Source organism: Vibrio neptunius (genome assembly GCA_019339365.1).
Taxonomy (GTDB): domain Bacteria; phylum Pseudomonadota; class Gammaproteobacteria; order Enterobacterales; family Vibrionaceae; genus Vibrio; species Vibrio neptunius.
This window is the reverse complement of record CP079859.1, coordinates 2883573-2941243: the sequence shown is the minus strand read 5'-3', so window position 1 is coordinate 2941243 and position 57671 is coordinate 2883573. Positions and strand designations below refer to the sequence as shown.

General features: G+C 44.6%; 46 protein-coding genes, 6 pseudogenes and 1 riboswitch (1 of these 53 only partly in view). Of the genes and pseudogenes, 35 read left to right on the top strand and 17 right to left on the bottom strand.

Annotation, left to right across the window (positions count from 1 at the left end):
- The first annotated feature begins 107 nt into the window (after positions 1-107).
- Together fadD and rnd are read left to right on the top strand one after the other, a co-directional pair.
- Positions 108-1796 (top strand): long-chain-fatty-acid--CoA ligase FadD, encoded by a 1689-nt coding sequence (gene fadD / locus KW548_13740; GenBank protein ID QXX06157.1) that lies wholly within the window; start codon positions 108-110, stop codon positions 1794-1796.
- Between the two features lie 99 nt (positions 1797-1895).
- Positions 1896-3011 carry a ribonuclease D gene (gene rnd, locus KW548_13735; protein ID QXX06156.1) on the top strand — a complete coding sequence of 372 codons (1116 nt, stop codon included), beginning with the start codon at positions 1896-1898 and terminating at the stop codon, positions 3009-3011.
- Positions 3012-3063: 52 nt separating this feature from the next.
- On the opposite strand, the gene KW548_13730 is transcribed toward rnd, so the two are convergent.
- Positions 3064-4623, bottom strand: coding sequence for a SulP family inorganic anion transporter (locus KW548_13730; GenBank protein QXX06155.1), 1560 nt, complete (start codon positions 4621-4623; stop codon positions 3064-3066).
- A 298-nt stretch (positions 4624-4921) separates the two neighbouring features.
- Positions 4922-7837, bottom strand: a complete 2916-nt coding sequence (gene rne / locus KW548_13725; protein QXX06154.1) for a ribonuclease E — start codon at positions 7835-7837, stop codon at positions 4922-4924.
- Between the two features lie 558 nt (positions 7838-8395).
- On the opposite strand from rne, the gene rluC reads away from it, so the two are divergent.
- Positions 8396-9340 (top strand): 23S rRNA pseudouridine(955/2504/2580) synthase RluC, encoded by a 945-nt coding sequence (rluC, locus tag KW548_13720; GenBank protein QXX06153.1) that lies wholly within the window; start codon positions 8396-8398, stop codon positions 9338-9340.
- A gap of 343 nt (positions 9341-9683) precedes the next feature.
- Here the strand turns inward: rluC and KW548_13715 are convergent, their stop codons facing one another.
- Positions 9684-10265: a Maf-like protein gene (locus KW548_13715; GenBank protein QXX06152.1), complete on the bottom strand. Its 582-nt coding sequence runs from the start codon at positions 10263-10265 to the stop codon at positions 9684-9686.
- A gap of 148 nt (positions 10266-10413) precedes the next feature.
- Here KW548_13715 and yceD point away from each other — a divergent pair, with 148 nt between their 5' ends.
- The 15 genes from yceD (at position 10414) to KW548_13640 (ending at position 23525) form a co-directional block, all read left to right on the top strand.
- Positions 10414-10938, top strand: coding sequence for a 23S rRNA accumulation protein YceD (gene yceD, locus KW548_13710; protein ID QXX06151.1), 525 nt, complete (start codon positions 10414-10416; stop codon positions 10936-10938).
- Between the two features lie 31 nt (positions 10939-10969).
- Positions 10970-11140, top strand: coding sequence for a 50S ribosomal protein L32 (gene rpmF / locus KW548_13705; protein ID QXX06150.1), 171 nt, complete (start codon positions 10970-10972; stop codon positions 11138-11140).
- A gap of 9 nt (positions 11141-11149) precedes the next feature.
- A complete protein-coding gene (gene plsX, locus KW548_13700; protein ID QXX06149.1) occupies positions 11150-12175 on the top strand; it encodes a phosphate acyltransferase PlsX in 1026 nt (341 codons plus the stop codon).
- A gap of 5 nt (positions 12176-12180) precedes the next feature.
- The gene (locus KW548_13695; protein ID QXX06148.1) at positions 12181-13131 is read left to right on the top strand and encodes a ketoacyl-ACP synthase III; all 951 of its coding nucleotides are present in this window, start codon (positions 12181-12183) and stop codon (positions 13129-13131) included.
- Positions 13132-13209: 78 nt separating this feature from the next.
- Positions 13210-14133 carry an ACP S-malonyltransferase gene (gene fabD, locus KW548_13690; GenBank protein ID QXX06147.1) on the top strand — a complete coding sequence of 308 codons (924 nt, stop codon included), beginning with the start codon at positions 13210-13212 and terminating at the stop codon, positions 14131-14133.
- A gap of 23 nt (positions 14134-14156) precedes the next feature.
- Positions 14157-14891, top strand: coding sequence for a 3-oxoacyl-ACP reductase FabG (fabG, locus tag KW548_13685; protein ID QXX08075.1), 735 nt, complete (start codon positions 14157-14159; stop codon positions 14889-14891).
- Positions 14892-15126: 235 nt separating this feature from the next.
- Entirely contained in the window at positions 15127-15360 is a 234-nt protein-coding gene (acpP, locus tag KW548_13680) for an acyl carrier protein (GenBank protein ID QXX06146.1), read from the top strand.
- Positions 15361-15445: 85 nt separating this feature from the next.
- Positions 15446-16690: a beta-ketoacyl-ACP synthase II gene (fabF, locus tag KW548_13675; GenBank protein ID QXX06145.1), complete on the top strand. Its 1245-nt coding sequence runs from the start codon at positions 15446-15448 to the stop codon at positions 16688-16690.
- Between the two features lie 77 nt (positions 16691-16767).
- Complete coding sequence (gene pabC / locus KW548_13670; protein QXX06144.1) at positions 16768-17571, top strand: aminodeoxychorismate lyase; 804 nt, start codon at positions 16768-16770, stop codon at positions 17569-17571.
- On the top strand, positions 17568-18584 hold the full coding sequence (gene mltG, locus KW548_13665) for an endolytic transglycosylase MltG (GenBank protein QXX06143.1): 1017 nt from the start codon (positions 17568-17570) through the stop codon (positions 18582-18584). The genes pabC and mltG overlap by 4 nt, the downstream gene beginning before the upstream one ends.
- On the top strand, positions 18581-19210 hold the full coding sequence (gene tmk, locus KW548_13660) for a dTMP kinase (GenBank protein QXX06142.1): 630 nt from the start codon (positions 18581-18583) through the stop codon (positions 19208-19210). The genes mltG and tmk overlap by 4 nt, the downstream gene beginning before the upstream one ends.
- 2 nt (positions 19211-19212) lie before the next feature.
- Positions 19213-20175: a DNA polymerase III subunit delta' gene (holB, locus tag KW548_13655; GenBank protein ID QXX06141.1), complete on the top strand. Its 963-nt coding sequence runs from the start codon at positions 19213-19215 to the stop codon at positions 20173-20175.
- Positions 20166-20927, top strand: coding sequence for a YchF/TatD family DNA exonuclease (locus KW548_13650; protein ID QXX06140.1), 762 nt, complete (start codon positions 20166-20168; stop codon positions 20925-20927). The genes holB and KW548_13650 overlap by 10 nt, the downstream gene beginning before the upstream one ends.
- A gap of 449 nt (positions 20928-21376) precedes the next feature.
- Positions 21377-22873 carry a PTS glucose transporter subunit IIBC gene (ptsG, locus tag KW548_13645; protein ID QXX06139.1) on the top strand — a complete coding sequence of 499 codons (1497 nt, stop codon included), beginning with the start codon at positions 21377-21379 and terminating at the stop codon, positions 22871-22873.
- Between the two features lie 226 nt (positions 22874-23099).
- A complete protein-coding gene (locus tag KW548_13640) occupies positions 23100-23525 on the top strand; it encodes a hypothetical protein (GenBank protein ID QXX06138.1) in 426 nt (141 codons plus the stop codon).
- A gap of 62 nt (positions 23526-23587) precedes the next feature.
- Here KW548_13640 and KW548_13635 read toward each other — a convergent pair whose 3' ends face one another.
- The 3 genes from KW548_13635 to KW548_13625 all read right to left on the bottom strand — a co-directional run bounded on the left by KW548_13635 (position 23588) and on the right by KW548_13625 (position 26252).
- Positions 23588-23689 (bottom strand): MetS family NSS transporter small subunit, encoded by a 102-nt coding sequence (locus KW548_13635; GenBank protein QXX06137.1) that lies wholly within the window; start codon positions 23687-23689, stop codon positions 23588-23590.
- A 2-nt stretch (positions 23690-23691) separates the two neighbouring features.
- The gene (locus KW548_13630; protein QXX06136.1) at positions 23692-25152 is read right to left on the bottom strand and encodes a sodium-dependent transporter; all 1461 of its coding nucleotides are present in this window, start codon (positions 25150-25152) and stop codon (positions 23692-23694) included.
- Positions 25153-25664: 512 nt separating this feature from the next.
- Positions 25665-26252 carry a porin family protein gene (locus KW548_13625; protein QXX08074.1) on the bottom strand — a complete coding sequence of 196 codons (588 nt, stop codon included), beginning with the start codon at positions 26250-26252 and terminating at the stop codon, positions 25665-25667.
- Positions 26253-26391: 139 nt separating this feature from the next.
- Between KW548_13625 and KW548_13620 the strand changes: the two genes are divergently transcribed.
- Together KW548_13620 and KW548_13615 are read left to right on the top strand one after the other, a co-directional pair.
- Entirely contained in the window at positions 26392-26484 is a 93-nt protein-coding gene (locus tag KW548_13620; GenBank protein QXX06135.1) for a YnhF family membrane protein, read from the top strand.
- A 9-nt stretch (positions 26485-26493) separates the two neighbouring features.
- A pseudogene (locus tag KW548_13615) lies at positions 26494-27638 on the top strand (patatin-like phospholipase family protein).
- Positions 27639-27673: 35 nt separating this feature from the next.
- Here the strand turns inward: KW548_13615 and pyk are convergent.
- Positions 27674-29115: pseudogene (pyk, locus tag KW548_13610) on the bottom strand (pyruvate kinase).
- Positions 29116-29413: 298 nt separating this feature from the next.
- On the opposite strand from pyk, the gene KW548_13605 reads away from it, so the two are divergent.
- Entirely contained in the window at positions 29414-30631 is a 1218-nt protein-coding gene (locus KW548_13605) for an ROK family protein (protein ID QXX06134.1), read from the top strand.
- 124 nt (positions 30632-30755) lie between these two features.
- A complete protein-coding gene (locus KW548_13600) occupies positions 30756-31703 on the top strand; it encodes a chemotaxis protein CheV (protein QXX06133.1) in 948 nt (315 codons plus the stop codon).
- A 227-nt stretch (positions 31704-31930) separates the two neighbouring features.
- On the opposite strand, the gene KW548_13595 is transcribed toward KW548_13600, so the two are convergent.
- The 4 genes from KW548_13595 to KW548_13580 form a co-directional block, all read right to left on the bottom strand.
- Complete coding sequence (locus KW548_13595; GenBank protein QXX06132.1) at positions 31931-35002, bottom strand: error-prone DNA polymerase; 3072 nt, start codon at positions 35000-35002, stop codon at positions 31931-31933.
- 14 nt (positions 35003-35016) lie between these two features.
- Positions 35017-36417 carry a DNA polymerase Y family protein gene (locus KW548_13590; GenBank protein ID QXX06131.1) on the bottom strand — a complete coding sequence of 467 codons (1401 nt, stop codon included), beginning with the start codon at positions 36415-36417 and terminating at the stop codon, positions 35017-35019.
- Positions 36418-36419: 2 nt separating this feature from the next.
- A complete protein-coding gene (gene imuA / locus KW548_13585; protein QXX06130.1) occupies positions 36420-37097 on the bottom strand; it encodes a translesion DNA synthesis-associated protein ImuA in 678 nt (225 codons plus the stop codon).
- 125 nt (positions 37098-37222) lie between these two features.
- A complete protein-coding gene (locus tag KW548_13580) occupies positions 37223-37966 on the bottom strand; it encodes a YciK family oxidoreductase (protein QXX06129.1) in 744 nt (247 codons plus the stop codon).
- Between the two features lie 88 nt (positions 37967-38054).
- On the opposite strand from KW548_13580, the pseudogene sohB reads away from it, so the two are divergent.
- Positions 38055-39115, top strand: a pseudogene (sohB, locus tag KW548_13575) (protease SohB).
- Positions 39116-39176: 61 nt separating this feature from the next.
- On the opposite strand, the pseudogene KW548_13570 reads toward sohB, so the two are convergent.
- Positions 39177-40624 (bottom strand): annotated as a pseudogene (locus KW548_13570) (DEAD/DEAH box helicase).
- 101 nt (positions 40625-40725) lie between these two features.
- Entirely contained in the window at positions 40726-41292 is a 567-nt protein-coding gene (gene rrtA / locus KW548_13565) for a rhombosortase (protein QXX06128.1), read from the bottom strand.
- 3 nt (positions 41293-41295) lie between these two features.
- On the opposite strand from rrtA, the gene KW548_13560 reads away from it, so the two are divergent.
- On the top strand, positions 41296-41901 hold the full coding sequence (locus KW548_13560; GenBank protein QXX06127.1) for a DTW domain-containing protein: 606 nt from the start codon (positions 41296-41298) through the stop codon (positions 41899-41901).
- Positions 41902-42005: 104 nt separating this feature from the next.
- A riboswitch (purine riboswitch) is annotated at positions 42006-42105 on the top strand.
- 82 nt (positions 42106-42187) lie between these two features.
- Positions 42188-43198, top strand: coding sequence for an adenosine deaminase (locus KW548_13555; GenBank protein QXX06126.1), 1011 nt, complete (start codon positions 42188-42190; stop codon positions 43196-43198).
- A gap of 29 nt (positions 43199-43227) precedes the next feature.
- On the opposite strand, the gene KW548_13550 is transcribed toward KW548_13555, so the two are convergent.
- The 3 genes and pseudogenes from KW548_13550 to KW548_13540 form a co-directional block, all read right to left on the bottom strand.
- Entirely contained in the window at positions 43228-44568 is a 1341-nt protein-coding gene (locus tag KW548_13550; protein ID QXX06125.1) for a deoxyguanosinetriphosphate triphosphohydrolase family protein, read from the bottom strand.
- A gap of 228 nt (positions 44569-44796) precedes the next feature.
- A pseudogene (gene yfbR, locus KW548_13545) lies at positions 44797-45154 on the bottom strand (5'-deoxynucleotidase).
- A gap of 443 nt (positions 45155-45597) precedes the next feature.
- Positions 45598-45942 carry a hypothetical protein gene (locus KW548_13540; protein QXX06124.1) on the bottom strand — a complete coding sequence of 115 codons (345 nt, stop codon included), beginning with the start codon at positions 45940-45942 and terminating at the stop codon, positions 45598-45600.
- Positions 45943-46082: 140 nt separating this feature from the next.
- On the opposite strand from KW548_13540, the gene KW548_13535 reads away from it, so the two are divergent.
- A complete protein-coding gene (locus KW548_13535; protein QXX06123.1) occupies positions 46083-47588 on the top strand; it encodes a hypothetical protein in 1506 nt (501 codons plus the stop codon).
- Positions 47589-47759: 171 nt separating this feature from the next.
- Here KW548_13535 and KW548_13530 read toward each other — a convergent pair whose 3' ends face one another.
- Positions 47760-48056, bottom strand: a complete 297-nt coding sequence (locus KW548_13530) for a helix-turn-helix domain-containing protein (GenBank protein QXX08073.1) — start codon at positions 48054-48056, stop codon at positions 47760-47762.
- 183 nt (positions 48057-48239) lie between these two features.
- On the opposite strand from KW548_13530, the gene KW548_13525 reads away from it, so the two are divergent.
- The 9 genes and pseudogenes from KW548_13525 to KW548_13485 form a co-directional block, all read left to right on the top strand.
- Complete coding sequence (locus KW548_13525) at positions 48240-48728, top strand: hypothetical protein (GenBank protein ID QXX06122.1); 489 nt, start codon at positions 48240-48242, stop codon at positions 48726-48728.
- A gap of 1 nt (position 48729) precedes the next feature.
- A pseudogene (locus tag KW548_13520) lies at positions 48730-50105 on the top strand (DEAD/DEAH box helicase family protein).
- A 45-nt stretch (positions 50106-50150) separates the two neighbouring features.
- The gene (locus tag KW548_13515) at positions 50151-50456 is read left to right on the top strand and encodes a hypothetical protein (protein ID QXX06121.1); all 306 of its coding nucleotides are present in this window, start codon (positions 50151-50153) and stop codon (positions 50454-50456) included.
- 19 nt (positions 50457-50475) lie between these two features.
- Positions 50476-50967 carry a hypothetical protein gene (locus tag KW548_13510; GenBank protein ID QXX06120.1) on the top strand — a complete coding sequence of 164 codons (492 nt, stop codon included), beginning with the start codon at positions 50476-50478 and terminating at the stop codon, positions 50965-50967.
- 16 nt (positions 50968-50983) lie between these two features.
- Entirely contained in the window at positions 50984-51289 is a 306-nt protein-coding gene (locus KW548_13505; GenBank protein QXX06119.1) for a hypothetical protein, read from the top strand.
- A 655-nt stretch (positions 51290-51944) separates the two neighbouring features.
- Positions 51945-52658, top strand: coding sequence for a WYL domain-containing protein (locus KW548_13500; GenBank protein QXX08072.1), 714 nt, complete (start codon positions 51945-51947; stop codon positions 52656-52658).
- 57 nt (positions 52659-52715) lie between these two features.
- The gene (locus tag KW548_13495) at positions 52716-55154 is read left to right on the top strand and encodes a type I restriction-modification system subunit M (protein ID QXX06118.1); all 2439 of its coding nucleotides are present in this window, start codon (positions 52716-52718) and stop codon (positions 55152-55154) included.
- Positions 55155-55181: 27 nt separating this feature from the next.
- Entirely contained in the window at positions 55182-56513 is a 1332-nt protein-coding gene (locus KW548_13490) for a restriction endonuclease subunit S (protein QXX08071.1), read from the top strand.
- A gap of 10 nt (positions 56514-56523) precedes the next feature.
- Positions 56524-57671, top strand: the 5' portion of a protein-coding gene (locus KW548_13485) for a DUF4268 domain-containing protein (GenBank protein QXX06117.1). 16 nt of this gene lie beyond the right edge of the window; 1148 of the gene's 1164 nt are visible here — the first part of the coding sequence; it begins with the start codon at positions 56524-56526; its stop codon lies off the right edge, out of view.

Below are 57671 nucleotides of genomic sequence, written 5' to 3'. Positions count from 1 at the left end.
AGTGTTTGAGTCTTTCGTGCTCAAGTTCTTTGCCTGTGTTGTAATGGACGTCAATAAAATCACGGCGTTTCGTCGACAACAGTCAGCTTAATTCGAGGAGTATTACCGTGGATAAACCTTGGTTATCACGTTATCCAAGTGATGTGCCTGAGCATATCAACCCAGATCAATATCCGTCATTGGTGGAAATGTTTGAACAGTCAGTACAGAAATATGCTGACCAACCTGCCTTTATGAATATGGGCTCGGTAATGACATTTCGTAAGCTTGAAGAGCGCAGCCGTGCTTTTGCCGCTTACCTGCAAAACGAACTTAAGCTGAAAAAGGGCGATCGTGTCGCTTTGATGATGCCAAATCTTCTTCAATACCCAGTGGCATTGTTCGGTGTTTTGCGCGCAGGATTGATTGCTGTTAATGTCAACCCTCTGTACACACCACGCGAACTTGAACATCAGCTAAATGATTCTGGTGCGAAAGCCATTGTGATCGTCTCTAACTTTGCTAACACATTAGAGCAAATCGTAAACAATACTCCGGTTAAGCATGTCGTACTGACCAGTTTGGGTCAAATGCTTCCGCGCGCAAAGGGCACCTTGGTCGACTTTGTGGTCAAGTATGTGAAAGGTATGGTGCCGAAGTATGATCTGCCCGGGGCGATTTCAATGCGCAAGGCTTTGCATAAAGGCCGACGTTTACAATACGTGAAACCTTTCATGTCTGGCGATGACATTGCTTTCCTTCAGTACACAGGTGGTACGACAGGGGTTGCGAAAGGGGCCATCCTAACTCATAGCAATATGATAGCAAACATTTTGCAGGCCAAAGGAATGTACGGGCCGGTACTAAAAGAAGGTAGAGAAGTGGTTGTGACCGCGCTGCCTCTTTACCACGTATTTGCTTTGACGGTGAACTGCCTATTGTTCCTTGAATTGGGTGGACGTAACCTGCTAATTACTAATCCGCGAGATATCCCAGGTTTTGTCAAAGAACTACAAAAGTGTCCGTTCACTGCAATTACTGGTGTCAACACGCTGTTCAATGCCTTGGTCAATAATGAAGATTTCCACGAGCTGGACTTTAGCAATCTAAAGTTAGCGGTAGGTGGCGGTATGGCCGTTCAACGTGCAGTTGCTGAGCAGTGGAAGAAAACCACTGGCGTACACCTATTAGAAGGTTATGGTCTCACCGAATGTTCTCCTTTGGTGACAGTTAACCCATACGACCTCACCGAGTACACAGGCGCAATTGGTTTGCCTGTCCCTTCTACAGAAGTGCGTATTGTTGATGACGAAGGGAATCCGGTACCGAATACCGAAGTCGGTGAACTGCAGGTTCGTGGCCCTCAAGTGATGCAAGGTTACTGGCAAAGGCCCGAAGCCAGCAAGGAAGTCATCAATAGTGAAGGGTGGTTGTCCACAGGGGATATCGTTAAGTTTGATGATCAGGGTCTGATTCACATTGTGGATCGTAAGAAGGACATGATTCTGGTGTCAGGCTTCAATGTATATCCAAATGAGATTGAAGATGTGGTGGCACTGCATGGCAAAGTAATGGAAGTTGCAGCCATTGGCCAACCGCATGAAGTCTCAGGTGAACTGGTGAAGATCTATGTAGTTAAACGTGATCCAAGCTTGACGAAAGATGAGCTCATAGCCCATTGTCGTCAGCACTTGACGGGCTATAAAGTTCCTAAGCTAGTAGAATTTAAAGATGAATTACCTAAAACCAATGTCGGTAAAATATTGCGCCGTGTCCTGCGCGAAGAGAATGATGCAAAGTTAGCCAAGGCTAGCTAAAGTTAAAAATAAGCACAGCCAAGTGTTTAATGTTAAAATGCCGACCAATACCAGTCGGCATTTTTATTTGTAGACCCCATCAGTCACAGTGAGAACTTTGTGAATTATCAAATCATTACCCGTCCAGATCAGCTAGAAAAAGTGTGCGAACAAGCTAGAGGCACAGATGTTGTTATGCTTGACACCGAGTTTGTCCGAACACGAACCTACCACCCCCAGCTTGGTCTTATTCAGTTATTTGATGGTGAAACACTTTCTTTGATTGATCCAACCGTCATTGATGATATGACGGCGTTTGTCCACCTTCTTAAGGACACATCCGTGTTAAAGGTTTTACACGCGTGTGGTGAAGACTTAGAAGTGTTTAACAACAGCTTTGATTGCCTGCCGTATCCTATGGTAGACACTCAATTGATGGCGGCATTTTTAGGTCATGGTCTGTCAACGGGTTTCGCTTCTTTGGTCGAATCTTATCTTGGTGTAGAACTGGATAAAAGTGAGTCGCGTACTGACTGGCTTGCAAGACCATTAACCGACAAACAACTCGACTACGCGGCGGCAGACGTCCACTACCTATTGCCCTTGTATGAAAAGCTGCTTGAAGAAATTACTCAGGCTGGCTGGTGGGAAGCCGCTCAGCAAGAAAGTGATTTGCTGGCAACCAAACGCATCAAATCAATTGACCCTGAAAAAGCTTACTTAGATATTAAGGGTGCTTGGCAGCTAAAACCAAGTGAGTTAGCGATATTAAAACCACTCGCCACCTGGCGTTTCAAAGAAGCAATTCGCCGTGATCTAGCACTGAACTTCATCTTTAAAGAGAATGATCTGCTGCTTGTTGCTCGCTTAGGCTTACAGAACAAACAAAGAATGGAACAGGAAGGTCTAGATATTCGTTCTGTGCAACGCCACAGCGCACGTATTATCTCGATTGTTAAATCAGCCAAAATGACGCCTGTTGATGAGTATCCGGCTAAAATTGAGCGTTTGATGGATATGCCAGGCTACAAGCAGAAGTTTAAAACCCTTAAGGATGAAGTGAAAAAAGCCTCTCAGGCGTCTGGGCTTGCGACAGAGTTTTTAGCGTCCAAGAAACAATTAAATCAGTTGATGAGCTGGGTGTGGAAGAAAGATCGTGATCCATCCACTTTACCAGATGTGATGCAGAGTTGGCGTTTGGATCTGATGGGTGACAAACTCAACAAATTACTATAATAATTAACGATAAATAATAAGGGCTTCCAAATGGAAGCCCTTTTTTGTCTATTTAACCCGCGAGTACATCAGTGGCGACTTTGTAGCTTGGGTCTTCTTTTACGTTAATCTCTACCAAGCTGCCTGCTTTATCGAGAAGCTTACGACAATCTGGGCTTAGGTGGCGTAAATGAAGTGTCTTGCCCTGAGCAGAGTAACGCTCGGCCAGTGTTTCGATAGCTTCGATAGCTGAGTGGTCGGTTACACGTGAATCAGCGAAATCGACGATAACATCACTTGGATCTTCATGCGCATCGAAAATCTCAAGGAAATTGGCGACTGAACCGAAGAATACCGGGCCGTGAATTTTGTACTCTTTAGAACCTTCTGCGTTGATACTGGTATCGGCATAGATGTGTTTAGCGTGTTGCCAAGCAAACATCAGAGCAGAGGCAATAACACCAACAAAGACGGCAATAGCAAGGTCGGTCATTACCGTTACTACCGTTACTAGTACGATTACAAAGAAGTCTTGCTTTGGTACGCGACGAGCCAGTTTGAATGTTGCCCACTCGAAAGTACCGATCACCACCATGAACATGACACCGACAAGTGCTGCTAGTGGGATCATTTCGATCAGTGAAGAAGCGAACAAGATAAATATCAGCAGTGCAGAAGCAGCTACAATGCCCGACAAACGACCGCGGCCCCCTGAGTTAACGTTGATCATCGACTGACCAATCATCGCACAGCCACCCATAGCGCCAAACACGGAACATGTCATGTTTGCCATGCCCTGACCAATACATTCACGGTTTGACTGACCACGAGTGTTCGTCATTTCATCTAAAACTGTCAGTGTAAGCAGAGACTCAATTAGACCAATTGCGGCAAGAATGAGAGCGTACGGAAGGATAATTTGTAGCGTTTCTAGCGTTAGCGGGACTGCTGGGATAGAAAACGTTGGTAGTGAACCTGCCAGCGTCGCAGCATCATCACCAGACATAGTGCGTAGGAAATCAACAACGGTACGTGTTTCTGGATCTAAGCCTACAACCAAAGCGGTCACAGTCACGATCGCTACTAAGGAAGAGGGGACGGCGGTAGTGAACTTTGGTAAGAAGTGAATAATCGCCATCGTTAGTGCGACTAAACCCAGCATCAATATCATTTGATCTTGAGGTAGCCAAGTTAGCCTACCGTGAATGTCCGGCGCTTTGAACTGACCAAGCTGAGCTAGGAAAATAACAATCGCTAAACCGTTAACGAAGCCGATCATAACAGGATGCGGCACGATGCGGATGAATTTTCCTAACTTAAATAGGCCAGCGGTTACCTGAAAGATACCAGCCAGTAATATGGCGGCAAAAAGATACTGGACGCCGTGTGATGCTACGAGAGAGACCATTACGACAGCCATTGCACCTGTTGCGCCCGAGATCATACCTGGACGCCCACCAAAGATGGAGGTGATAAGGCCAACAATGAATGCAGCGTATAGACCAACCATAGGGTCAACACCTGCAACGAACGCAAAAGCAACGGCTTCAGGAACCAAGGCTAAAGCAACGGTCAGGCCAGATAACACGTCATTTTTTACAGAGTGTTTTGAAAATTGAGGAAATTCAAACATGCTTGCTCAGTTATGCTAAATGTTTACGGTAATTCTGAATATCAGAGAACGAAAGTTTGTCGTATAGGTTCTAGCTTAGTTTTCATGTAAGCAAAATGCGATGTAAAAGAGCACTGAAAACCAAACAAATGATTCAGATCGAGTCGGCGAATGCTACCTAAAAGTGTGATTAAGTTCAACAATGAAGCAGGTATTGGCTAATATTTGTGACAAATAGTGAGAGTCGTCATGCTCTTCACTGGATACACACAAAAAAACAGCCCCATCATGGGGCTGTTTTTATTTTCATCAAACCTGACTAAAAGTTTTGAGGCTTTGCCATTGCAGCGCTGGCTTTATTGCTAGCGACTTGGCTACCTGCTCCTTTTGACAGGTATCGATCTTCTCGGAAAGGCGCAGCAATCACAGTAATATCTTTCATCTCTGTGGTGCCTGGTGCTTTTGCCATAGGGGCAGAGGCGTGACCTTTAAATGCCTTCGGCACAACGATATCAGAGCTTACAGTCACTTCAGTTGCTGTAACTGCTTCTCGAACAGTCTTCTCTTGCGCAGTTTCTATCGATGCTTGGACTTGCTCAGTCACAGGCGTTTCCGCTAACTGAGCTGTTTCTAAAGGTACGGTTTGCTCGACTACAGGCTCAACCACTGACGCTGGTCGACGAACAATCACTTTACCCATGGCCATTTCAGGACAAGCAAATCCACCAAGTGCTGAAGTAGTCACTTCTGGTGCCGCAGCCTGTTCAGCCTTCGCTTTGTGCTTCGTCTCAGGTTTAGAGATACCGTAGCTCGGCATGACTTTACCCATTGCCATTTCAGGTGAAGCAACGCCACCTTTGCGTAAGCGGAATGGGTTAGGACGACGATCGCGACCACGACGACGGCGCTGACCGCTCGCACGCAGATGACGTGGAGAGCGGCGATTACGGCGTTGTTTTGGTTGTTCAGCCTCTTCCACATCCGTAGCTACGGCATGCTCTTCTACCGCTTCAGCTTTTGCTTCAGTAGCCACTTGCTTCGCTTCTTCATCCGCTTTCGCTTTTGCAGCTTGGTCTTTGACACGTACTTGCTTAGATAGCTTGCGGCGTTGACGGCGTTCTTTCACTTTAGCGGCTTTCTCTTCCGCTCGCTCTTTGCGCGCTTCAGGTTTGTCAGTCTGTTGAGCATCAGCCGCTAGTTTTAGACCTTCTTCAGCAACTTTGTTTGGCTTCACATCATCGCGTTTGTTACGGCGATCTTGCTTAGGTTTACGGTTTTGCTGTTTACGTTCATTAGGCTTCGCTTCATTCGCTGCTTCGTCACGCTTGTTATCACGTCTGTTATCGCGCTTATCGTCACGGTTGTCGTTTCGATTATCGCGATTACCACGGCGACGGTTGTCGTTACGGTTACGGCGGTTACGATTGTTGCGGTTACCTTCTTTGCGCTCTTTAGGCTTCTGTTCTTCTTGCTTCTCTTCTTCTTTAGCTGAACCAAATAGGAAGCTACCTAGTGCTTTAAAGATGCGGTTTATGAGTCCAGGTTGAGCCGTCTCAGTGTCAGCTTTCGCTTTCTTCTCAGGCGCTTTTTTAGCGACAGGTTTCGCTGGAGCTGGTGCAGACTGGGTTGGTGATGCGAAGCCTTTTAGTGCAGGCTCTTCAATCTTCTTCGCTTTGACTTCTTGCTCTACTGGCTCTTTACCTTCTGCTTCCTTCATCGCTTCGAGCTTTTTAGGAACTAGGTAAGAAAGCAGATCGAACTCTTCACCTTCACGTACTCGAATCACTTCAAAATGTGGCGTTTCCATATCTGAGTTAGGAACCACAGTGATCTTAGCTTCTTGATTACGTTCAATATGGTTGATTGAACGACGCTTTTCATTCAGAAGGTAAGATGCAATCGGGACAGGAACCACAGCCAGAACTTGCGCAGTATTGTCTTTCAGTGCTTCTTCTTCTATCAAACGAAGAACAGAGAGGGCAAGAGATTCATTATCACGAACGACACCAGTACCGCTACAGCGAGGGCAAATGTGGTGACTTGCTTCAGCTAGAGAAGGACTCAAACGTTGACGCGACATTTCTAACAGGCCAAAGCGCGAGATACGACCGATTTGAACACGAGCACGATCAAGACGAACAGCGTCACGCAGGCGGTTCTCAACTTCGCGTTGATGGCGTACCGGGGTCATATCAATAAAGTCGATAACGACAAGGCCACCTAGATCACGCAGACGAAGTTGGCGAGCAATTTCATCGGCCGCTTCAAGGTTGGTGTTCAATGCCGTCTCTTCGATATCGCCGCCTTTCGTTGCACGGGCAGAGTTGATATCGATAGAGGTCAGAGCTTCTGTTGGGTCGATGACAATTGAACCACCAGAAGGTAGACGAACTTCACGTTGGAAAGCCGATTCAATCTGACTTTCAATTTGGTAATGGCTAAATAGGGGGACCTCACGGTCGTGTTTTTTGACTCGGTTTTCAAAGTCAGGACGGACAAGGCGAATGTGTTCCAGAGCGCGTTCAAAGATAGTATTGCTATCGATCAGAATTTCACCGATATCACGACGTAAGTAATCGCGAATAGCACGAACGATAACGTTACTTTCTTGATGGATAAGGAAAGGAGCTGGGTTCGCTTCAGAAGCTTGTTTGATAGCGCCCCAGTGGTTGAGGAGCACATTCAAGTCCCACTCAAGTTCTTCGGCGCTCTTTCCTACACCGGCCGTACGGACAATAAGCCCCATACCTTGTGGTAGTTCTAGCGTGCTCAATGCCGCTTTCAGTTGTGTACGCTCATCCCCTTCGATTCGGCGAGAAATGCCGCCTGCACGAGGGTTATTTGGCATCAGAACAAGGTAACTACCTGCAAGAGAAACAAAAGTCGTGAGGGCTGCACCTTTGCTGCCACGTTCTTCTTTCTCTACTTGAACAATTACTTCTTGACCTTCAGTCAGCACCTCTTTAATGCTTGGGCGACCTTGGTAAGTGTAACCTTCAGGAAAGTATTCGCGGGCAATTTCTTTTAGAGGAAGGAAACCGTGTCGCTCTGCACCATAATCGACAAAAGCTGCTTCCAGACTTGGTTCGATGCGAGTGATACGTCCTTTGTAGATGTTTGCTTTTTTCGATTCGTGGCCTGGGCTTTCGATATCTAAATCATATAAGCGCTGACCATCAACCAAAGCAACACGCAACTCTTCTTTTTGAGTTGCGTTGATTAGCATTCTTTTCATTGATAAATCTCGTTGTCATTCTATGTTGTCTTGCTGCCTTAATGTATCTTTCACGGTGCCTGATCCCATGGCTTAAATTTGTGCAGCCTCCCGGCTGGAGGGATGCTCTTTGGGCACGTCAGTCTTACAAACAAATTTGGCTTGTAAGCCGCAATGATGGCGGATAATACTCAACATGAAAGATTTTTGAGTAGGGCAACAAGTTGTACTAACTCCGAAAATGTCTTACGCCATGTGCTGCATTTTGGTAAATTAGCGGCTACTCAATCTCTTGCTCAAAAATGAATAGGTTTGTTTAAAATGCAGCCTAATCATCCATTGCAGGTGTGAACTATAGCAGTACCCATTAAAGTCAGCAATCTGCTTTATTATAAAACGCTAAAAAACCCATTTTTTATTTTTGTAAAGCGCTGTATTTAAAAGATTTGTTTGATGATTTTTGAGGATTGTAAATATATTGGTGAATTTTTATTCGTAGCGTAACAGAAACTCATTCTTAGAAAGAGATTTACCAAATCGTCACCTAGAAAATGTGAACTAGAATGGTAGAATATCGAAATGAGTGAAATTAGAACTAAAGTCCAATTTGTCGATATCGACGAAGATATGGCTGGTCAGCGTATCGATAACTTCTTACGTAACCAACTTAAAACTATCCCTAAAAGCATGGTTTATCGGATCTTGCGCAAGGGAGAAGTTCGCGTAAACAAAAAACGAATTAAAGCTGAATATAAATTGAAGACGGGGGATTTGGTCAGAATTCCTCCAGTCACGATTGAAGAGAAGCAAGACGAAGTCGCACCGAGTACCAAATTGAATAAAGTCGCTGAGCTAGAACATATGATCATCCATGAAGATGAACATATGCTTATCCTCAATAAACCTTCGGGCACGGCAGTTCACGGAGGTAGCGGGCTCAAGTTTGGTGCGATTGAAGCATTACGTGCACTAAGGCCACAAGCTCGTTTTCTTGAGCTAGTGCATCGTATCGATAGAGATACTTCAGGCATTCTTTTGGTTGCAAAAAAGCGCTCTGCACTGCGTCATTTGCAAGCTCAGTTTCGTGAGAAAACGGTACAGAAATATTATTATGCCTTGGTGATGGGGCAATGGAAGAGCGGTTGCAAGGTAGTCAATGCCCCACTCTTGAAAAATGAAGTGAACAGCATCGTCCGTGTCAACTCTCAGGGTAAGCCTTCTGAGACACGTTTTAAGATTATTGAAAAGTTTGCTGAGGCTACCTTGATTCAGGCCAGTCCAATAACAGGACGTACACATCAAATCCGTGTCCATACTCAGTATACTGGCCATCCCATTGCTTGGGACGACCGTTATGGTGATCGACGCTTTGATGCTTACACAGGAAAAGTTGGGTTAGACCGGCTGTTTCTTCATGCTGCTAATATTAAATTCAAACATCCATCTAATGACGACTGGATGGATGTGAGTGCGCCAATGGAGCCTAAGCTAGAGAAAGCGTTGGCTGGGCTACGTAAGCTTTAAAGGCAGGCTTCGTCTGAGAAGCGGGAACGGAACTTCGCCCTATGGATCGCTTCACTAATGGAACGGGCGTTGCCCTATGGAACACTTCGTTGCGGGATCACTGGATCGGGCTTCGCCCTGATAGAAAGAAGAAGCTTCTTTTTGGTCATTCCATAGAGCGACGAAGGAGCGAGTAGGGAATCTTTAAAAGGCTCTCACTCGCATGAAGAGATCCCCAAGTCGGTCGTGCCTCCCTCTCGGGGATGACTGTTTAATCTATTGAAATGACAAGGGTTGCTACAATGTACCAACCCTGCATAATTTTCCCGCATCCCGCATCCCGCATCCCGCATCCCGCATCTCCCTAAAGTACCTCAAAACCTTGCGTTTCAAGCATATCAATCAAGTCAATCAGTGGTAGCCCAACCAAAGTATTCGGGTCTTTCCCTTCCAACTTTTCAAATAGTGCGATACCCAGCCCCTCACTTTTAAAACTGCCAGCGCAGTAATACGGCTCTTCTTTCTCTACATAGCGATTGATCTGTTGTTGGGTTAGCTGACGGAAATGAACCGTGAACGTATCCAGTTTGACATCTGTGATATTCGTTTCGGTGTTGTGAAGCGCAAGCCCGGTATAAAACTGGATGGCCTTACCGCTTTGGCGGCTTAATTGTTGGATAGCGTTTTCTCGATTCAGAGGTTTGCCAATGATTTTTCCATCAATCACACACACTTGGTCGCTGCCAATAACAAGACTCGGTTGGCTTGTTGCGCATGATTGTGCTTTTTCCTTCGCAAGACGTTTCACTAGATCCTCAGGTCGCTCGTTAGAAAAAGGTGTTTCGTCACAATCAGGTGAGGCGGTTTCAAAAGGGACTGATAGTTTATTGAGCAGTTGTTTACGATATGGCGATGTAGAGGCTAAAACTAGTTGGTATTGCGTCATTTTCTATTACAATCTTTCAGGGAGTTAGCACCAGCTTAATAGATATTGCGATGCGAGTCCTAGCTCTTCTGATGATAAGGAAAAAAACTACAACTTTTTGTCCTTTTTCTTTGACTAAAAACGAATTGGAAGATAGAATTCGCGCCCTATGCAAAAGGTAAAAATACCGCGAACGGTTGATCCGGCACGCGCTGCTCAGAAGCGACTTGATTATGATGGTATCATTCAGGTTAGCCTTTTTAAGCGTTTGTTCGAATCAGTTGAAGGCGTTAAACGCGACGCTCAAGTGTCACTGTCATTTGAGTTAGATGAACAGCGACTCGTTGTTATCTCTGGTAAAGCTAACATCGAAGTTGATTTAGAGTGTCAACGCTGTAATGAGGTTTTCGCACATGAGTGCGATGTCCAATTCACTTATACACCTTACAAAGGTGAGAAGACTGAAGAGGAAGCACCGGAAGAGTACGATTTGGTAGATCTAAACGAGTACGGTGAAATCGACCTAATAGAGTTAGTTGAAGACGAGTTCATTCTAAACTTGCCTCAAATCGCAAAGCACGAAGAAGCGGATTGTAGCGTTAAATCAGACAATTTGGTATTTGGTGAAATTCCAGAAGAAATTGTGGAAGATAAGCCGAATCCATTCGATGTTTTAAAAAACTTAAAGAAGTAATTCTTTAAGAATTAACATAGGAGTAGGGTCAATGGCCGTACAAAAGAGCAAGAAATCACGTTCAAAGCGTGGCATGCGTCGTTCACACGATGCCCTATCTACAGCTGCACTATCTGTAGACGCAACTTCAGGTGAAACTCACCTGCGCCACAACGTAACTGCTGAAGGTTACTACCGTGGTAAAAAGGTTATCAACAAGTAAGGTTGACCTTTGCCTAATATAACCGTTGCACTTGATGCAATGGGCGGGGATTTCGGTCCTCGCGTCACAGTGCCTGCCGCCGTGCAGGCACTGTCGCATTTCCCAGAGCTGAAAGTGATCCTCACAGGTGATCAGACCGCGATCACAACTCAATTATCGTCTCTTGGTTATCAATCTGATGCTCGCTTGAGTATTCAACATAGTGACCGAGTTATCTCAGATTCAGAAAAACCTTCTCTCGCACTTCGAAACAGTAGTGGCACCTCGATGGGAATGGCTATTGATGCGGTTGCGCAAGACAGTGCTGATGCATGTGTCAGTGGCGGAAACACGGGGGCACTCATGGCTTTATCACGTTTTCGACTGAAGTTGTTACCAGGAGTTGAACGCCCAGCATTAATCTCTGCTTTACCCACCGCTTCCGGTGGCAGAACTTGGATGCTTGATCTTGGAGCAAACGTTTCTAGTGACGCTGATTCATTGTTCCAGTTCGCTGTGATGGGAAGTGCATTGACCGAGCAATACTTGGATAGGCCGCCGCGGGTGGCGATTCTCAATATCGGTGCCGAGGAAATTAAGGGTAACGATTTGGTTAAACGTTGTGCTGAAATGTTGTCTCAGACGCAGTCCGTGAATTTTGTCGGCTATATTGAAGGTAATCAGTTACTCCACGATGCGGCGGATGTGGTGGTATGTGACGGCTTTGTTGGTAATGTTTGCCTCAAAGCATGTGAGGGTACCGCCCAGCTATTTATTGAAAAGTTGAAAGCGAGCATGATGGCTTCATCTGTAAAAGGCTGGATTGCAAGAAAATTGTTTTCTGGTCTATTTAATGAGCTGAAAACATTGAACCCCGACCAGTATAACGGCGCAAGTTTGCTAGGATTGCGCGGCATTGTCATAAAAAGCCACGGAAGTGCTGACGTAGACGCTGTCATCAACGCCATTGGAGAAGCGTTACACGAGGTCAAACGACAAGTACCAAGCCGTATTAGCGATCGTTTGGAAGCGGTTTTACTCGAGAGGCATTATTAGTCTTCATGTATAGCAAAATTTTAGGTACTGGCAGCTACCTGCCATCTCAGGTGCGTTCAAACGCAGACTTGGAGAAAATGGTAGATACAAGCGATGAGTGGATTGTTACTCGTACTGGTATTAAAGAACGTCGTATTGCAGCTGAGAATGAAACGGTTGCAGATATGGGGTATATCGCGGCAGAAAACGCCATTGAAATGGCGGGCATCGATAAGAATGATATTGACCTGATCATCGTTGCGACCACCAGCAGTAGCCACACTTTTCCCTCTTCTGCTTGTCAAGTGCAAGCTAAATTAGATATTAAAGGGTGTCCTGCATTTGATATTGCCGCCGCATGTTCAGGTTTTGTCTATGCGCTTTCAGTGGCAGACCAGCATATTAAAACAGGCATGTGTAAAAATGTGCTCGTGATCGGTTCAGACACTTTGTCCAAAACCTGCGATCCAACCGATCGCTCAACCATCATTTTGTTTGGTGATGGTGCGGGTGCTGTTGTGGTTGGCGCAAGTGAAGAGCCTGGGATTCTTTCAACGCATATCTACTCGGACGGCCGTTTTGGTGAGTTGCTAAGCCTTGAGGTTCCCGAACGTGGAAAAGATGCTGACAAGTGGTTACACATGGCAGGCAATGAAGTGTTTAAAGTCGCTGTGACGCAGTTATCAAAACTCGTTAAAGATACGCTGGCTGCCAACGATATGCATAAGTCTGAACTAGACTGGCTAGTGCCTCACCAAGCGAACTATCGCATTATTTCTGCAACAGCAAAGAAACTATCTATGTCGCTTGATCAAGTGGTCATCACATTGGACAGGCATGGCAATACGTCTGCAGCTACTGTACCAACGGCACTTGATGAGGCTGTTCGTGACGGGCGAATTAAACGCGGGCAGACGCTTCTATTAGAAGCATTTGGTGGCGGCTTTACCTGGGGCTCAGCGCTGGTTAAGTTCTAATCCCAACCAAATTTAAAAGATTAAGATGCCTTTATTAGGCATCTTAATCTTTGTTACTTTGTTTTAAAGGAAAAGAAAATGAGCAATTTTGCTATCGTATTTCCAGGTCAGGGCTCACAAGCAGTCGGTATGCTTGCTGAACTTGGCGAACAGTATGAAGTAGTAAAAAACACTTTTTCGGAAGCATCTGAGGCGTTAGGTTACGACCTATGGGCGTTGGTTCAAAATGGCCCAGCTGAAGATCTCAACCAAACTTTTCGTACTCAACCAGCACTGTTAGCATCCTCGGTTGCTATCTGGCGTGTTTGGCAAGAGCTTGGCCTAGAGCAGCCAGCGAACCTAGCGGGCCATAGCCTAGGTGAATATTCGGCATTAGTATGTGCTGGTGTGATTGACTTTAAAGAAGCAATCAAGCTGGTTGAGCTGCGTGGTCAACTCATGCAAGAAGCAGTGCCAGCAGGCACTGGGGCTATGTTCGCGATCATCGGTCTAGATGATGAGTCTATTGCTAAAGCGTGTGAAGAAGCGGCTCAAGGTGAAGTGGTATCACCAGTAAATTACAACTCACCCGGTCAGGTTGTGATTGCAGGTAGTAAAGACGCAGTCGAACGCGCAGGTGCTTTGTGTAAAGAAGCGGGGGCGAAGCGAGCTCTGCCACTGCCAGTGTCAGTGCCTTCTCACTGTGCTTTGATGAAGCCAGCAGCCGATAAACTGGCTGTCGCTCTAGAAGAGATTGAATTCAATACTCCTCTATTGCCAGTTATCAATAACGTTGATGTTGTTGCTGAAAATGACCCAGCGAAAATTAAAAATGCACTGGTGCGCCAGCTATACAGCCCAGTTCGCTGGACTGAAAGTGTACAGCTAATGAGCGAGCAAGGTGTAGAAAGACTTCTTGAATTAGGCCCGGGTAAAGTTCTAACGGGTCTGACAAAACGTATTGTGAAGACACTCAGTGGCGCTGCAGTAAACGATGCTGCATCTTTAGAAGCCGCTAAGTAAACTTTTAAGGAATAACAATCATGATGAACCTAGAAGGCAAGATTGCACTGGTTACTGGCGCAAGTCGAGGTATTGGTCGTGCTATCGCTGAAATTCTTGTTGAACGTGGCGCGACGGTTATCGGTACTGCGACTTCAGAAAATGGTGCTGCTGCAATCAGTGAATACCTTGGTGAAAATGGTAAAGGCCTGGCGCTAAACGTGACAGATATCGAATCCATTGAAGCAACTCTGAAAAATATTAATGATGAGTTTGGCGCAATCGATATTCTGGTGAACAATGCAGGTATTACGCGTGATAACTTACTTATGCGTATGAAAGATGATGAGTGGAATGACATCATCAATACTAACCTGACACCGATCTACCGAATGTCAAAAGCGGTACTTCGTGGCATGATGAAGAAACGTGCGGGCCGTATCATCAATGTTGGTTCAGTTGTTGGTACAATGGGCAATGCAGGTCAAACTAACTATGCAGCAGCGAAAGCTGGCGTGATTGGTTTCACTAAATCCATGGCGCGTGAAGTAGCTTCTCGTGGCGTAACCGTTAATACTGTTGCACCGGGATTTATCGAAACTGATATGACTAAGGCGCTAAATGACGAGCAACGTGCGGCAACTCTTGCAAACGTGCCGGCAGGTCGTCTAGGTGACCCTCGCGAAATTGCATCAGCGGTAGCGTTCCTAGCTTCTCCGGAAGCTGCGTACATTACTGGTGAAACTTTGCATGTTAATGGTGGCATGTACATGGTTTAATGCCTATGTTTGAACAAAATGGGCTATTCGTTGTCATAAAAATGGCCTACAGTTTGTGATAACTGGCATTAAAATGCGCAACATTTGTGCATGATATAAGTCAAAAATGTATTGAATTTCGGTTAAAATCGCGAAAATTGTGGTTTGACCAGCAAGGACCCCCTTGCAACTTTCAATAGTTCGAATAAACTACGGAATCATCGCATTGAGCGAAATCTGTAAAGGAAAAGAAAAAATGAGCAACATCGAAGAACGCGTAAAGAAAATCATTGTTGAACAGCTAGGTGTAGACGAAGCAGAAGTTAAAAACGAAGCTTCTTTCGTTGATGATCTAGGTGCTGATTCTCTAGACACTGTTGAACTAGTAATGGCTCTAGAAGAAGAATTTGACACTGAGATTCCAGACGAAGAAGCTGAGAAAATCACTACTGTTCAAGCTGCTATCGACTACGTGAACAGCGCTCAGTAATATCTCTCTCAGGCGGCCTTCCGGTCGCCTGTGTTCTTTATTCCTTCTTTACCTCTCATACATTTCAATCCCGGAGAATAAAATCGTGTCCAAGCGTCGTGTTGTTGTCACTGGCATGGGTATGTTGTCACCGGTCGGCAACACCGTTGAATCATCCTGGAAAGCCCTGCTAGCCGGTCAAAGTGGTATCGTTAATATTGAGCACTTTGATGCTGAAAACTTTTCCACTCGCTTTGCAGGCTTAGTAAAAGATTTTGACTGTACAGAGTACATGTCCAAGAAAGATGCTCGTAAGATGGATTTATTCATCCAGTACGGCATCGCAGCCGGTATGCAGGCTCTAGACGACTCTGGCTTGCAAATTAATGAAGACAACGCAGCACGCGTCGGTGTTGCGATTGGTTCAGGCATTGGTGGCCTTGATCTTATCGAAGCTGGCCATACGGCACTTGTTGAAAAAGGTCCTCGCAAAGTTAGCCCATTTTTCGTGCCCTCAACCATTGTAAACATGGTTGCTGGTAACTTATCTATTATGCGTGGTCTTCGTGGCCCTAACATCGCTATCTCCACGGCGTGTACCACGGGTTTGCACAACATTGGTCATGCCGCTCGCATGATCGCTTACGGTGATGCCGAAGCTATGGTTGCTGGTGGTGCTGAAAAAGCATCGACGCCGCTGGGTATGGCAGGTTTCGGTGCGGCGAAAGCGTTGTCGACTCGCAACGACGAGCCTCAAAAAGCCTCTCGACCATGGGACAAAGATCGTGATGGCTTTGTTCTAGGTGATGGCGCGGGCATCATTGTATTGGAAGAGTATGAGCATGCAAAAGCTCGTGGTGCCAAGATTTACGCAGAGCTGGTTGGCTTTGGTATGTCTGGAGATGCATATCACATGACGTCTCCGAGCGAAGACGGGTCAGGTGGTGCTTTAGCAATGGAAGCTGCCATGCGTGACGCGGGTATCACGGGGACACAAGTCGGCTACGTAAACGCACATGGCACGTCTACTCCTGCTGGCGATGTGGCTGAAGTGAAAGGTATCCGTCGTGCGCTAGGTGAAGAAGGCACTAAGCAAGTGAAAGTTTCTTCAACTAAGTCGATGACGGGACACCTACTTGGTGCGGCAGGCTCTGTTGAGGCGATCGTGACTATCATGTCACTGGTTGATCAAATGGTTCCACCAACGATTAATCTAGACAATCGTGACGAAGGTCTTGAAGATATTGATCTAGTACCGCATACGGCACAACCTATCGATTCAGAGTACGCCATTTGTAACTCGTTTGGTTTTGGTGGTACTAACGGTTCTTTGGTTTTCAAAAAGATATAAAGAGTCACAACCCAATTTGTGATAAAACGGCTTAATGCTTTGGCATTAAGCCGTTTTCTTTTATGTGGATATCAATTATGTACTTGGTAAATGGACACACCACAGACTCAATCTCCCTTACTGATCGCTCATTTCAATATGGGGACGGTTGTTTCACCACCATGTTGGTTGTCAAAGGTCGCATTCAACATTGGGATAAACATCAAGACCGGATGCAATCTTGCCTCGACTTACTAGGTATCGCCTCTCCGAACTGGAGAGAGGTTCAAGATTGGTTAGAAAAAATGTGTCTAGAGTCTGCTCGCTCAGGGTTGAAGTTACACATCAGCCGAGGAGAAGGAGGGCGTGGATATAGCCCTACTCAAGTGACCTTACCAAATGTTACTATTGGCGCCTTTAATTATCCGGTTCACTATGAACAATGGTTGATGGATGGAATTGGTTTAGGTTTATGTAGCAAGAGACTAGGGGTAAACCCTTTGTTGGCGGGCCATAAGCACAATAATCGACTTGAGCAAGTATTGCTCAAAGCTGAAATGGATCAACAAGGTTTCCTTGATGGAATCGCACTGGATGTGAATGGCTATGTAATTGAGACAACAATGGCGAATTTGTATTGGGTCAAACAAGGAGTCATCTACACCCCCGATTTGACGAACGCGGGGGTTGCAGGTGTTATGCGTCGCGTTGTTGCTGAACGCTTATCAAGTTGTGGACTTACTTTATCGATTGGTCATTACAGGCTTGAAGAGCTAAACGGAGCAGAAGAAGTTTTTATCTCAAACTCGATTCTTGGTGTCGCCCCAGTAAAAAGCATTGGCACACAGACCTTTTCAATAGGAACAATAACAAAAAAAATTCAGGAGATGGTTAACCCGTGATTAAGAGAATCACCTTATGTCTGGCACTTGTATTACTGATTGCTGGTGCAGGATTTATTTATGTTACTAAACAAGTCGATGAGTATGTGACTCAGCCATTAAAGCTGCAAGAAGAACAGATTTATACGATTGAGACGGGTATGAGTTTCAACCGTTTACTGGCTGATTTAACGGATGATGAACTGATTGCTGCTGCTGGTGTGTCAAAGCTAGTACGACGATTTCACCCAGAACTCACACAAGTGAAAGCAGGGACATACTTGCTTACTCCAGGTATTAACCTCAAACAAGCGCTAGAGCTGTTCAAAACCGGCAAAGAGCACCAATTCGCTATTACCTTTGTTGAAGGTTCAACATTCGCGGAATGGCGATTAGCATTAGAACAAGCCCCTTATCTAGAGCACAAAACATCTGGGCTCAGCGAAGCAGAGATTGCGCAACAACTTGGCCTTGAAGAATCAAAACTTGAAGGCTTATTGCTTGCTGAAACTTATCATTACACGCTCGGTACTTCTGATCTTGATATCATCAAGCGAGCTGCAAAAAAGTTGCAGCAAATTCTTGATAAGCACTGGCGGCAAAGGCAAGAAAATTTGCCGTTAAAGACCCCATACGATGCATTAATCCTGGCTTCTATCATTGAAAAAGAGACGGCAGTAAGTGCTGAGCGTGAACGTGTTGCGGGAGTGTTTGTAAACCGTCTTAACAAGCGTATGCGTCTTCAGACCGACCCAACAGTGATCTACGGTATGGGCGAAAAATACGATGGTAACATACGCAAGAAAGATTTACGCACACCCACACCTTACAATACCTATGTGATTTTTGGCTTACCGCCAACACCGATTGCGATGCCGGGTGAGGCCTCCATTGCTGCAGCTACCAATCCTGAAAACAGCAATTACTTGTACTTTGTGGCCAGTGGAGATGGCGGGCATGTTTTTTCCAAGACGCTGAGCGAACACAATCGCGCGGTACGCGCATATCTAAGACAGTTAAGAAGTAATAAATGAAACAAGCTAAATTCATTGTAATTGAAGGCCTAGAAGGCGCAGGTAAAAGTACCGCGATCAATGCGGTGCTTGAGACTCTTAAACAGGCTGGTATTGAGCAGATAAAGAATACTCGTGAGCCGGGCGGAACGGTCTTAGCCGAGCAACTCAGAACTTTGGTCAAACAAGACCATGCAGGGGAAGAGTTGCAAGATATGACCGAATTGCTCCTTATGTATGCCGCGAGGGTACAGTTGGTTGAAAATGTCATTAAGCCAGCATTAGATAGTGGTACTTGGGTAGTAGGAGATCGACATGATATGTCTTCTCAGGCTTATCAAGGAGGCGGACGTCAAATATCGAAACACACTATGGCGGCGCTTAAGCAGACAACATTGGGTGACTTTAAACCAGATTTGACCATTTACCTTGACCTTGACCCACGCGTCGGCCTTGAGCGAGCGAGAGGCCGAGGCGAGTTGGATCGAATTGAGAAGATGGATATGAGCTTTTTTGACCGCACCAGAGCGCGTTACTTGGAACTGGCTCAATGTGATTCGAGTGTTGTAGTGATCAATGCTGAGCAGACGATCGAATTAGTCGCGCAAGATATCAAGCAAGCGCTGCGTAGTTGGTTGGCACAATAACCATGAATTCTATCTATCCTTGGTTAACCGACACTTGGCGCGAATGGCAGGCTAGTCTGGAATCAGATAGGTTTTCCAATGCAGCACTATTGATAGCGGAAAAAGGACTGGGTGCTGAGCAACTCGTGGAGCGGTTTAGTGGAGCTGCAATGTGTAGCAACTATGCCAGTGAAGCTTGCGGTTTTTGCCATAGTTGCCAGCTAATGCAGGCACGCAATCACCCGGATTTCCATATTGTTAAACCCGAGAAAGAAGGCAAAACTATTACGGTAGAACAGGTGCGCGAGTGTAATCGCTTAGCGCAAGAGTCTTCACAGTTGTCAGGAGTGAGGTTGTTCATCATCGAGCCCGCAGAAGCGATGAACGAATCTGCTGCAAATGCTTTATTAAAAACACTAGAAGAGCCATCTAACAGTTGTATGTTTCTTCTGGTTAGTTACAAAGCGCATCGGTTGCTTCCAACGATTACCAGCCGTTGCCAGCAATGGCACGTGGTGAATCCGAGTTCAGAGTTGCTTGCTCAATGGTTAAATGAACAAGTCACTTTGGCAATCCCTGCTTTTGCGGCACATGTCAATGGCAATGCTCCACTCAAAACTCAAGCGTTTGTTGAACAGGGGAAAATTGAAAAATATCATCAGATTGAAAAGCATTTCCTTGAAGTCACTCAATTGACGGGCGATAGCGTCAAGCTAGCCAAAGAGCTGGCGACATCACCATCTGAGTACCTACAATGGATATGGGTTTTGCTGACAGATGCTCAAAAGAGTCATTTTGGTGTTCAGATGCCTTATTTTACACCAGGCTCAAAGGTTCTGGCGGCCAAACTCAGTTATCAATTGCTCTATACTCAAACAACAAACCTGAGTCAGTTGCTTGGACAACTACGAGAGCACACCGGGTTGAATAGCGAACTGCTCATCTTAGATTGGTTATTTAAATTTAATGAGGAATCATGTTTGTAGACTCACATTGTCATTTAGACAAACTGGATTATCAGGATCTGCATTCTGGTATTGAAGACGTAGTTGAAAAGGCTAAGGCGGCCAAAGTCTCAGAGCTACTTTCTGTTGGGGTTACACTAGATTCGTTTCCTGCGATGCTGGAAATGATTGAGCCTTTTGGCAACGTTTACGCTTCTTGTGGTGTTCACCCTCTAGATGTAGAGAGTGAGTTTGCCTTAGACCGATTACACGAATATGCCTCGCACCCCAGAGTTGTTGCAATAGGCGAAACTGGGCTGGATTACCACTATCAACCTGAGACTGCTGAGTTACAAAAGCTAAGATTCCAGCAGCACGTTGAATTAGCCGTTAAGCTGAATAAACCTTTGATCATCCACACACGGAATGCCCGACAAGATACGTTGGATATTTTACGTCGAGGCCAGGCTGATAAATGTGGCGGCGTGATTCACTGTTTCACCGAAGATCTTGCTTTCGCTGAAGCGGCGATGGATCTTGGTTTTTATATCTCCATTTCAGGGATCGTTACTTTCAGGCAGGCAACTGAACTAAAAGAAGTGGTTAAAACACTACCGCTTGAGAGATTATTAATTGAAACTGATTCACCGTACCTTGCACCTGTGCCACACCGAGGGAAACAGAACCAGCCTGCTTATGTGGTTGAAGTAGCTTCCTATATTGCCCAGTTAAAAAACACATCACTGAGCGAAGTTGGCTTAAAAACCAGTCAAAACTTCCGAAATCTTTTTTGAGATAAAAAAAGAGTTTTGAGTAAAAAAGGAGCGCAAGCTCCTTTTTTTGTGTCTAAAATCACTTTTAGTACTATAAATTGTCTTGTTTACTAATTTTGTTGAAGATGAGAAGCTGAAAGTATCACAATGTAATTTTGTTACATGAAATAACAATTGGGTTTATTTTATTTACTCGTCAAAATTAATAGGCATTAATATTAATTTAATAAATATCAATCAGATACACTGAAATAATGGGTTCTATTCGCCTATTTTGGATTGTGATCTATCTATTAGTTTGAAACTTATTTCCGTAACCTGCTAGAAAGTTTGTTCACCATCAATATATATTTAGAGCCGGAAAATATACTGCAAGATGTGGTTACATTTTCGCGGGGTGCTAACATTTAAGGCTACGGGGGTGTGCCGTTAGAACCCGATAATTCTTATAACTTTTCAGGAGCATAAACATGTTTAAGAACCTTTTTGCTAGCCTGCAAAAAGTGGGTAAAGCTCTGATGCTACCAGTATCGGTTTTACCTGTTGCAGGTATTCTACTTGGGGTTGGTGCTGCCGACTTGAGCTTCATTCCGGAAATTGTTTCCAACTTAATGGAGCAAGCGGGTGGTTCAGTATTTGGTCAAATGGCACTACTTTTCGCAGTGGGTGTTGCACTTGGCTTTACTAATAACGATGGTGTGGCAGGTCTAGCTGCAATCGTTGGCTACGGCATTATGGCTGCAACGCTAGGCGTTATGGCTAACCTATCAGTGGAGTCTGCACAAGCTGCGGCAAAAGCGGCTGGTGAAGTACTAGACGAAACTGCTATTGACTTGATCAAGAAGCAATATGAGACCGGCGTTTTGGGTGGTATCCTTGTTGGGGGTATTGCAGCATGGTCTTTCAATCGTTTTTTCAAGATTCAACTACCAGAATATTTAGGCTTCTTTGCGGGTAAACGTGCGGTGCCAATTATTACTGGTTTCCTAGCGATCGCACTTGCACTGGTACTATCTGTAGTTTGGCCACCAGTTGCAGCGGTAATGCAAGCATTTTCACATTGGGCTGCAACTCAAAACCCAGAGCTAGCATTTGGTATCTACGGTATCGTCGAGCGTTCTCTGATCCCATTCGGTCTGCACCACGTTTGGAACGTACCATTTTTCTTCGAAGCGGGCACTTGTGTTAATGCTGCTGGCGAGACACAAAACGGCGTTCTAACTTGTTACCTAGTGGCTGACGAAGCTTCTCGTGCGGTTGGTAATGGATTCGGTCAGCTAGCAGGCGGTTACATGTTCAAGATGTTCGGCTTACCAGCTGCTGCTATTGCTATCGCACACTCTGCCAAGCCAGAGAACCGTGCGAAGGTAATGGGTATCATGGCGTCTGCTGCATTGACTTCATTCCTAACTGGTATCACAGAGCCAATCGAATTCTCATTCCTATTTGTTGCTCCTTTACTGTACGGTATCCACGCTCTACTAGCTGGTTCTGCATACGTTGTTGCAAACACTCTAGGTTTCGTACACGGTACTTCGTTCTCACACGGTCTAATCGATTTCATCGTACTATCTGGCAACGCACAGAAAATCGGTTTGATGGTGGGTGTTGGTTTGGTTTATGCGGTTATCTACTACGTAGTATTCCGCACAGTTATCAAAGCGATGGACCTTAAAACGCCTGGTCGTGAAGATGAATCTGAAGAAACAGTCGCGACATCTGGTTCAGACATGGCAGGTGAGCTTGTTGCCGCATTCGGTGGCAAAGCAAACATCACTGGCCTAGATGCATGTATCACTCGTCTACGTGTTGCAGTAGCGGATACAGAGGCGGTTGATCAAGACAAACTGAAACAACTAGGCGCGGCTGGCGTAGTGGTTGTAGCAGGTGGTGTTCAGGCTATCTTCGGTACTAAGTCTGACAACCTAAAAACTGAAATGGATGAGTGGATCCGTAACCACGGCTAATACCCACTTACTCATTTAATTGATAAAGAGGAGGCCATTAGGCCTCCTTTTGTTTTGTTAGAGCTGAAATCAAGAGCGGTTGGCGAATACGTTTGGTTAAATGTTATTGCATAGTGGAAGCGATAAAATACTCTGGTTTCTAACGACCTCCTTACCTTTCTATGACATCTTTTCATCGCACAACTGGAAAATTGCACGCTGTTTTATTTAAATCTAGATCAGAGTGATGAAGAAAAGTACATTAGTCAAAAGCCTATTAGGTGTTGCGGCCGTCGCGTGGAGCGCAAGCGTCATTGCTGAAAGTTTAGAGCCTATGGAACTCTCCGTTGGGATGGCGGTAGACCAAGATCTAAGTGCAGTCTTTGAATTGAATCATCAGTACCGGTTTACAGTAGGTAATGACGGAGCTGCATTTGACTACATACTCGCTCGTGGAGAATTTGGTCAGGACGTACCTTTTACTTGGTATGTTGGTGCGGGGGCATGGAGCGAATGGGATCATAAAGAGTTTGGGGCGCGTGTCCCCCTTGGTCTGAACTGGAACTTCAGTCAAGACTGGAATATGTATGGTCAGATTCAACCAGAGTTGGATGTGTATAGTGGCCCAGAACTACAGATTGGCGGAGCGCTCGGCGTTAAATACACATTCTAGCTCTGACCAATAAAAAATGCCGACACTCAGTGTCGGCATTTTTACTCAAGCCACAACAGTAATCACTGCTGCTGTTTATTCATTGCTCGTTTGATACATATAGCAGCGCCGCCCCAAGTAATTCCAAGGCCCAGTATCATCATAATAATCGCACCTGTTGTCATGATCAGGCCTCCTTACGACTTGTTGCGTTAATCAATACACCAATAACAAATAGAGCAGCAATCATTGCCCAACCGAGAGTTAGGTCATAGCCACCGTAGCCTTCAGTGAATAGTGTTTGTAGTTTGGTTGCGAGAATAACGGCCAGCATAATCGGGGTGATGAAGCGCAGACAAACCACGAACCAAGCACCGATAGAAAAGTCAGAGATCTCATTAACGTATTCGCGTACATCACCGACTTTATTCAGTAGCCAAGCCATAAGAATAATCTCGACAAAACCACCCACCATGATGCCGACATTGTTCGCGAAGTGATCGACCAAATCTAGTAGTAGTAGACCGCCATTGGTTGCAAATGCCATAGAAACGACAACACCAACACCAATAACAACGGTTGCTGCTTTCTTACGGCTCCACTTTAGTTTGTCGATAACGGCAGACGTCACGGCTTCCATGATGGAAATGTGTGAGCTTAGACCTGCAACTACTAGTGCGAAGAAGAAAAGTGGGCCTAGGATGTACGGCGCTGGCAGCAAGTTGATTGCAGCTGGCAGTGTAACAAATGCTAAACCAACGCCTGCTGATACGACTTCAGTCAGAGGTTTGCCTTGCTCTTGCGCCATATAGCCAAGGACTGAGAAGATCATGATACCAGCTAGGATTGAGAAGCCACAGTTAATCAAAACCGTCATGAAGGCGTTGTTAGTAATGTCTGATTTTTCAGGCAAGTAGCTTGAATAAGCCAGCATGATAGCGAAACCAATACTCAGAGTGAAGAAGATCTGGCCATACGCGGCTGCCCAAACTTTCACATCCCAGATTTTGCTAAAGTCAGGTTCAAACATATAGTTTACGCCGTCCAAGGCACCAGGAAGGAAAACCATACGACCAATCAGTAGTACAACCATGATAAATAGAATCGGCATCATGATCTTAGATGCGCGCTCAATGCCTGCTTTGACACCACCGACAATAGCCGCGTAAGTGATACCCCATGCAATTAGCATCGCAACGGCAATTTTCCATTGAATGCTTCCCAGGTTAGTTGGCGAGTTATCGCCTAAACCAAGGTATTCACTGAAGAAGAAGGCATTGGTATCGGTGCCCCAGCTTTGGTTAAAAGACATACCAAAGTAGGAAATTGCCCAACCGATAACAGCAACGTAGTAAACAGCAATAACCGCTGCGACACCTACTTGAAACCAGCCTAGCCATTCAAATTTAGAGTGAATTTTTGCTAGCGTACGAGGTGCGCTACCACGATATTTCTGACCCATGCTGAATTCAAGGATCATAAAGGGAATGCCTGCGGTGATCATGGCAAAAAGGTAAGGTATAAAGAAGGCACCACCACCGTTTTCATAGGCCATATAAGGGAAACGCCAAATGTTTCCCAGACCGATAGCCGATCCGACAGCGGCTAGAATAAATCCAGCGCGGGATCCCCATTGTTCTCGCTTCATAAAAGGACTCCTGTAAATCCAGTATCTGAGATTGAAGCTACCATAAAGCGAATTTTTAGACTGAACGGCAGCCTAAAAAGCTTCACAAGTTGGAAAGCAGGTATTTGAAGATATATCGATATGCTTGATAAAATATCGTCAATAGAATGATTTTTTGGTTATTTACACTGCTTTTGCTAATGTTTCTCAGATTTTAATTCTAAAAAGTTGAGTGCGTGTTTGCTTTAGCTAAAATAATCAGCTGCGCATAAAGAAAAGACTAACTACTAATATGAGTTAAAGCAATAGATTGTAGTTGTAAAGGCAGTGTTCTTGATTGGTGATAAAATTGTTTTCATGACAGTTTGACGGCAAGTGTAGTTATTAAAATATCACTATACAGAATAAAAGTTTGGAAAAATGTTGTTTAATTGAAATTTAATCCTTTTTGCATTTAAAGAGTGTATGACTGAAAAACATCCGCCCAATTGATTTATTTTACTAAATTGTTAATAGTGTGATTTTATTGTTTCCTAGAAATGCCAAGTTAACCCTAAGTTAGCCGAGAACTGATTCATCCAATCTGTTTTAAATTTGATGATGCAGCTTCCTGACTGTGATGCGGGTAAAGAACATATTCCACTTGTGTCATTATCAACAACGGTACCAAGCCAACGTAACTGAGTATTTAGCGCAAAATTATCAGTGAGACGGTATGCAAACCCTCCAAAGATACTAGCCGAAAAACCAAATTCGTCTGTGACCCAATCAGCATCTATGTACGAGCCTCCAAGCCCCACACCGAGATAGCTGTGTAGCGACTCCTCGACGGGGTAATAGAGGCTACTCTGAAAGTGAAGGTAATGCATGGTCGAACCAAGACCAAGCGTCTCGACATTAGTGTGTTGATTGGCGTAAAACAAACCTATTCTACCTTTGTCGAAATCCATTTCAGTACTGATAGCAAAGCTTTCAGAACCCTTAAGGTCATAGTTCTGTTGATCTTGATTTTCCACGCTTCCACCTACGGTATAACCAACCCATGGTGTCAGATAAACATCTGCAAGGGCTGGTGGAGCAAAACAGAGCAAAGTACAAACGAAAAGGTGAATCCTGTTCATGTCCATAAAGATTGTCCAATCAGAGCGCTACACCTATTAATTGTGATAGTAACGTCATAATTACGCACAGAAAAAAGGGAATTATTGAAGATGCCTCACAACGATGTTATTACTTTGTTACACAATCAAGGAGGTGTCTATGGAACACGAACTGAAATACGCGTTAGTCATCACTGTGGCCGTTTTTGCGGTTCTGATTGGTTTTGGTTTAGTCGCGATCACTTCTGCCTAGGTTGAGATTATGGACAACAGCGGTGTCGTTACCAGCGCTGCTATCCAGTTGGATACTCAACGCCTTGCTAAGTATACTGGCGGTAAGAATGCGTTGGTCGCTCAAGGGGGGGCCAGCGTGGCATTTTTACTTCGGGTGTTCTTGATGCCTTTCTTCTATCTAATTTCGACCCTTTTGATACCTTTTACGGTACTTCAGCAGGTGCGCTAAATCTTTGTGGCTATCTTTGTCGCCAACGAGGAATAGGGCGCTCATTCATTCTTGAACTCACTACTGATGCAGAGTTTTTTAACCTGTTTCGTTACATTAGGCGCAAGCAGTATTTGGGTATCGACTGGGCGCTAGATAAGATCAGTGATTTCCCCTACAAGCTGGATATCGATATGGGGCGACGGGTTTTGGCAGATCGTCAGGCGTTTGCTGCGGTCACAGATACTAGTCGTCTTTTCGATCATTATTTACCCATGCTTCAGGATGATTGGCGCAAAGTACTCATTGCCACTTGCGCGATCCCGAGGTTGTACCATGAAGCGGTGGCGTTTGAGCATGGAGAGTATGTGGACGGAGGAGTTTCGGCGTCTATTCCTGTTCAAGAGGCATGGCGTAAGGAGGCGCGTTGTATTGTTGTGATACGCACAGAAGGGGAAGATCTGAAAACGGCGACAGAAAATGTACCTCACGAAAATGACGTTAAGTGGTACCGTGATTCGTTTAATCTTATTCAAGAACATTGGCAGCAAAAGCTTGCTCAATGGAAAGGAGATTGGGCAAGTTTCTTTACAGAGCAATTGCAACGTTCTCAGGAAGATAAATTGCAACACTTGGAGTCTCTCAACGGTGGACGTTGGTTGTTTGGAGCGGATGATATCTATCGATTAAGTCATCTACTTGGAGAGAAATTTGATTCGGGGCTGGCAGACATGTTGATGGTTCACTATCAGACCTATTCCCTGACTCAAGATTTTCTTCACAATCCACCAGACGATTGCTTTATTATCCAGATCAAGCCAGAGCAGCCTTTGATGTCCAACTCGCTGATGAGTGATCGACAAGCGCTTCTGCACGACTATCAAATGGGGCTTGATTCGGGTTTCCGATTTGTAGAGATGTTTGCTTCCGTCTCAAAACGTTTGGTTCCTAACATACAGAAATGAACGAGGGAGCGCTTATCGCTCCCTCTCAGCCACTTTTAAGCAGACAGGACACGCATGCAGTTGGTTGACCCCACGACGTCCATGACATCACCTTGAGTGATGATCACTAGGTCGCCTTCATGGAGTAATCCTTTTTCTTTTAAACAATTAACGGCCGCTTTGGCCGTCGGTAAACCTGAATCGCCTTTGGAGTCGAAGTAAACGGGTGTGACGCCGCGATACAGAGCAGTGTGGTTCAGGGTGCTTTCATTCCGTGATAGGGCAAAGATAGGTAGACCTGAACTGAGTCGTGACATCATCAATGCTGTACGACCCGATTCGGTAAGAGTCACTATGCCTTTGACACCTTTCATATGATTTGCAGCGAACATAGTCGACATAGCGATGGTTTCTTCGCTGCTTTTGAACACGGAGTCCATTCGGTAACTAGACCGGTTAATAGCCGACATTTTTTCCGCGCCTAAACATACCTCTGCCATTGAGCGCACCGTTTCCAGAGGGTATTTACCCGCTGCGGTTTCTCCTGAAAGCATTACCGCGTCGGTGCCATCCAAGACGGCATTTGCCACGTCCATGACTTCCGCACGGGTAGGCATAGGATTTTCGATCATGGACTCCATCATCTGAGTCGCTGTGATGACGGTACGGTTGAGGCTTCGCGCTCGGCGAATAAGTTGTTTTTGTACACCAATTAATTCTGGGTCTCCAATTTCTACCCCTAAATCGCCACGAGCAACCATGACGGCATCTGAAGCGAGAATGATATCGTCGATATTCTCTTCACTTTCTACCGTTTCAGCACGCTCTACCTTTGCGACTAATTTTGCTTCTAATCCAGCGTCCCTTGCTAGGCGACGAGCGTACTTCATGTCTTCGCCATTACGTGGAAACGAAACCGCGAGGTAATCCACTTTAATTTGTGCTGCTACCTTGATGTCATTCTTATCTTTTTCAGTCAGTGCATCTGCTGATAAGCCTCCTCCTTTTTATTAATACCTTTGTTGTTAGAGAGTGGGCCGCCAATAATGACTTTAGTAATCACTTGATTGCCAGAGACCTTGGTGACTTGCAGTTGAACACGACCATCGTCGAGCAGTAAAACATCGCCTGTGGAAACGTCTTGCGGTAGCTCTTTGTAGTCAAGACCTACAGCATGTTGATCACCTTCTCCCTGAGCGAGGTCACTGTCGAGAATGAAGCTGTCCCCGACGGCGAGATGAATTTTGTTGTCTTTGAATGTTGATACCCGAATTTTGGGACCTTGGAGGTCTCCTAAGATGGCGACATTGGTACCATATTGAGCCGCAATATTACGTACGCGAGTGGCTCGCTGAATATGATCTTCTTCGGTGCCGTGTGAAAAATTCATTCTGACCACATTTGCGCCAGCCTGAATGATAGCTTCGAGAATCCCCTCTTTGTCCGTAGACGGACCTAACGTAGTGACGATTTTTGTTCTTCTTTGTATTGCAGTCATGATGAGTTCCTTGATCAAACCACGAGCCTCTATGAGTCATAAAATTATAGAGGCCCCAATTGAGTATATGCAAAATGCTGAGTTATGAGAGATTTAGGGGCAATTTATCTCGTCATACATACATATTTATTAATGCAAAAAAATGAACGCTTAAATGTGATATCGGTTTTGCAATTTGATTGAACGCCCAAAGAATCATGTTTATCCGTGATGCTTGTCACGGCGATCTATCAAAGCTCTTCACAATTACTTCGCAAAGTAAAAAAAATTGCCCAGTTGTTGATATTCGGAGCATCCTATGTACATGGCTCAACCAGGCCATATTGATCACATCAAGCAGGTCAATGCTGGCCGTGTATATAAACTCATTGATCAAAAAGGCCCTATCTCGCGGATTGACCTGTCAAAAGAGAGCGAGCTTGCCCCCGCAAGTATTACCAAAATTACCCGTGAGCTCATCGATGCTCACCTGATCCACGAAACGACCGTGCAGGAAGCGACCAGTCGCGGCCGCCCGGCAGTAGGGCTACAGGTGAACAATGAAGGCTGGCAGTTTCTCTCAATGCGTCTCGGCCGTGGTTATTTGACCATTGCTTTGCATGAGTTGGGCGGTGATGTCTTGATCGACACTAAAATCGATATCCATGAAATTGACCAAGACGATGTTTTGGCTCGTCTGCTCCATGAGATTGATGAGTTCTTTCAGACCTATTCGGAGCAATTAGACCGTGTTACCAGTATTGCCTTAACATTGCCAGGCTTGGTGAATTCAGAGAAAGGCATAGTGTTACAGATGCCGCACTACAATGTCGAAAACCTTTCTCTGGGCCCTGAAATTTATAAAGCGACTGGGTTACCTGTTTTTATTGCTAATGACACCCGTGCTTGGGCGCTGGCAGAGAAGTTGTTCGGTCATTCTCAGGAAAACGAAAACTCGGTGCTCATTTCCATCCACCACGGTCTTGGAGCCGGTATTGTACTCGATGGACGCGTACTTCAAGGGCGTCATGGCAACATTGGCGAGTTGGGACACATTCAGATAGATCCTAATGGTAAGCTTTGTCATTGTGGTAATCGAGGTTGTCTTGAAACTGTAGCGAGTTCTCACGCAATCCGCAGTGAGGTGTCAGAACGTCTAGCAAGCGGTGAAGAATCAACCCTGTCTGATATTCATGAACTGACGGTGGAAGACATTTGTGAAGCCGCTGCAAACGGTGATACTTTGGCAGTGGATGCTGTCGAAAAACTTGGTCGCTATCTGGGTTCGGCGATTGCGATCGTCATAAACCTCTTCAACCCGGAAAAAATTCTCATTGGTGGGGCGATTAACCAAGCAAAAGACGTATTGTATCCGGCCATTCAAAACTGTATTAAAGAGCAAAGCCTGCCTGTTTATCATCAGGATCTTGAAGTTGTAGAGTCTCGCTTCTACAAACAGGCGACCATGCCTGGTGCTGCATTAATCAAACAGGCCCTCTATGATGGGTTATTATTGATGAAGGTGATAGAAGGCTAAGCTCGTTGTCAATAAGCTTTATCTTTTATGTAAACCCATATAACCTTCAAGTTGTATGGGTTTATTTTTGTTTAGCCTGGCTTTAGGCTATTTTTGATATATTACAAAGTAGTTGAGAGATCGTATGTCCGGAGTTTTAAATAGCGTTGATCAGCGAACGAATCTTGTTGGTGAAAACCGATTGGAGTTGCTGCTGTTCAGTCTTAACAGCCGCCAGGTCTTTGCGATCAACGTTTTTAAGGTTCGCGAGGTGATCAAAGTTCCGCCGTTGACCAAAATGCCAGGCTCACACCACCACATTACTGGCGTGGCTTCTTTGCGCGGAGTCTCAGTGCCTGTGATTGATTTACGAAGTGCGATTGGGTTTCCGCCCCCTCGACAAGAAAATCAAGAGCAAAACCTGATCATCACAGAATACAACCGTACCATACAGGGCTTTTTGGTTGGCCAAGTGCGTAATATCGTCAACACGGCTTGGACGGAAATTCAGCCACCACCGAAAACGGCTGGCCGAGCAAATTATCTGACAGCTATTACGCAAATCAAAAATGAAGACCAGCATCAAATCGTTGAAATCATTGATGTGGAAAAAGTACTGGCAGAGATCATCGACTACGACGTCTCTATCTCTGAAGGTGTGCTTGATGAAGATCTGTCTGCACAAATGGTCGGTCGTAATGTTCTTATTGTGGATGACTCTTCTACTGCTCGAGCTCAGGTTAAAGGAACACTGTCTCAGCTCGGCTTGAATATTCTCGAATGTCGTGATGGCTTAGAGGCACTTAGGTTGATCAAAGGCTGGAGTGAAGAGGGTAAAGACGTGCCCCGTGAATTGCTATTGATGATCACCGATGCGGAAATGCCGGAGATGGACGGCTACAAGCTGACTCACGAAATCCGTAGCGATCCTAAGCTAAAGGATCTCTATATCACGCTCAATACCTCGCTAAGCGGCAGCTTTAATGACGCGATGGTGAAGAAAGTAGGCTGTGACCGATTTATTTCTAAATTCCAGCCTGATTTATTGGTTGAAGTGGCACAAGATCGACTGCGTGACATTTTGTCGAGATAGTACTTGGTTGATCATTTACTTTGCGAATTAATTAATCTTCACTTTTCATCACAAGCGAAAGGTAGTTGCTATTCATGATATGGTTTACGTCTAAGGTTGTGATGACCTTATACATGTTACTGTACAGGGAATACAAAAAGAGACGTATGGACGCTGAAGACGATGTGTAATTCGTTTAACTGTTAATCTAAAGGGAGCTGAATGGCTTCCTTTTCCATCGATAATAGTTAGTGGAAATCTCGTGACTTGCTTTGGAGCCCATCTAGTTTGTCTGTCATATCAATCAGTCTCCCGGCAATGATGTGCGTGACTTCTCCTTCTCTTTCTAGAATACCTTTTACCATCATTACCTTGGCTGTGAGATAGGCCTGTTTTTGTGCCCGCGCCGTTGCCTGCCAAACCACGACATTCATGTTGCCACTGTCGTCTTCTAAAGTGAAAAAGGTGACGCCAGCAGCGGTACCGGGAGCTTGCTTACCTGTCACAACACCGACGATGGTCACCAGAGACTGATGTGGCTTATGAATAAGCTCCTTCATTCTTGTAAAGCGCCCTAGGACACCCGCTTGCTCTAAAAGTGTGATAGGGTGCTGGCTGAGTGATAGCCCCATGGAAGAGTAGTCTTCCAGTAGTGTTTGAACCTCTGAAGGTTTACTGATTGAACCACTTTGTGGTTCTTCCAAATCTTTAAAGAGTGGTAAATCGGATAACGAATCCATCATTGCCCAGCGGGTTTGAAAGCGGTTATTAGCGATTGACTGCATGGCATTGGATGAAGCAAGTCGCTCAAGCTCTCTCTGATTCAAACCGATATGCTTGAGTTGACTAGGGTGTTGAAAGCCCTCGAGACCACGTGCTTTGATGAGTTGAAGGCTACTATCTAACCCGAATCCTTTTATCTGGCGAAGGCCAAGTCGAATAGCCAGCTTGTTGCCGCAATGAACGACCTGATGATCATAGTGTGATTGGTTGACGCAGACAGGTAGAATCAATACGTTATGACGCCTTGCATCCTGCACTAACTGTGACGCACTGTAAAAGCCCATAGGTAGGCTATTGAGGAGTGAAGCGTAAAAAGCTTCCGGATAATAATGTTTGAGCCAAGCCGAACAATACGCTAACACAGCAAAAGAGGCAGAGTGACTTTCAGGAAAACCGTACTCACCAAACCCGAGTATCTGATCAAAAATGCGTTCAGCAAATTCTTGTTCGTAGCCGCGAGCCAACATTCCCTCAATCAGCTTGGTACGAAACTTCACCAGATTGCCATTCTTTTTCCAAGCGGCCATAGCACGGCGCAATTGATCGGCTTCACCACCACTAAAGCCTGCTGCGACCATCGCCAGCTTGATTACCTGCTCCTGAAAGATAGGCACCCCCATAGTTCGTGATAACACCTCTTTGACTTCATCCGAAGGGTAGGTCACGGGTTCGATACCATCACGACGTTTGAGAAAAGGGTGAACCATATCCCCCTGAATAGGTCCTGGGCGTACAATAGCAATCTGGATCACTAGATCGTAATAAGTCTTGGGCCTGAGTCTAGGCAGCATGCTCATTTGAGCTCGTGATTCGATCTGAAATACACCGACTGTGTCGGCTTTCTGGATCATGCCATACACTTCAGGATCATCTTGTCTTCGGGTGATCTCTGCAATAGTCAGATCTTGATGATGGAACCGTTTGACCAACTGGAAACATTTACGGATAGCGCTGAGCATCCCTAGGGCGAGGACATCAACTTTCATTAGCTTGAGGCTTTCCAGATCATCTTTATCCCACTGAATAACTGTCCTGTCTGCCATAGAAGCATTCTCAACGGGTACCAGTTCATACAAAGGGCCTGCGGCAATCACAAAGCCGCCGACGTGCTGTGACAAATGCCGAGGAAAGCCGAGAATATCGTTAACCAGAGTGATGAACTGTTCACCTTTGAGGGAATCCGGCTGGAGGCCAAGCTCGACGATCTGCGCCTGCCAGCCGAGCTCGCGATCTCGACGGTTAACGTTTTTGATGAAGTAATCGAGTTGGCTTTCTTCAATACCAAGCGCTTTACCTACATCGCGAACGGCACTTTTAAAGCGATAAGTGATCACGGTTGCCGCAAGCGCTGCTCGTTCACGGCCATACTTCTGATAAATGTATTGAATGACTTCTTCACGGCGTTCGTGTTCGAAGTCTACGTCGATGTCAGGTGGCTCATCACGTTCTTTACTAATAAAACGCTCGAAGAGAACGGAAATTTGCCTAGGATCGACCGCGGTAATTTCCAGACAGTAGCAAACGACAGAATTGGCTGCTGAGCCACGCCCTTGATAGAGAATATTCTGACGCTTGGCAAACATCACTATGTCGTGAATGGTCAGGAAATAGTAGGGGTAGTTGAGCTCACCAATCAGCTCAAGCTCTTTATCGATAGTTTCTGAAATATCCTGAGGAACACCTTCGGGAAAGCGGCGACGCTTGCCACTGTCTACTAATTTGCGCAGATAGCTCATCGGCGTTTCACCACTGGGTACGAGTTCATGGGGGTATTCGTACTTGAGTTCTTCTAAACTGAATTGGCACTGCTCGGCGAGGCGAATACTCTCTTCCAGCCATTCTTGTTTAAACAGTCGGGCGAGCTTTTCTTTGCTTCGCAATGTGCGTTCTGTATTAGTGAGTAGGTGCTTACCAATTTTATCAACGCGACTACCATGCTGGATTGCGGTCAGAACATGTTGTAGAGGAAGACGGTTAGCGGTATGCATGAGTACACCACCACAAGCGGTGATTGGCACCATCAGTTCCTGAGCGAGCTTCTCACAATGAGTGAGATAGCTTTTATCGCCTGCTTCTAAATGGCGTTGAACACCTAACCACAATCTTGGTTGATGATGTTGAGCAAGCCAGTGTCCCCATTTCTGATCGCTATGTTGATGGCTGGGGAGCCAGACCATCAGACAGTGGCGAAGCGACATTAAATCCCATTCTGCCAGCTGATATTGCCCTTTCTCGGTGCGTCTTCTTGCGTTTGTGATGATTCGACAGAGTTCAGCATAGGCTTCACGGTTTGGGCAGAGTAATACGACCTGACATTCATCACTTAACCAGAACATACTTCCTATGATCAGTTTGATATTGAGGCTATGAGTTTCGATCGCTCTATAAGCTCTGACCACGCCTGCGACGGAGCATTCATCGGTAATCGCCAGTGCGTGGTAGCGTAAAAAGTCGGCTTGTAGAATAAGCTCTTCCGCGTGAGAAGCACCAGTGAGGAAAGAGAAATTGGTCTGGCAGAAGAGTTCAGCGTATTTCATTATCGCCCCTCCGTTTAGCTAAATAGTCCATGCAGGAACCACTGCATTTCTTGATTACGAAATACCCAGAGCCAACGTCCACTGTCACTGCGTGCAATAAAATAATCACGCGTCATTTCCTCACCATCCCACCAGCCAGTCACAAAGCGTTCAGGACCGTGCATAACATTGACCTTTTCTGTTAAAGGCTCTGGGGTTGGTAGCATCAAAGAGGGGCGTAAACCAGAGATCGAAACTTTAGTAGAAATGGGGAGATCGGGGGCACACAATGACATCGATTTCTCTGGCCTAGGGTCATCTGTTGGTGCGACTTTAAGGACTTGGTTGTTACCCAACTTAGCTTGTAGCGTGGCTATCAACTCCAGCTCCGTTTGTTGGCCTTTGCGTCCTGCGAAAATGTCTTGGCTGGTGGACTCAAGTTCGCCACTCCGTACCACTTTCAGAGTCAAACCTTGCACTGGAGCATCAAGTTGAATGGACTCCATTGTCAGTTGACAAAGCTTAGCCCAGCGCTGAGCGAAGTAATCTCCACAGGCGGAAGTAAATGCAATCACACCAGCGGCACGATCGCGTTGATGAAGAGTCAGCTCAAGTTCGTATGCGACCTGATTACGTAATGTCAGAAACCCTTCCAGTTTTTTCAGCAGCGTTAATAACGGTTTTTCCAACCACTGGGTATTTTCGATATCAAACAACAACTCAAGGTAACTTTGAAAGTGTTCAGGTGGGTGGTAGAAATTTACTGGGTGTTTAAACTGACCCATCAGTCGTCCGACATAGTTAACCAAGTCGATATCAAAACGTCTGGCGACCTCTTGCATCGGCAGTTCCAGCAGATCGTTGAGGGTTAACACTCCCACACGAGAGAGTTTTTCAACCTGTTTACTGTCAAGCTCAGTGGCTGAAACTGGATAGGATTTAAGTGCTTCGCAGAGCTGAGTTCTATCTTGGCTGATCAATGCACTTCCAGACTTTGCGAGCAGAATGGCAGAGAAGGGAGAAAAGCCAGTGGCGTACTGATACTGGATATTCAGCTGCTGTAAATGCTGAGAGACCCGGCGCCAATAAGCATCCAGCCCACCATAGAGTGATAGCATATCAGTGACTTTTAGCAATAACCCTTGTGGCGGAAAGAGCACCAGATCAGAGGTCACCATATACAACCACTGAGCGATATCCAGTAAGGTCTGTTGCTCCACCTTCTCATCATAGGGGTGGACTTGAAGCGAGTGACACAAAGCGCTGGCGCTGCCCATTCCCATTCCCGGTCGAATACCTTGTTCGTGCGCGGCGACATTGCATTGCACGATTTGGAAACGTTTGGAATCAACTACTACCAAAGGTTGCTGAGCCTGTTCAGAGTACAGCGCATCCAGTTGTAGAGTCGGGAAATGCAAGTACAACCACACCTGCATCGTTAGCCTTGCTTACGCAGTGGGAAGGGAAGAATCACAGGTTCAGGTCTGGACTCTGTTAATGAAGGCCAGAGTGTACTCATGTCCAGAACGAAGCTGGCATGTGGCCACCCACCTTTGCGCTTAGTGATGGTGATTTCAACGCCAAGTGAGTGGGGGAGTAGCGTCATGCTCAAACTGACGGGCAGAGAAAAGAGACTGCGCTGTGCGGTTTTAAACAAAAACGACAGGCAATTTCCAGTTTCACTGGCGACCTGAAGTCGACGAGCATGGTGGACTTCCAGCCCCGAATGCCAAAGCAGCACGTTACTGCAAGCGCCGCTTTTCAGGCACTGCTCTGCCGCCCATAAGGCCTCATTATCTGTTTTCGGATAAAGCAGCAGAACATTATTCAGATCGAGGCCTTCTGCTGTCAGAGACTGCGCAGACAGATGACCAGGTGGTTGTATGAATACAGATAACCTACCTTGGCTGCTGTTTTTAAGGTGAGGGAGTAGCAGGCGAAGCTCTCCGATGCCGGGAGTCGTTTGCAATTCCACCACGCCATGAATAGGAAAGCCGCCTTCCAGTTTTTGATCCAGAAGATCAAAACCTGTCGGGTGGTGATCTCTGGACTCGGGAGTATGGTTTCCCTGCCAAAGCCATTGTTTTTTCTTAAGATGTTCGATCAGTTCATACATAACAATTTACCTGTATATATATACAGTATAAATTATTATTATTTATCATCAAGGGAAGGGCTGAATAAGTGCATAAAAAAACGCCTTGTGTTTCCACAAGGCGTTGAATATCTGAGAAGTTTTTTCTATTTCTTTGGCTGTGCGTCAATACACTGACCACGAACGTCCTTGCTCTCGCTCGACATCAGATGAAGATAAAGCGGCATGATATCCAATGGCGTTTTTAGCAACTCAGCGTCTTCCGCTGGGTAAGCCTTCGCGCGCATGGACGTACGTGTGCCACCTGGGTTGATCGCATTGACACGAATGTGTGTATCACTCAATTCATCCGCCAGAATCTGCATCATGCCTTCCGTTGCGAATTTAGATATCGCGTAAGTTCCCCAGAAAGCACGGCCAGCGTGGCCAACCGTTGATGACGTAAAGATGACGCTGGCATCATTTGATTGATGCAGTAGCGGTAGAATGGCCTGAGTCATCAAGAACTGGGCTTTAACATTAACCTGCATGATATCGTCGTAAGTGTCTTCACCAATCTGATCAAATGGGCTTAGTACACCCAGCTGACTGGCATTGTGTAACACACCATCAAGCCGACCAAACTGACTACCAATGGTATCGGCCATATCAATATAGTTTTGCTTGCTTGCGCCTTTCATATCCAGAGGAATGATCGCTGGTTGAGGGTAGCCAGCAGCTTCGATTTCATCGTAAGTTTGCTCAAGCTTCTTCACGGTACGACCTAACAGAATGACGGTGGCACCATGCTGAGCAAACGAGATTGCGGCTTGTTTACCGATGCCGTCACCGGCACCTGTCACGAGAATGACTTTGTCTTTTAAAGCGTCTGAGGAAATGGAATAATCCACGACATGCATCCTTATTGTAATGTTCTGCTTTATGAATCCGTAAGATGGTGGTTACAATACACTAATTCGCACATTAGGGGATATCACATTGGAATTTTTGTTGGACTACGGGCTGTTTTTAGCCAAGATTGTGACTGTTGTAGTCGCAGTGATTGCGATTCTTGTTATAGCCAAAGCCGTAGGGGGAAGAGTGGTGCTGCAAAGGGTGAATTGGAGATCACCAACTTGACGGATCAGCATAAAAACACCGTTGAGCAGCTTGAGCATCACCTGCATGATTCAGCGTTTATCAAAGCGCGTGATAAGGCAGACAAGAAACAAGAGAAAGAGAAAACAAAAGCCCGTGAAAAAGAAGTCAAGCAGGCTTCAAAAGACGGTGATTTGGACAGCAAGCGTGAGCCTCACCTGTTTGTTCTGGATTTCAAAGGCAGCATTGACGCCAAAGAAGTCGCGTCACTACGCGAAGAAGTGACCGCAATTCTCGCGGTAGCTCGTGAAGGGGACGAAGTACTACTGCGCCTAGAGTCTGGTGGTGGTATGGTACATGGCTACGGCTTGGCATCGTCTCAACTTGATCGTATTAAGGCGGCTAAGTTACCACTGACCATTGCAGTAGATAAAGTGGCTGCCAGTGGTGGTTACATGATGGCATGTATTGCTGACAAGATTGTTTCAGCACCATTTGCAATCGTAGGCTCCATCGGCGTGATTGCTCAGCTGCCTAACTTCAATAAAGTACTCAAAAAGTACGATATCGAGTATGAACAGCTCACAGCGGGCGAATACAAGCGTACCTTGACCATGTTTGGCGAGAACACCGACAAAGCGCGTGACAAGTTCAAACAGGAGCTCGAAGAAACACATGGTCTGTTTAAAGACTTTATTCGTGAGCGTCGCCCTGAACTTGAATTAGATAAAGTGGCCACTGGTGAACACTGGTTTGGCACTCAGGCACATGCACTGGGTCTGGTTGATGAAATCAAAACCTCTGATGATCTGGTTGTGGAAGCATGCAAAGATAAAACAGTCTTAGCGATTCACTACGTAGAGAAGAAAAAGCTGACCTCAAAGCTTGCTGGATTAGCAGGTGAAGCGGCTGATAACGTACTGATGAAACTGATTGATCGTGGTCAGCGTCCTATCGTGTAAGCTGCCTTCTTTTGGTTGATTAAATGAAAAGCCCCTCAACTGAGGGGCTTTGTGTATGTGGTTACTGTGCTTTAGGTTGCGAATGGTTTGGCTTGCGGTTCGCTGGTCTACGACGTTTCTGTCCATTATTGCCAGCATTGTTAGAGGCTTTGCTATTAGAACTGCCGTCCTTACGTTTGCCACCATTATTACTCTTTGAGTCGTCACCGTTGGGTTTGTTATGGCCAAAATGACGCTTGTTTTTCCCCGCTGGCTTATGGCCACGAGCATTGTCACCTGAGCGCTGACCATCGGCATGGTCCACTTTTGGCTTCTTAGGCTTTTTCGGTTTCTTAGGTTTGATTGGGCGAGTGTCCAACTTAGATTCCGGCAGCACATTGACCGGTTTATAGCCTTCCAGCTCTAAGCGAGGTAACACCTGCTGGATGAGTCGTTCAATACCAAATAGCTCGCTGGCTTCTGCGGCTTCAACTAAAGAGATCGCTTTGCCAACTTCACCTGCACGGCCAGTACGGCCAATGCGGTGGACATAATCTTCTGCTACGTGAGGCAGTTCGAAATTGACGACCTGAGGCAGTTGAGGGATGTCGATACCACGTGCGGCAATATCTGTGGCAACTAATACACGCACTTCTCCAGATTTAAAATCAGCCAGTGCCTTGGTGCGCGCGCCTTGGCTTTTGTTACCATGAATAGGCGCCGCCGTAATACCTTGATCATTAAGGTAATGAGAAAGTCGGTTCGCCCCGTGTTTAGTACGGCTGAAGACCAGAACTTGTCTCCAATCGCCGTCTTTGATGAGCTTCACCAGCATCGGGGCTTTTTACGCTTATCTGCTGGGTAGATAGATTGCTCAATGGTGACTGCAGTGGAGTTCTCAGGGTTAACAGAGACTTCGACCGGATCATTAACTAGACCTTTGGCTAGTTCGCGAATCTCAGCAGAAAAAGTTGCAGAAAACAGCAGGTTTTGGCGTTTCTCTGGAAGCAGTGCGAGAATTTTACGGATATCGCGAATAAAGCCCATATCCAACATGCGATCCGCTTCATCCAGCACTAACACTTCCAGCTGGGAGAAGTTAATTGCATTCTGCTGGTATAAATCGAGCAATCGACCCGGGGTTGCGACAAGCACGTCAGTGCCTTTACGAAGCTTCATCATTTGCGGATTAATCTTCACTCCGCCGAATACCACATTCGACGTCAGACGTTGATAACGGCTGTATTTAAACACGTTTTCCTGAACCTGAGCCGCCAATTCCCGGGTCGGTGTCAGCACCAGTGCTCTTACATGGTTGCCTTTGACTCGTGTGCCGTTATCTAGTCTCTCTAGAATCGGCAAGGTGAAGCCTGCGGTTTTACCCGTGCCGGTCTGAGCCGCTGCCATGACATCTTTACCGGCTAACACTGCAGGAATGGCTTGCTCCTGAATTGGAGATGGTTTGTCATAACCCTGATCGTCGATGGCTTTGAGGAGCGGGGCAGAAAGGCCTAAAGCGGTAAAACCCATAAATTGTTCTCTGTTTAAGGTGAGATAAATGCTCAGGCGATAATAGACCGCCAGCAAAAGGGCGCCATTCTGAGGCCTTTGGTCAGGAACATCAATAGAAATTATCGCCGAGAGCGGTTGAGCCTTATCTGAAAGTTTAGCGTCGTGATGAAAAATGCAAGTACTAGACCCGTCAAGGCACCAAACAGATGAGATTCCACCGCTACACGGGCATTGATTAACTCGCTGGTCGATTGTGATGCGCCCATGGTCATTTCCCAACCTACTTTGGCCAGTACACCAATGACAAGTAACCAGCTACCTTTACGACCCTGTAAGGACTCCTGAAGCGCATAATAGGCGAAGATGCCATGCAGCACACCCGAAAGACCGACATAGCGAGTCATACTTGTTGTCAGGTTGAGCATACCCACGGATAAGCTAATCACGAACAATACACAGAGTAGAGAAGTTACTTTCGGCTTAAACAGATAAGTGATAACCCACAAGCCGGCCAGATTCATGCCTAAATGAGCAAAGTTGGTATGGGTGAAATTTCCTGTTAGGATTCGCCACCACTGGCCTTCAGAAATAAGTTGATGATGCCAGTATGTCAGGCTGGCTAAAGGCTCGAACTGCACGCCTAGGCAAACTAAGCTGATAGCAATTAACAGAAGAAGTAAACGCACGCTATGTCCCGATATTGTTCTCAATGTGGTAAGTCACTCAAAGCTTGTATTTGTGAGTGGATACAAAGCCTAGCATCGAATGTTGAGCTGGTCATCTTACAGCATCCGACAGAAACAAACAGGCCCATGGGCACTGCGCGTATTCTCAGACTCTCGCTGGAGAATAGTTACCTGTTTGAAGGCGAAAATTTTACTCAGCATAGTGAGCTGAATAAGTTGTTGGATGAACAAGGTTGTCAACATTTTGTGCTTTATCCGGGAGAAGTGTCTGTCAGCCATGAAGAGGTGGCGAAAGCCTTCTTCAGAAAAAGCAAAGTGCGGATTATTTTGCTCGATGGCACGTGGAAAAAAGCGTACAAAATGTGGCAACTGTCTGAGAATTTGCAGGCATTACCTCTAGTACGTTTGCCAGAGAACCTACAGGGCAATTACCGTATTCGCAAAGCGCCCAGTGACAATAGCTTGTCTACTGTGGAAGCTGGCTACCATATCCTGACTTTGCTGCAACCAGAGCAAGACTTCACCCCATTACTTGATACGTTCAATCACATGATTGACTTTCAAATCAAGCAGATGCCGCCCGGTGTGTTTGAAAAAAATTATCGGTAATAAACGCAAACTCGTCATTTGAGGTCTAAAATTATTTTCAAGCGCAGCGTTGTACAGTGAATCTTTGTCGGAATATAATGACGCGCAATCGTTTAGTTATGGCGGTTAAGTCATAAACGATGCTTCGTATAATCCCACTGATAAGGTGTGGGAGTCTCTACCTGAAACCGCAAATTTCAGATTACGAAGAGTGAAGTGCATTGCGCTTTTCTCTTTGTATGCCTGTTTATCTTCACAAGAGAAAAGCGTTTGTTGAATACCAATCGAATTGAATGGGGAGACAAGCGTGAACCAAACAGAATTTATTCGTCAGTTACCGAAAGTTGAGTTGCATCTGCATATTGAAGGTTCACTTGAACCTGAGATGATGTTTGAACTCGCATTACGCAATCAAATCGCGCTGCCATTTACCACGCCTGAAGAGGTCAAAGCCGCGTATGAGTTTACTAACCTTCAGTCATTCCTTGATATCTACTATCAAGGCGCCAACGTGTTGATTCATGAGCAGGACTTTTACGATTTAACCTGGGCTTATTTGCTGCGCTGTAAGGCTGATAATGTTATTCACACCGAGATTTTTTTCGACCCACAGACTCATACTGAGCGCGGTATCGCGTTTGACACCGTGATCAACGGTATTCACCGCGCTTTGCAAGACGCGAAGACGCAATTGGGTATCAGTAGTCGGATCATCCTATGTTTTTTACGTCATCTGGATGAAGACAGTGCCTTTGTCACCTTGGAACAAGCATTGGCACATAAAGATAAAATCATTGGTGTAGGTCTGGATTCATCGGAAGTGGGTCACCCGCCAGAGAAGTTTGCTCGTGTTTTTGCCAAAGCACTCGAGGCTGGTTTTCTCACGGTCGCCCATGCAGGAGAAGAGGGGCCTGTTGCCAACATTTATAACAGCCTTGAATTATTGAAAGTGTCGCGCATTGACCATGGCGTTCGCTGCGCCGATGATCCAAATCTGGTGGTGTCACTGGCTCAGTCGCGTATGCCGCTGACGGTTTGCCCGCTGTCCAATACTAAGCTCAAAGTATTTGAGGAGATGAAGCAACACAACATTGTCGATTTGTTGAGGCAAGGGCTGTGTGTGACGATCAACTCAGATGACCCGGCCTATTTTGGTGGCTACATGACCGACAATTTCCTTGCTGTGGCAGACAGTCATGGGTTGACGCAACAAGAGTTGGCGCAATTTAGTCGCAATGCGATTGAAGCGAGCTTTATCAGTGACAGTGAGAAGCAACGGCTAATAAGCCGACTCGATGAATTTGTCGACAGGTGTTAAAGCAAGCGGAGCATAAGCTCCGCTTTCTGTTAATGAGATGAGAACAGCTGCTGGTGCAGCCGCTGAGCATGGCCGTCAGTCATTGAAGAAATATAATCTGCAATCACACGATAGCCTTCACTCTCACATGTCGCCTGCTGCCATTCATGACGAATTGGAGTGGGCAGTAATCTTTCAGGATCAGCGCTAAATGCTTCGAAGATATCCATAATGATCTGTTGTCCCTTGTACTCGACAACTTGAACATGAGGTACCTGAATCACATACTCACTGACAAAGCGCTTAAGGACTTCCAGCGCCTGGGCCATTTCCGGCTCCAAATAAGCATTAAACGCCAGCAGTTGACTTTCGAAAGGTGCATCAACGGGCTTAACAGAAATACTGGTGAGCAAAGCGTTCACCATACCACCAATAGCGTCTTTACGCTGATGGTGAGTCCCTGAAAAAAGCATATCTGTAATGGAGTCGATATGGGCTTCAAACCAAGGTTCACCACATTCTGAAAGCAAACTTGCCGCACCTTCTATCCACTGATGCCTTGTCACCATGCCAAGCACCACCGCATCTTCGAGATCATGCACTCCATAAGCAATATCATCAGCCAGTTCCATGATAGAACAGTCGATGGATTTAAAGCGGGTCTTTTTATGCTGACGTTCTGTTAATTGTTCATCGCGCATCTGGCTGAAAAGCTGTTTATCTGACTCACTGAGCGGCTCAAGTACCCAGTCAAATAGTGGCTGGTCACAGTCATATAAACCTTTGGCCGGTGCCCACTCTTTTGCTTTAAGCTTCCGCTGGTGAGAGACACTGTCTGGAGTGACATCAGCACATGTTTTACTGATTAGCGCTGGGTATTTGATCAGGCCAAGCAAAGTTCGTCGCGCCAGGTTCATACCAAAATGCTCGGTATATGGCTCAAGCTTGGTCACGATGCGAAATGTCTGTGCGTTTCCCTCAAATCCGCCATGCTCACGCATCATGTAATTAAGGGCGACTTCACCACCATGTCCATAGGGTGGATGGCCAATATCATGAGCCAAGCAAAGCGAATCGATTAAGCTATCGCTAGGCAAAAGGTCGCGAAATTCTGCCTGTTTCTTCTTTATCTGCGCGACGATCCCTGTCCCTAGCTGGGCCGCTTCGAGAGAGTGGGTCAGCCGAGTGCGGTGAAAATCGTCAAAACTGTTGCCGTGAACCTGAGTTTTTGCCTGCAAACGTCGAAACGCGGCGGAGTGAAGAATTCTCGCTCGGTCACGTTGATAAGGACTACGGTGATCATCACGACGAATCTTATGTTCATCATCGTGACGTTGTTCCCATAACAGTTTACTGTTTGAACTCATATGAATTTTGGCCTTTAACTGCATGAATAATAGAGCGCTTTAGCGACGGTGCCTAACACCTTGCTAGAGATGCATAGCTTTATTGTGCTTGAGTACGACGCTGAGAGCAAAGCCAAATAAGGTAGTGTTTTCAACCACTCTTGCGCTAGTTTGTGTGTTCCAGCTTTCAAGCATATTTGTCTTTTCTGCGATTATAGTATTGATTTTTCCCTCTAAGTTCTTGGTAAAACTACGATTACTTAAGAAATAAAGCTAACTAATCTCGTCGAGAGATAATTCGAAGCTCGGGGCAAATGTGGTAAGAAAGTAGTTCATTTCAGGGGTTCGCCTCTCTTGCAAAGTGACATCAAGACGCTTTTTGGCTAGTGCATATTCATGGTTACCTGCGCTGAGCTCTTCCAAGCATTTGAGGTAGGCGCAAATAGTATCGGCTTGTTTGACGATCGCTTCGTCCTCTGGGTACGCAGCTTGAGAGACGAGATAAGGTGCAAAATCTTCCTGAAATTCTTCAGGAAGCATTGATAGCAGTTTCTTTTCCGCTGCGGATTCTATCTTCTTATACTCTTTTTGCTATCTCTGGGTTGTAATACTTGACGGGAGTGGGGAGATCCTGATTAGTTCGCTTAAGCACCTGATGGACTAAGCTAGTGAATGAGTGAAGAATACTGGTTAAATAATGAGTTAGAACCATATTCGATAAACCAAACCTCGACATAAAGCTACCTATGCAACATTTGTATTCTCGCACACAAATGTTGCACCATTTCTGTATTCTAATGTGGTTTGCAACATTTGTCGTTTCCTCATGTTAAATAGAATACATATATCCAAAAATATAAAAGGTGTAGTAGAGTATTTATATCAATATTGATGCATTCGGCAGATAGTTTCTGTTTGTTCAGGCCGGGCAGTGCTCATGGCTCAACACGAGCGTTGGACAATGAATAATAAAAGGCGCTATGCGCCTTTTATTGATCTTGCAGTTAGCATTGATTTCACTCAACTTGTTCCGCTTTTTGAAGAGCATCTCACAAAGTGGATGATACTGAGGCGTTACCGATTAAGTTCTTCTCTTTTTTTCTGAGAACAGTTTTTTTTCTGATCTTTAACGATCGCCCTAGCCGACTTCGCGCTCAAAGGTACGCGGGTTTTGCAGTCTTCATAGAGTTTCACCAACGTTGGAATTTCCTCTTTTTTGTACGTATTTCCTCGCGCAGAGTTTTTTGTCATCTGAAGGGCAATCACTTCATGATCTACTCCCGCTTTGTCCATCGTCGCTACACGGTTAACAACGGCACCAGCTTTAGTTGTAGCTGGCATAACCGCTTCGATACTATCTGTTACAGTATCGGCAGCTTTTTCGATAGCGTTGTTAACTTTGCTTTTTTCACTAGCCATAGAACAGTTTCCTTGTTTTGTTGTATGATTTCAGTAAATTGCCTATTCGAAAACGCCTCTATGCGCTCTCAAATCGACGTAGGAAAGATTACTATCTAGTTGCTTTAAAAAAAGCCGAAAAAATTAATAAGAGGGGTCGTGTGAAAAAATCAAACAAGGAAAAGCAAGAAATTACGAACAACGACTCTCTTCGTAGGAGACATGCTGGGAACTACAAATCGATTGATAATGGAGAGCGTTACCTTCTTCCGTATGAGGCTTATCTAAGTACTCAACCCCCTGAGTTTTTTGAGCAACTTTCTGACTATGATTTCTTGAAGTCCTCAGTTCCTAGTGTATCGCTAAACTTTTCTGGTTTATTGGATGAACTAAAATGTCTTGATGATCTGGAGTCAGAAAGAGGTTTTTGGAAGAACTTCAATGAGTCCGCACTGAATAGATATCTTAACCCGATCCTTGGTATTGCCAAAGATAGCCAAGGATGGAAAAAAAAGTACCTGAAAATCAGAAAAGAGACTGATACAGATAAGCCTCATCACAACGATATGTTGAGATGTGTTTATTTGCTTGCCTATCTACACAAAGCGAGCCCTAGCTACATTCGTCAGCTGGTGGTCGAGAATGATGTCTGGTCAACAGACCTCCGAGTGTATTACCCGCGAAAAGATTTTGCCTTTAGTGAAGAGTTCTGTGGGTACCTCTCAGAGCTCTATTCAAACATATTGTTCCATCAACCAGATAAAATACGCAGATTAATAAAATGTCTCGATGTGTGTATTGAACAGCTAACTAAGCACGCTAACTCTGAATGGGTAGCTCCGTTCCTGACACATCGTACAAACGACACCGATCCCCCAAGCCTTAAGATTTTGAAGTACAACCAGATTGCATCAATCACACATTTCTCTGCGTTGAATAGTTACTTGCAAGACAAGGTTTCTGGTCCGTTCTCTCCGAACTCCTTTGCTAAGTTGGAAGCAAATGAAAAGGAGTCATCGGGTATTCAAATTGTTGCCACAGCACAACAGTACAAACTGGTGGCTGCTCTGTGTATGAGGATACCATTGCCGAACTCACTACAAAAGGTTCATGGTGAGTGGGTGTCCGAGGGAATGGCCCCAATTGCATGTAAAGACATGGATCTATGTATTGAAGCCGTTGCAAATGCTCTTGCTGAAGATGCACTTAACCAGCTAAAGATAGAAAGCGATGGTACCAAAAGCGGGAAACGCGACACGTCTATTCCTGCTGCAATCAAAAAGCTTGCGGAACAGAATCCTCAGACAGTTGAAGAGATTTTGAAGATAGGCTCCCCTGATTTTGCAAGCGTGCCTGAATTGTATTCTTTCTACCTTCGAAAACGAAGTGAGTATGCTATCGCCAAATTACGTAGCTCTGGAGGGGTGAAAAACGCAGTGCTCAGTCACATGCCACCAACGACACTGTCAGTAATTAAATCTATGCAGCCGAATCCGAATCTAAAGAAGGTGTTGGACTATATTCGGGGTAATAATTTAGACAAAATTAGCTTTGATATCGAAGAACTAGAGCGCGATCTTATGATTATGCGTTTAAGAGAAGGGGAAGACCCCAAGGTAGGGTTAATCTACCAATTCGTTTCACAATCCCTACCACCACGAATATAAGTAAATTAACTTTAGTCAGAGTGGTATCGGTTCAAACTAGCCCATTTTCTCTGGCGGCTAATAATTTCCCCAACCCTTGGATGCGAAAAATTGTATGTACTGCATTTTAGACTTTGAGGAGCGTTATAGTATTTGTCGGGGTCAATACACGAAAGGGCTTGAATCTCTGCTTTACTCGTCACTTTCTTCGAGTGATTTTACAAAGTTAAGCACTTGATTTCTTTTATCTTCAGATAATCTCGAGATTGCCGTCGCTAACTCAGCAGACGCCTCATCCTCACAAAAAAAGTAATTTAACGGCACGCCAAGAGCATCAGCCATTTTTCTTAATGTGCTGATATCCGGCGTATGTCGCCCTTTTTCGTAATGGTTCATTCGGCCACTTGCAGAGCTTTCATCCATACCGATCATTATCCCCAAGTTTTTCTGGGTAATTTTGGCATGTTTGCGAGCTTGTTTAAGCCGCATAGGTATCGGGTTGTCTTCCACAGACGATTCATTTCTCTTAAATCCTTCGATAACTTAGATTGTCTAAGTTTTACTTATTTTTGTATACTTAGCAATCCTAAGTTTTTGGTGTTTTGGAGTTGTATGTGAAACGTTCTCAAAAGATAAACGTGTATATTTATAAGTTATTGATAGAAAAAAAAGATGGATGGGTTTTCCGTTATCGAGGCCCGAGATGTCGCTCGCTTGTTCTCCGAAAGCCCTAAAGATATCAATGAGCTTCGAAAGATTGTTTATCGACAATTATTAAAGTGTATTGAAAGCGGATGGTTGCGCTGTGAAGGTTCTGGTAGAGAAAAACGATACTTCAAAACGGACGAGTTTAACTCACTCTCTTTTGAGCCTCGGAAACCTAAATCACGTGTAAGAAAGAGTCGCCCAAGAGTATCGGTTACAAATCAAGATAGTAACTATTACTCTGAATTAACGGTTGAGCGCAACAGATTAAAGGGAGAACTGGAAGTTACTTTGGGTGAGATAGATAAGTACAAAGCGTTAAAAGAACAATATCCCGAGCAATTTCAGCTTCTTGAGCGTCTGAACGTTGCTGCTAACGAAAAAGCAGCTTTATTTATGGGCAATATTAATGCAATTACGAATATGTTGAATTCGTTGTCACATGAGAGAGCATAGTATGTTAAGGAAATGGCAAGCAGAATGTGTTGCTCAGGCGTTGGAAAAGTACGAATCCGGTTCTAACCATTTCTTCTGTCAGGCAACACCTGGAGCCGGTAAAAGCATCATGTCAGCTACACTGGCTAAGACACTACTCGATAAAGGCATGATCGATCTCATTCTTTGCTTTTCACCTTCAGTCGCTGTAGCTGATGGCATGAGGGCTACGTTCTCGATAACCATAAATTGTCCATTTAACGGAAGTCTAGGCTCAATTGGTCAGTCGCTTACTTATCAGTCAATTCAGTATTTAGGCGACGACTTTTGGCGGACCATTGAAAAATATCGGCTGCTTGTCGTATTTGATGAAATACATCACTGTTCTGGCGATGAGCCAGACAGAGCCAACATTTGGGGACAACAGATATTAGCGCGTATACAAGGTGTTGCCACCTATACTTTGGCTCTTTCAGGAACTCCTTGGCGCTCAGATAAATTTCCGATTGTTTTAGCTGAATATAGTGACCCGGAAGGCAAGCTTTTTGTGATTACCAGTATGGATTAGCTGAAGCTATAGCTGACAAAGTTTGCCGTAAGCCGAAATTAGTTTTGGTTGATAATGAACATTTAACGATTTCAGAAGGTTCGGAGAAAAAATCATTTGCTTCTATTCTTGAACTCCTTAAGCAATCAAAGACGTCTTATCAGGATGTTATTCATAATACTCAAGCAATGGAGTATATCCTCGGCTTGGGATGTCAGAAACTTAGTGAAATCCGGAAAGAGTCTTTTAATGCCGGTGGTCTCGTTGTTGCGTCATCGGTGAAGCATGCAAAACAAGTACAAAAAATATTGACCGAAAAATTTGGCCAGTCAGCAACATTAGTAACCTACCATCATGATGATCCACAATCTGAAATTAAGGCCTATCAAACAGGAACGACCCAATGGATTGTGAGTGTCGGCATGATAAGCGAAGGTACCGATATTCCCCGATTACAAGTGTGTTGTCATATCAGCGCTGTAAAAACAGAACTTTACTTTAGACAAGTACTTGGTCGGATATTACGAGTCAACGAAAGTCCAAATCAACAAGCCTGGCTTTATACGTTTGCCGAGCAGAATTTAATTGAATACGCGGAACGTATAGAGCATGACATTCCTGAAACATGTCTCTTTGCCAAAATCGTTAAAGATGAGTATGTCACACATCTACAAGCAACAAATCAAGGCGGAGAAGTTGAATCTGAACCAACAAAAACTATCAAGAGCTACAGCCAGTTAGAGTGGGGAACTCACTCCAAACAGTCCAATTCAGGCCGGGGCTTTGATGACATTTATGATGAAATCTGGTTAGGACAATTTCGTGAGCGTGTAGTCTCAGCATTTTTATAATCAGAGACGATGTTTCATCAAGCAATAGACTTTTAAGGAGTTGATATGTTCTATATCGGTGTTAGCTATTATTACGCGACGGGTGAAGGTGTCACAATTTATGTTGCTAGCGGTAGCGAAGAATTCATTCGGGAGTCGATTCCTGAGTATTTTCATCGGGGGCTCACTATTTTGACCCCTTCAGGGTGGCTAAAAGCTGCTGCTGGAGATTGTGAGGATGAATATCACCAATCGGATGCGGAAGAGCTTAAAACCTATTTACCAGTATTATGGAAGCAAATTGAGCAAAGAGCATTAGAAAGAGGATGTCACGTGGACTTTTTCATGAAGCACCACTTTAACTATGCCTGATGTGAATTAGAGGATCTTTATGAAGATTTTATATTTCGACGTGCTTAGTTTGTTCTATTCGGATGAATATTTTCACCGTAATGCAAGTGTACATGCCAAGTATAAAGAATGGTTTAATACTAGAACAAAGACCCTTTTAGAAATGGTGGAACCGGATTTTCAAGCTATCGGCAATCTAAGAGATGCAACGTCAGAAGCGGGGCTACTACTTTACCCGTTGGGGACTTTTTACAATAGTTCATACCTTATTGAACATGGTGTGTTTACTGGCGATGAATTAGCCCCTGAGACAGAATTGCCCTTCAGAACGCATATGGACGACAACAATTCAGTCCGTCAGATGTTAGCTCATGCTCACAGTCTGAACGCCCAATGGTACGTCTGTGGTGATGTCGGCTCTGAAGAGCTATTGCAACATTATCCGGATCGTTACTTACGATCAGAGTCTGGAAAGGGCGTTACTAGTGAGCTGATTTCTAAAATATGCGCCTTAAAATCAGCGGATTATTAATTAACTTACTGGGGCAATGCCGGTGCTTTTGAAAAAGAGACGAACTGTAGACCAGATAGCGGCTTCAATCAGAAGCAGAAACCACATTGATGATTTCCCTTCTGCTGAAAGACTGAAACTTTATGAACAGTGGAAGTTAGGAATGGCCTCAAGAATACTTGATGGCATATTTTTATATCAAGAAAAGCGAACAAAGATTGAACTATACGAACTTGAGCAAGCGATTTCTTATGGATACAAGAGGCAATTGATATTGTTTTCGCTAAAGTTAGCTGCTATTTTCGCTGCAACCGCTGCTGTATATGTAATTCAACTTGTGTGATAAATAGAGTATGTTTTGCCATTTTTCTATTAGTTCAAGCTAACATACTTAAACGCTTGATATTCACGATACCGAACTCCACTTTCGTTCTCGCAGACGAGTTAGCTCTGTGAAACAGTATTATAGGTGGTTGAAAACTTTGCGTTGCAACTGCCTCTTCAATCCATAAAAGCGCATCATAGCCAGTGTCGTGTTCATCATCACCAAGATCTTGATGAAGGCTGATTTCAGTTACCGTCCCTTGCTTGAGTAATGTAATAGCTTCTTCAGGCCAGTAGACTCGGTGCCATCCTTCGGAGTTGGTCGTTCGTCATCTAGGTAAACTTTCATGACTTGCCTTTTTTGTATTGTGAAAACATCAGTACAGCCTGTTTTTTGAACTGACACAGATAATATCAAAACCATCCTATCAAAATGATTGTACCTATCGGTTGCATGCCTTAATATATCAACCAAGTTGCAAGTATCAAGGTATGGAATGGGATTTCAGAGAAATAAAGCTTTAGAGGATTTAAGCTACGCGCAAAAAGAGCGCTTGGCTTTTATAGACTTTTGCTTGCAGTACTTTGGTGATGTTGCAAGAACAGACCTGATCCAGCATTTTAAAACCGGACTGGCGTCGTGTTCTCGTGACTTTACTCTCTATCGTGAGTTAATGCCGGATAATCTGGTCCTCAAGCATGAAGACAAGCGTTACTACCGTACAGAACAATTTCAGCCACTTTTTGAGCATAATAGCAGTGCGATACTACAACGTTTAGTGGAAGGTTTTGGTGACGGTATCTCTATGCCTGTTAAGCCCTCTGATGTTTGCATTCAGTCTTTCAGTCAACTCAATCCGAACAGTGATATTGTCGCCGGACTAATGCGCGGTATTGTCCATCAGCAACCGATTCAAGTAACTTATTGGTCTTTAAGTTCAGGTGAGACACAACGCATTATCGTACCGCATACTCTGGTTAATAATGGACAACGTTGGCATGTCAGAGCATTTGACCGCAAACATAATCAGTTTCGTGACTTTGTCTGTACTCGGTTTACTCAGGTTGAAAATCTAGAAGAACAAGTTTTACAAAGTGAACTGAGAGAAAGTGATGATAGTTGGAATCAGTCGGTTGAACTTGAGTTAGTCCCCCATCCATCGCAATCATCCCATCAGGCTATTGCCCTGGATTTCTCTATGGAATCCTCACCGGATTGGCATCGCAGCATTAAGTTAAGACTTCCACTTGCTGGCTATTATCTGCGTTACTGGAATGTTGATTGTACGGAAGATCACAGCCTGACAGGGCGAGAACATTTATTGTGGCTGCGTAATGCCAGCCAGTTAAAAGATATTGCGGAGCTCGATATTGCCCCTAAGGCATAACGAACTCACAACAAGAAGAATTTCGAGCCATACGCTCAACAGAATTAGGATAAACAGATGGACCACAGCGTACATAATAAACTTGTCTCATTTATCTGGAATATCGCCGACGATTGTCTGCGTGACGTTTATGTTCGGGGTAAGTACCGCGATGTCATTTTGCCTATGGTGGTATTAAGACGTTTAGATACGCTGCTTGAACCTAGTAAAGACGCTGTACTAGAAGAAGTTCGTTTCCAAAAAGAAGAAATGAATGCGGTGGATCTGGATGGCGACCCATTACGTGATGCGTCAGGCTTTGTGTTTTACAACACGTCGAAATGGACACTGAGAAGCTTATATAACGCAGCAACGAACAACCAGCAAATCCTCCTAGCGAACTTTGAAGAATACTTACTGGGTTTTAGCGATAACGTTAAAGAGATTATCGAATGCTTTAATTTGAAAGCACAGATCCGCCATATGGCGTCCAAGCAAGTACTGCTGGATGTCGTTGAGAAATTTGTTTCTCCATACATTAACCTAACTCCAAATGAAGCGGTTGATCCTGACGGTTACAAGTTACCAGCGCTGAGTAACTTGGGAATGGGTTATGTGTTCGAAGAACTTATCCGTAAGTTTAACGAAGAAAACAACGAAGAAGCCGGGGAACACTTTACCCCACGTGAAGTGATTGAACTGATGACTCACCTAGTATTCGACCCAATCAAAGATAAACTTCCTGGTGTAATGACGGTTTATGACCCAGCCTGTGGTAGTGGCGGTATGTTGACTGAGTCGCAGAAGTTTATTGAAGAGAAGTACCCAAGCCTTGGGGCTAATCGTGATATTTATCTATATGGTAAAGAAATCAACGATGAGACTTATGCCATTTGTAAGTCGGATATGATGATTAAAAACAACAACCCGGAAAACATTAAAGTGGGTTCAACGCTTTCAACGGATGAGTTCTCGGGGATGAAGTTTGATTTTATGCTGTCTAACCCACCTTATGGTAAAAGCTGGTCGTCTGAGCAGAAGTACATCAAAGATGGTAAGGATGTGATTGATCCTCGCTTTAAAGTCAAACTGAAAGATTTCTGGGGTAACGAAGCAGAACAAGACGCTATCCCCCGTTCTAGTGACGGTCAATTACTGTTTTTGATGGAGATGGTTAATAAGATGAAAGAACCATCGTCAACTGAAACTCAGATCGGCTCTCGTATAGCCTCTGTCCACAATGGCTCAAGTTTGTTTACCGGTGATGCAGGGGGAGGTGAAAGTAACGTCCGCCGCTATATCATTGAAAATGATATGTTAGATGCTATTGTTCAGTTGCCAAACAACCTGTTCTACAACACGGGTATTACTACTTATATCTGGTTATTAAATAATAACAAACCGGATAATCGTAAAGGTCAAATACAACTCATCGATGCAAGCTTACTCTTCCGGAAACTGCGTAAAAATCTGGGGGAGAAAAACTGTGAATTTTCACCAGAACAGATCGATGAAATCACTCAAATTTATCTGAGGTGTGCTGCGGTTGAACGTCAGTTAGATGAGAATAACGATCCTATCGGTATTGCCAGTCAGGTATTTGATAATGAGGACTTTGGTTATTACAAAGTGACTATCGAGCGCCCCGATCGTCGTAAAGCGAAATTTACTCAAGAAGCAATTGCCACATTGCGTTTTGATAAGCAACTGTCTGAGGTAATGAAGTATCTGTATTCTGAATATGGTGACAAAGTGTATGCCACCAAAGGTTACGGCGATGACCAGAAACACAGTTTCTTAAAATCGAAGAAAAAATCGATAGCTGCTTGGTGTGAAGATAACGACATTAACCTTAATAAAAAAGCACAGACCAAACTACTGGATGTTAAATACTGGCTATCGCTTAAAGCGTTGGTTGAAACGGCAGAACAGTTGATGGACGCGATTGGTAGTGATGAGTTCGATGATTACAACGTGTTCAAATTACAGGTTGAACAAGAGCTTAAAGCGAGCAAAGTGAAGCTATCAGCTTCAGAGAAGAATGCCATTTTAAATGCCGTAAGTTGGTATGACGAGAATGCCGCAAAAGTAGTAAAGAAAGTTGTAAAACTGAATGATGAAAAACTGCAAGATTTACTCGAACGTTATGAATGTGAAGAAGCAGATTTACCTGACTTTGGTTATTACTCAACCGGAAAAAAATACGAATTTACGACTTACGAAAGTAGCTCTGATCTACGTGATAGTGAATCTGTGCCTCTTAAGCAGAGTATCTACCAATACTTCCTTGATGAAGTAAAACCAAATATAACAGAAGCTTGGATCAATTTAGAGACAGTCAAAATTGGTTGTGAGATCAATTTTAACAAATATTTCTATCGCCATAAGAAACTACGCAACCTTGATAACGTTGCCAATGACATTATTAATCTTGAGCAAAAAGCTGAAGGTTTAATTGCTCAGATCCTTGGCGTGTCAAAAGAATACGTTAGTTGTGTTGATAAGGTTCAGGAATAAGGGGCTAATATGGAAAGTATTACTGAAATGCCTAAATATGAATCTTTTAAGTGTTCTGGAGTTGACACGCTTGGGGCAATACCATCGCATTGGAATATCGCTCGTTTTCATGACGTTTTTAAATTTGGCAAAGGGCTAAATATAACAAAAGAAAATCTACAGGATGATGGTATTTCTTGCATAAATTATGGGGAGATACATTCCAAGTATGGATTTGAACTTGATCCCAGTGTTCATTCATTAAAATGTGTGGATGAGGAGTATTTACATAAAAATGAAAAGTCTCTACTGAAACGTGGGGATTTTATCTTTGCAGATACTTCTGAGGATTTTGATGGTTCAGGAAATTTCACTTATCTAAAAGCAGATGCTCAAGTTTTTGCTGGGTACCATACGTTAATAGCTCGTTTGAAAATGGAGCTAAATGAAAGGTATTTGGCTTATGTTCTAGAATCGATGGCTTTTCGACTACAAGTTCGCAGAGCTGTAAAAGGTGTCAAAGTATTCAGTATAACGCAGAATATTTTGAAGGGTACAAAAGTTTGGTTTGCAGATGAAAAAGAGCAAGAGCTAATAGTTAAATACTTAGATAGAAAAATAAAGCTACTTGATAAAGCTATTGCTATCAAAGAAAAACAAGTGTGCCTTTTAAAAGAGCAGAAAAAGATTGTCATTCAGAATGCCGTTACGGAAGGTATTTATCAAAACCTATCAATGAGAGATTCGGGTATAGATTGGATTGGTGTGATTCCCGAACACTGGGAAGTAAAACGGGCTAAGTATATTTTCGATGAAGTTGATGAACGCTCGAAAACTGGTGATGAAGAGTTATTGTCGGTTTCTCATATGACAGGCGTAACCCCGCGTTCTGAAAAAAATGTAAACATGTTTATGGCCGAAGATTACTCAGGCTCCAAGCTATGCAGAGAAAATGATTTAGTTATTAATATTATGTGGGCATGGATGGGAGCTTTGGGCGTATCTAATCAAGTAGGTATCGTTAGCCCATCGTATGGTGTTTATAGACAAAAAGTGAAAGATACTTTCAATCCGGTTTATTTGGAGTACCTACTAAAAAGTACCAAATATGTTGAGTACTACAACAAAGTTTCTACTGGTCTTCACTCTTCTCGATTGCGTTTCTATGGTCATATGCTGTTTGCCATGAAGATAGGATATCCACCTATAGATGAACAGAATGAAATTATTTCTTATTTAGATGAACAAACAAAACTTATTGATGAAGCAGTCAAAGTTCAGGATGAGCAGATAGTTAAGCTTACAGAGTTTAAAACTTCTTTAATTAATTCTGTAGTTACCGGAAAAATCAAAATAACGCCTGAAATGGTAGAAGACTAAAGGAGGCGCTATGTTTACGGTCAATCATCAAACTAATCGCATCAGTCCGGTAAAAACTAAGAAGTTCAGTGAGCTAGGCTTCTCTGAGCGCAAACATCTTCAGGAGTGGTTGGCCCATCAGCCGGATGCATTAGGGGAAGAACTCCTTATTATTCAAAAAGAGTTCGATGGCTTTGATGATACCCGTGAACGCCTTGACTTATTGGCTCTGGATAAAGATGGCAATCTGGTCATTATCGAGAACAAACTTGATGACTCCGGTCGTGATGTGGTTTGGCAGGCACTTAAGTACGCTTCTTACTGTGCCAGCCTGACTAAGGGGCAGATTGTTGATATTTATCAGCAGTATTTGGACCGGTATGAACCGCTGCAAGGTGAACGTGATTTATTAAACCAGCCACAAAACGCAGTGCAGCGTATCTGTGAATTCTTAGATGCCCCAGATTTGGATGAAATTAAACTTAACCTCGGCAACAGCCAGCGCCTGATGTTAGTGGCAGCCAATTTCCGTAAAGAGGTGACCAGTACTGCGTTGTGGTTGCTTGGGCAAGGGCTAAGCATCCAGTGCTTTAAAGTTACCCCTTATGCCCTTGATGAGCAGCTTCTTATCAATATCGACCAAATCATTCCTACCCCAGAAGCTAAAGAGCTGATGATTGGCATCAATGCCAAAGAAGCGGAAGAAAAAACCACAGAAGTGGTTTTGAAGAATCGTCACTCGGTAAGGCGAGAGTATTGGGAAAAGGCTTTAGAAGTGTTTCAAAAGAGTGATTGCAACCTGTATGACAATATCAGCACAACCAAAGATCACTGGCTCTGCGCTGGTTCCGGTGTAACCGGTTGCCCGTTCAGCCTGATTTTTAATCAAAAGGAACTTCGTGTTGAGTTGTGGTTAAGTCGTAGCAACGGTGAAGAAAACAAATGGTTATTTGATCAATTGTTCGAACAAAAAGATCAGATTGATTCTGCATTTGGAGAACCTCTTGAGTGGCTTCGTCTAGATGACAAGAAACAATCTCGAATCCAGTTCTCCTGTAAAGTGGAAGGCTTTAACAAAGACATTTGGCATGATCATATTACCTGGCATCTTGAGCATATGGTTAAACTGGAAAAGGCACTTAAGGCATCACTTCTGCAAGCTTCTGAAAGATTAAAACA

What these genes read in the sequence shown, in the direction of transcription:
- KW548_13540 (QXX06124.1), bottom strand. Translation starts at nt 45,942, where the DNA reads ATGGCTAGTGAAAAAAGCAAAGTTAACAACGCTATCGAAAAAGCTGCC.
- KW548_13500 (QXX08072.1), top strand. Translation starts at nt 51,945, where the DNA reads ATGCCGGATAATCTGGTCCTCAAGCATGAAGACAAGCGTTACTACCGT.
- KW548_13650 (QXX06140.1), top strand. Translation starts at nt 20,166, where the DNA reads ATGTTTGTAGACTCACATTGTCATTTAGACAAACTGGATTATCAGGAT.
- holB (QXX06141.1), top strand. Translation starts at nt 19,213, where the DNA reads ATGAATTCTATCTATCCTTGGTTAACCGACACTTGGCGCGAATGGCAG.
- pabC (QXX06144.1), top strand. Translation starts at nt 16,768, where the DNA reads ATGTACTTGGTAAATGGACACACCACAGACTCAATCTCCCTTACTGAT.
- KW548_13640 (QXX06138.1), top strand. Translation starts at nt 23,100, where the DNA reads ATGAAGAAAAGTACATTAGTCAAAAGCCTATTAGGTGTTGCGGCCGTC.
- KW548_13560 (QXX06127.1), top strand. Translation starts at nt 41,296, where the DNA reads ATGTCCCGATATTGTTCTCAATGTGGTAAGTCACTCAAAGCTTGTATT.
- KW548_13625 (QXX08074.1), bottom strand. Translation starts at nt 26,252, where the DNA reads ATGAACAGGATTCACCTTTTCGTTTGTACTTTGCTCTGTTTTGCTCCA.
- rne (QXX06154.1), bottom strand. Translation starts at nt 7,837, where the DNA reads ATGAAAAGAATGCTAATCAACGCAACTCAAAAAGAAGAGTTGCGTGTT.
- KW548_13515 (QXX06121.1), top strand. Translation starts at nt 50,151, where the DNA reads ATGTTCTATATCGGTGTTAGCTATTATTACGCGACGGGTGAAGGTGTC.
- KW548_13490 (QXX08071.1), top strand. Translation starts at nt 55,182, where the DNA reads ATGCCTAAATATGAATCTTTTAAGTGTTCTGGAGTTGACACGCTTGGG.
- KW548_13525 (QXX06122.1), top strand. Translation starts at nt 48,240, where the DNA reads ATGGATGGGTTTTCCGTTATCGAGGCCCGAGATGTCGCTCGCTTGTTC.
- KW548_13550 (QXX06125.1), bottom strand. Translation starts at nt 44,568, where the DNA reads ATGCAGTTAAAGGCCAAAATTCATATGAGTTCAAACAGTAAACTGTTA.
- fabD (QXX06147.1), top strand. Translation starts at nt 13,210, where the DNA reads ATGAGCAATTTTGCTATCGTATTTCCAGGTCAGGGCTCACAAGCAGTC.
- KW548_13595 (QXX06132.1), bottom strand. Translation starts at nt 35,002, where the DNA reads ATGAAATACGCTGAACTCTTCTGCCAGACCAATTTCTCTTTCCTCACT.
- KW548_13715 (QXX06152.1), bottom strand. Translation starts at nt 10,265, where the DNA reads ATGACGCAATACCAACTAGTTTTAGCCTCTACATCGCCATATCGTAAA.
- tmk (QXX06142.1), top strand. Translation starts at nt 18,581, where the DNA reads ATGAAACAAGCTAAATTCATTGTAATTGAAGGCCTAGAAGGCGCAGGT.
- KW548_13600 (QXX06133.1), top strand. Translation starts at nt 30,756, where the DNA reads ATGTCCGGAGTTTTAAATAGCGTTGATCAGCGAACGAATCTTGTTGGT.
- ptsG (QXX06139.1), top strand. Translation starts at nt 21,377, where the DNA reads ATGTTTAAGAACCTTTTTGCTAGCCTGCAAAAAGTGGGTAAAGCTCTG.
- rpmF (QXX06150.1), top strand. Translation starts at nt 10,970, where the DNA reads ATGGCCGTACAAAAGAGCAAGAAATCACGTTCAAAGCGTGGCATGCGT.
- KW548_13590 (QXX06131.1), bottom strand. Translation starts at nt 36,417, where the DNA reads ATGCAGGTGTGGTTGTACTTGCATTTCCCGACTCTACAACTGGATGCG.
- KW548_13530 (QXX08073.1), bottom strand. Translation starts at nt 48,056, where the DNA reads ATGCGGCTTAAACAAGCTCGCAAACATGCCAAAATTACCCAGAAAAAC.
- KW548_13495 (QXX06118.1), top strand. Translation starts at nt 52,716, where the DNA reads ATGGACCACAGCGTACATAATAAACTTGTCTCATTTATCTGGAATATC.
- KW548_13510 (QXX06120.1), top strand. Translation starts at nt 50,476, where the DNA reads ATGAAGATTTTATATTTCGACGTGCTTAGTTTGTTCTATTCGGATGAA.
- KW548_13505 (QXX06119.1), top strand. Translation starts at nt 50,984, where the DNA reads ATGCCGGTGCTTTTGAAAAAGAGACGAACTGTAGACCAGATAGCGGCT.
- KW548_13605 (QXX06134.1), top strand. Translation starts at nt 29,414, where the DNA reads ATGTACATGGCTCAACCAGGCCATATTGATCACATCAAGCAGGTCAAT.
- KW548_13695 (QXX06148.1), top strand. Translation starts at nt 12,181, where the DNA reads ATGTATAGCAAAATTTTAGGTACTGGCAGCTACCTGCCATCTCAGGTG.
- fabG (QXX08075.1), top strand. Translation starts at nt 14,157, where the DNA reads ATGAACCTAGAAGGCAAGATTGCACTGGTTACTGGCGCAAGTCGAGGT.
- KW548_13730 (QXX06155.1), bottom strand. Translation starts at nt 4,623, where the DNA reads ATGTTTGAATTTCCTCAATTTTCAAAACACTCTGTAAAAAATGACGTG.
- acpP (QXX06146.1), top strand. Translation starts at nt 15,127, where the DNA reads ATGAGCAACATCGAAGAACGCGTAAAGAAAATCATTGTTGAACAGCTA.
- rluC (QXX06153.1), top strand. Translation starts at nt 8,396, where the DNA reads ATGAGTGAAATTAGAACTAAAGTCCAATTTGTCGATATCGACGAAGAT.
- KW548_13635 (QXX06137.1), bottom strand. Translation starts at nt 23,689, where the DNA reads ATGACAACAGGTGCGATTATTATGATGATACTGGGCCTTGGAATTACT.
- KW548_13630 (QXX06136.1), bottom strand. Translation starts at nt 25,152, where the DNA reads ATGAAGCGAGAACAATGGGGATCCCGCGCTGGATTTATTCTAGCCGCT.
- imuA (QXX06130.1), bottom strand. Translation starts at nt 37,097, where the DNA reads ATGTATGAACTGATCGAACATCTTAAGAAAAAACAATGGCTTTGGCAG.
- KW548_13620 (QXX06135.1), top strand. Translation starts at nt 26,392, where the DNA reads ATGGAACACGAACTGAAATACGCGTTAGTCATCACTGTGGCCGTTTTT.
- yceD (QXX06151.1), top strand. Translation starts at nt 10,414, where the DNA reads ATGCAAAAGGTAAAAATACCGCGAACGGTTGATCCGGCACGCGCTGCT.